The sequence below is a fragment of the Curtobacterium sp. MMLR14_010 genome (assembly GCF_001865015.1).
GTDB lineage: Bacteria > Actinomycetota > Actinomycetes > Actinomycetales > Microbacteriaceae > Curtobacterium.
Window position 1 is genome coordinate 226,446 of the sequence record NZ_MJGV01000079.1, and the last position, 55,097, is coordinate 281,542.

The window sequence follows — 55,097 nt, forward strand, 5'->3', positions numbered from 1 at the left end:
GGAGGCGCGGTGCCAGCTGGCACCGCGCCTCCCGTCATCGCTGTGGTGACGTCCTAGGCCTGGACGTCGCCGCGCCAGCCGTCGGCCGTGGGGGCCGCCTCAACGCGCTCCTTGTAGTTCTGCAGGTCCTTCTTGACGGCGTGACCACCGACGCCGACCGCGGAGCCGAGCTTCTCGAGGAAGCCGGAGGGCTGCCAGTCGATCTGTACGGTGACACGGGTCTCGGCGTCAGCGAGCTTGTGGAACGTGACGACGCCGGCGTGGTCGGTCTCGCCGTCCTTCACGGTCCAGGCGACGCGCTCGTCCGGGTGCTGCTCGGTGATGATCGCGCGGAACTGACGCTCCTGGCCCGCGACCTTGACGGTCCAGTCGGTGGTGGTGTCGTCGACCTGGACGATCTTCTCGACCTCGTCGAGGAACGTGGGGAACTCCTCGAAGCGAGTCCACTGGTCGTAGGCGGCGCGAACGGGGACGTTGACGTCGACGGTCTCGATGATCTGGGGCATTGGAACTCCTTGAGCTTCTTGTCTCGTCGTCTTGCCCTGCCGAACGTAGGCCGATGCCCTGGACGCGGGCCTCGTCGATGTCCCCCGGGCGCGCCCGACGGCTCGGTGGCCTGGCCTCGTTGCTGTCCGCCTGGTCCGCCAGCCCGCCGTAGGGTGGTGCGGATGACTCACCACGGGAAGCACGCGTTCGACGAACGGGACGACCACGGCATCCTGGTGCGGCCTGCCCTCGCGTCGGACGTGCCGCACATCCAGCGGCTCATCTCCCCGTACGTCGACCGGCGCATCCTGCTCGGCAAGGAGAACGTCGCCCTGTACGGCTCGATCCAGCAGTTCCGGATCGCCGAGGGCCCTGACGGCACGCCGATCGGGTGCGGTGCGCTCGCCGTGTTCTGGGACGACATCGCCGAGGTGCGCACGCTCGCCCTCGACGAGGACTGGATCCACAAGCGCGTGGGGCACCGGATGCTCGAGGCGCTCGAGCACGATGCGCGGGAACTCGGTGTCGCGCGGATCTTCTGCCTGACGTTCGAGGTCGAGTTCTTCGCCAAGCACGGCTACCTCGAGATCGGGGAGCAGGTCGTCGACCCGGACGTCTACGCCGAGCTCGTGCGGTCGTCGGACGAGGGCGTCGCGGAGTTCCTCGACCTGGCCCGGGTGAAGCCGAACACGCTCGGCAACACCCGCATGCTGAAGATCCTCTGACGGGTTCGCCCGGTGCTCGGCGGGGTTCCGCCAAGGCGTGCGCGCGGTTGTCTAGCCTGTGCGCATGTCGTCGCTCCGCCACCCCGTCGGCCCCGAGAAGCCCGTCGTCTACTGGCGCCGTCGTCTGCTCGTCATCGCGGCGATCGTGGTCATCGTGGTCGTCGTCGTGCTCATCGTCGTGGGGCGGGGGACCGGGACTCCGGTGGCCGATCAGTCGGCGTCTGGTTCGCCGTCCGCGGGCGCGGGCGCGTCGTCGGACGCCGGTTCTGGGTCCGGAGCCTCCGGTTCTGGTGCGTCCGGGTCTGGTTCTGCGGGGACCCCGTCACCGTCGGCCAGCGCCGCCGCTGACGGAGCCGCGTGTGCCGACGACCAGATCACGCTGGAGCCCGTCCTCGACAAGAGCACCTACGGCCCGACCGAGGACCCGAAGATCGCGATGTCGATCGAGAACACCGGGTCGAACGCCTGCAGCATGGACCTCGGCTCGGCGCAGCAGGTCCTGACGATCAGCTCGGGCCAGGAACAGTACTGGTCGTCGAAGGACTGCCAGACCGGCGGGACGAACCAGGACGTCACGATCAAGGCCGGGCAGACCCTGACCACGCCGGCCATCGCATGGGACCGCACCCGGTCGTCGAAGGACACCTGTGACGCCGCACGCCCGGCCGTGACCGGCGGTGGGGCCAGCTACCACCTGGAGGTCGCGGTGGGGGACGTGAAGGCCAAGGAGTCGGCGCAGTTCATCCTGAACTGACGCCGGTGCGCGGGACGCGGGCTACTTGAATGCAGGAGTCTCGACTCGACACCGCACGGTCTTGCCCGCAGCGCCGTGCTCCTCGGCGATGACCTTGGTGCCGTCGAGCAGGATCCTGCAGCTGGCGCTCTGACCCGCCGGGGGCGTCGCCCGCACAGACGCCGGGTCCTTCGCCAGGACGATGGACTCGTGGGTCCAGGTGGCCGCACCACCGTCGGCAGCACCGGGGCGGGTGGAGGCGGTGGGGATCGTGTGTGTGGTCGCTGCATCGCCGCGCTGCTCGGCACCGAGGTAGCGGACGTCGTGCAGGGTGCCGGCGTCAGGGGCGTCGACGCTGACTTCGTAGGTGACGGCCCAGGCATCGCCAGTCTGCTGGCGGAGCTGCGAGCAGCCCGTCAGGGTGAGGGTGACCGCGGCGAGGGCGGCGACTGCTGCAAGCGTTTTGTGCATGAAAACACAATCGCGGCCGGTCGATCGAACTTCGTCATGACGAAGTATCGATCGAGTCCGACCGCGGTCGTGTTCGAGGTCAGCCGACCGGATGACGGTCAGCGTTCCTCAGGGGTTCAGCCGATGACGGTGATGTTCTCCGCCTGCGGGCCCTTGCGGCCCTCGGTGATCTCGAACTCCACCTTCTGGTTCTCCTCGAGGCCGCGGTAACCGCTGCCCGAGATCGCCGAGAAGTGCGCGAAGACGTCGGCGCTCTGGTCGTCCGGGGCGATGAACCCGAAGCCCTTTTCGTTGTTAAACCACTTGACGGTTCCAGTTGCCATGATGGCGTTTCCTTAACTGTTCTTGCTTTCCATCGCGGTATGACACGCAGACGGAGCCTCGTCGTATGTCGACGAGGGTGATGCGCCACGCGGGCAGGTGCCGGCGGGACGGGTTCGGGGTCAGACCCGGAGGCCAGTGACCCGTGAGTCCGGTTGAGGGGCATTGCACCTCGTCCAGACGTTGGGCGCCGCCGAAGCGGTTCCACCAACCTAGCGCGTCTGGAGCGCCAGGACCAGACGAAGTCGCCGTGATCGAACAAAATCTGGTGAACTTGGTCCTGATGGCAGACAAGGAACAGCGCTTCCGGAGCGAACAGCTCGAGGAAGCCCTCGCACAGCAGGACGTCGCCGCGGTCGCATTCGCGCTGCGGAACGACATCGTGATCGTCCCCCGGCTCGTCACCGGCAAGAAGGACATGCAGGTGCGTGTCTTCGGGCGTGAAGGGTCCGAGAAGCGCATCCTGCTGCTGTTCTCGTCCGCTGACGCGTACACCGCGATGGTCCCGGACGAGAAGGTCCGGCAGGTCATGGTCTACGACGCCGAGCGTCTGGAGGAGTTCCTGGCGGCACACCTCGACTCGCTCGAGGGCGTCTTCTTCGACATCGCCGGCCCGAACACGATGCAGTCGGACCCGGCCGACCTGCTGGCCGCATTGCGCGCATGACGGTCGCGTTCGCCTGATCACACAGGCGGACACCGAGGACGCAGCATCGCTAGCGTCGCTGCATGGAGTCCATCCGGCCGGGGATCGTCGCGTTCGTCGTCGGGGCGGTGCTGGCCGTCGCGGCGCTGGTCCCGTTCGCAGCGTACGAGTACCGACGGCACGGCCGCCTCGGCTTCCGCCGGAGCCTGCTGGCCTTCGTCACGCTCGTGTACGCCCTCGCGCTCGTGACCTACACGCTCCTGCCGCTGCCCGAGAGCGCCGCCGCTGCCTGTCGGGTGTCGAGTGCACCGCAGCTGCAGGCCTTCGCGTTCCTCGGGGACATCGAGCGCGAGGGCGGCATCTCGGGACCGCGCTCCCTGCTCACGAACCCTGCTGCGGTGCAGGTGGCCTTCAACGTCCTGCTCTTCATCCCCCTCGGGGCGCTCGTGCGGCACGCGGTCCTGCGGCGCCGGGTGGTCAGCGGACTCCTCGTCGGAGCGGCCGCTGGCTTCGTCGTCTCGCTGGTCATCGAGCTCACGCAGCTGACCGGTGACTGGTTCCTCTACCCGTGCTCGTACCGCCTGTTCGACGCCGACGACCTGCTGGCGAACACCGCCGGCGCGGCGCTCGGCACCTTCGCCGCACCGCTCCTGACGCTGTTCGTCGGGTCACACCGCGTCTCGGACGCGGACGCCCCGCGACCGGTCACCGCGAGGCGGCGGTTCTTCGGGATCCTCGCTGACGTCCTCGCGATCACCTTCACCACGGGCCTGCTGAGCGTGGGGACCGCACTCGTCCTCGCGGTCCTCGGAGTCGAGGACCGGTCGCCGGTGGCGACGACCCCGCTCGCCGTCGGCGCCTTCGTGGCACCCGCCGTGCAGCTCGTGGTCGTCCTCGTCTCCGGACGGACCCTGGGGGAGCACGTCATCCGGGTCCGTCCGCTGCGCTCGCCGGGCGTCGGACAGCGGGTGGTGCGCTGGGCGCTCGGTTCCGGCGGGTGGGCGGCGCTGTCGGCGAGTTCGCTGCCGTTCTCGGGGTTCCTGGCGTTCCTGCTCGCCGTGGCCGCCGTCATCGGCGTGTGGGCGACGCGGGACCACCGCGGCTTCGCCTCGGCGGTGGCGCGACTCGACATCGCGGACGACCGCCTGCCGCCCGGTGATGCTGCCGACGGCCTGGAGGCTCGGCACGGCTGACGGGGCTCGTCACCAGTGTGGGTGGTCGGTCCGTCGTGCCCCGTGGCTCAGAAGGCGGCGTCGAGCTCGCGTTCGCGCACGGACTTCGTCATCGAGAACGCGACGCGGAGTGCTTCGCGCAGGTGTTCGGCGTCTGCGCCGAGGACGGTCGTGAAGCCGAGGCGCCGGGCTTCACTCGCGCGCTGCTTGGCCCCGGTGGCCTGCCGGATCTCGCCGGCGAGGCTGATCTCGCCGATGGCCGCGAGCGTGTGCGGGTAGGGGCGGTCCCGCGCAGCGCTGGCGAGCGCGAGCACGATGGCCAGGTCGGCGCCCGGCTCGGTGATCTTGATGCCGCCGACGGTGGAGACGTACACGTCGGCGTCGGAGAGCTTGATCCCCGCTCGGCGTTCGAGGACCGCGAGCAGCATCGCCACGCGTGACGAGTCGACCCCGTTCACGACCCGGCGGGGCTGCGGTGCCGAGCTCGGAACGACGAGGGCCTGGATCTCGACGGGGAGCGCACGACGGCCTTCCATCGCGACGGTGATGCACGTGCCCGACACCGGGGCGCCGTTGCGGGACATGAACAGGCCGCTGGGGTCGGGGACCTCGTGGATGCCGTCGCCGGCCATGTCGAAGCAGCCGACCTCATCCGTGGGGCCGAAGCGGTTCTTCAGGGCCCGGACGAAGCGGAGGGCGGTCTGCCGGTCGCCCTCGAAGTGGCAGACGACGTCGACGAGGTGCTCGAGCAGACGTGGGCCGGCGATGCTGCCGTCCTTGGTGACGTGGCCGACGATGAGGACCGGCAGGTTGCGCTGCTTGGCTTCACGGATGAGGGTCGAGGCGACTTCCCGGACCTGCGAGGTGCCACCAGCGATGCCGTCGATGGAGGCCGACGAGATCGTCTGCACGGAGTCGGCGATGAGCAGGTCGGGCTGCACCTGGTCGATCTGCCCGAGGATGACGCCGAGGTCGACCTCGCTCGCCAGGTAGAGGTCGTCGTGCATCGCCCCGGTGCGCTCGGCACGGAGCCGGACCTGGTCAACCGATTCCTCGGCGCTGACGTAGAGGACGCGCTTGCCCATCGCTGCCGCACGTGAGGCGACCTCGAGCAGGAGCGTCGACTTGCCGACGCCGGGCTCACCGCTCAGCAGGACGGCCGCACCGGGGACGATCCCGCCGCCGAGCACGCGGTCGAACTCGCCGACGCCGGTCTGCCAGCGGGGGACCGCTCCGACGCGGGCCTGGGTGATGGGCTGCGCGATGCGGGTGCCGGCGACGGCGACGGCGGTCGTGCCGCGGGCGCTGGCCGTGGTGGCGGAGGTGTCCTCCACCGTGCCCCAGGACTGGCACTCGCCGCAGCGACCGACCCACTTGATCGTGGTCCACCCGCACTCGGAGCAGCGGAACGTGGACTGGGGGCGGGCCATGCGACGAGGTTAGGCCCGGCCGCCGACATCACCCGACGGCCCGGACGGGGCGTCGGGGTCGGTCGGTCCGTTGGAGCTGTCGGTCGGTTCGTCGGGCTCCTGCTGCGTGGGCACGGACCCGGTCATGCGCTGCCGGAGTCGTTCGACGGGACCGGCGTGGTGGGCGAGGTCGAGTTCGTCGGCCCCGTCGGTGTCCTGCTCCGCGCGGGCGTTCGCGACGGCGCCGGCTTCGCGCCCGAGGTCCTCGGCCTCTCGGGCGGAGAGGTAGTGCCGGATCGCGGCGACGGTGTCCACACGGGCGTCGATCGCCGGCTCGAAGGCGCTGGCCCAGACTTCGTACCCACGGTCGTTCGGGTGGAACAGGTCCCCGTAGGTGTTGAAGAACGTGCGACGGATCCCCACGCGCTTGGTGATGCCGTGCAGCGGCGCGACGGTCAACCCGAGCTCGTCGGCGACGCGGTGGATGATCTCGTTCGCGACGGCGACCTTGCGCTCACGGTCGGGGGAGAACATGCACGGCAGCTCGGCCACGACCGCGTGCGAGGGGACTGCGCCGTAGATCGCTCGGATGTTGCGTTCGAACTTGTCGGGGTGGAAGTCGGCGATGTCGTTCGCGCCGATCGACACCGTGCAGACGTCGGGCGTGAAGTGCTGCAGCTTGGGGAGTTGGTCCCGCTTCGCGCCCCACGTCGTGGCCCCGGACACGCTGAGGTTCACGACCCGCACCGTCATGCGCGAACGGTGTCGGATGCGTCGGGCAAGCAGGCCGACGTACCCACGGGAGGGGACCGTCGCGCCGACGCCCTGCGCTGCGGAGTCGCCGATCGCCAGGTAGGTGACCTGGCCCTCGTGGTGGAGCCGTTCGCGCCACCAGTCCGCGTGGATGGGGAGCATCTCGACCACGCGTTGCGAGGCCGCCTTCTGTCCCTTGACCCCGGCACGTGCGCCGACGGCCGCGCCACCGGCGACCACGAGGCCGCCGCCGACGGAGGAGATCAGTGCGATGAGGGTGCGCGTCTTCATGACGAGGACGCTACGCCCGCGGGACTCGTCGGATCAGAGCGGACGCTGGGTGTGTGGAGCGGCCCGGGAATCAGCCGCTTGTGGAGGGCAGGCCGACCTGCGGTGTCGCCGGGGGCCTCCCGGATCGTGTAAACTCTTTCCCGGTACCGTGTCCGAGCGGCCGAAGGATCATGTCTCGAAAACATGTGTGGGGGCAACTCCACCGTGGGTTCAAATCCCACCGGTACCGCCACGGGGCCATCTCGTGGGTCGTCTCGCCACGACTCGCTTGATCGCCTCGAGAGGAAGAGCCCCCGGCTTCGTGCCGGGGGCTCTTCTCGTTTCCGGGCGACCGGGTCGCGGCGGGCCGACCGGGGACGGTCAGCCCAGACCGCCCGCTGTCACTCCCCGGCGTTCCACCGCAGGTCGTCGGCGGTGCCGGAGTGGTGCGCGCCGTCCTTCGTCGTCCAGGACATCGTGATGTCGTCCAGGTCCGGCGCGGACGAGCGGTGCGGTGCGGGCCACCACAGGGACCAGATGCCGTCCTCGACACCGGTCGTCGCCGGGGCGTGCCCGGGCACGGTGATCGTGAGCGAGGTCACGTCGGTACCGGCCTGTCCGTAGCCCTCGAGCGTGGCGTCGGCGCCGTCACCGTGTCCGCCGAAGGTCTGCAGGTTGACGACCCCGGCTGCGACCGCGGGGAGCGGCCCCGACGCGTCGTCGATGAGCTCGGCGGTCGCGATGCCGTCCGGACCGGCCAGGCACCAGGCGCGGCGGCCGTCGGTGTTGGCGCTCGCGACCAGGCTCGTGACGGCACCGCGCTGCTCGACGTTGTGGGCGACGACGTCGGCGGCAGCGACCCGCGTCGCCGTGTCACCCACGCCCTGCGCGCACTGCACCGCGAGGGCGTGGACGTCGGTCGACGAGGGCGGCGCCGCTGCTCGCGGGGTCCAGCTGCCGATCTGGGCCGTCGTGAGCGAGACCGATCGGCTCGACCCGTCGACGATGTGGAGGAGCCCGTGCAGCGGGGCGACGCCGACCACGGAGAAGGCGCCGACGACCGCGGTGGCCGTGACGGCTCCGACGACGATCCACTGCCGGGCGCGGCGGCGGGGGGCCCTGGCGGCGTGCGCCACCGGGCGTGCGGCTGCCGGCGCGTCGGGTGCCGTGGCCGTGACGGCCCGCAGCAGCGCGTCGGCGCGGACGATCTCAGCCTCGGTGAGCGGGCGGGTCGGTTCCGGGTCGTGTCGGCGGAGGACCTCGAGGACGTCAGACATGGTGGGCTCCGTTCGAGGAGGAGGAGGAGGAGGAGGAGAGGTCGAAGGTGGGGGTGGCGGCATCGGCCGCGGCGAGCAGCGACCCGAGGCGACGTCGGGCGCGGGAGGAGCGCATCGAGCAGGCGGCACGGGAGATCCCGAGCACGGCTGCGGACTCGGCCGCGGTCATGTCCTCCCAGACCTGGAGCGCCAGGACCTCGCGGTCCAGCGGGTCGAGCTGTCGCCAGGCGTCGACGAGTCGTCCCCGCTCGCTGATCATCGCGGCCGGGTCGCGTCCGACGTCCGTGGCCGCGTCACCGGCGACCCGGACGTGCAGGGCGACACGGCGCCCTTCCGAGCGCATCGCGTTGAGCATCGTGTTCCTGGCCGTGCGGTACAGCCAGGGCAGCGGTGCGACCGCCATCTCGTCCTGCTTTCGCCAGGCGGTGACGAACGTCTCGGCGACGATGTCGTCGACGTCGACCGAGGAGGCCCTGCGCGCGACGAAGCGCAGGACCGCCGGGTAGTGCTCGCGGTAGAGCGAGGTGAAGTCTGGCGCCACGAGGGGCCCCTCTCGGTCGTGTATCGGTCAGGCGGAGTGGGTCAGCGGATGAACGCGTCTGACTCGACGACGGAGTGCGTGGCGCCGTCGCGTGTCGTGATCGTGACGGTGGCGTCGGAGTCGTCTGCGGCGTCGGTCGGCCACCAGGCGGTCCAGGTGCCGTCCTCGAGGGTCGCGGTCGTGGCGGCACCACCGACGGGCGTGATCGAGACGGCGGTGACGTCGGGGCCGGCGAACCCGACGGCGTACCCGACGAGCGAGCCGGTGCCGCCGTGGCTGCCGGCGGTGTCGACGAGGATGCCGTCGGCCGGCACGGTGTTGCCCGCGGGCACGGAGTCGTCGATGAGGTCCCACATCCCGAGGTGGTCCGCGGTGCTGAGGCAGTAGTACGCGTCGGTGCCGTGTCGGTAGACCAGGGACGCGACCTCGCCGCGGGCGTCGAGGTGGCTGTCGGTGCCGGAGCCGACGTCCGTGCCGAGGGCGTCGGTGCAGTGCTGCTGCGCGGCCGTGGCCAGCGACGAGGTGGTGCCGATGCTGTGGGCCTGGTTCGTCCACGACGCCAGGTCGGCGGCCGCGATCGCCGGCTGCGCGGCTGCGGCGGAGCCAGAGCCAGAGCCAGAGCCGGAGCCGGCGTCGGCGTGCCCGCCGTGGCCGAACGCGGGCAGGACGGTCACCGCGCCGAACGCCGCGGCGCCGAGCAGCGCGGCCGCTCCGAGTGATGCCCAGACGACGGTGCGGGTGCGGGCCTGCTTGTCCGAGGAGGTCATGGTGTGTCCGTTCTGCGGTGGTGGTGTGGTGCGGAGCCCTCGTCGAGGGCTCATCTGGGGAATGTCCGGCCTCGCGGCCGGTGCAACCCGGTGCGCCGGATGTCATCCCCCAGACGGAGAACCGAGCCGACCGAGGAGGCGCAGACCGAGCAGACACAGCAGGCCGAGCAGACCCACCAGACCGAGGAACTCAGTGGTCCCACTGCTGGCCCACCACGGGCGTCCGTGGTTGCCTCAGCCAGGCTCATGGGCCGTCGACGGAAGGACTGCGATGCTCTGGGACCCGATCCAGGACGCGAGGGGACTGCGGGTGAGGCAACGCGGCCGCACGGCCCTCGACATCGCCGACACCGCGATGGACCTCTTCGAGACGCACGGGTACGACGCGACGAGCCTCGAGGAGATCGCGGCGACGGCGAAGGTCAGCGTCTCGACCCTGCACCGGTACCACGCGACGAAGGACAGCCTGCTGCTCGACCACCCGAGGCTGCAGCCCCGCGCGCTCGCGACGGCGTTCCTCGCACGGGACCGCGACCAGCCGCTCGGACACGCCGTCTCCGACGCGGCGCTGGACTTCCTCGGGAGTGCGGACGCCGGCCGGCCGTTCCTCCGACGCCTCCGCGACTGCGTCGACACCGTCCCGAGTGCGTCCGCTCGGCTGTGGACGTACTGGCAGCACGAGACGACCGCGCTCCGGGCGGCGATCGGGACCAGGACCGTCACCCGTCAGGACGAACTCCTGGCCGATCTGCTGACCGGACACGCCCTCACGATCGCGATCGCAGCGCTCGCCGAGGCACGCCAGGACCAGCAGCAGTCAGCGCGCGCGATCGGTGCCGACCTCCTCGGTGTGCTCCGGTCGAGCGTCCGCGAGATGGGCTGACGCGGCTCACGCCACCCGCTCCCGCACCGGCTGCCGCCGCGCGAACGCCCGCACGAGTGCGAAGAAGCCGTACTGCCCGCAGGCCACGTCGACGAGCACGTGGGCGTCGAGCAGGTCCTCGAGCACCGCCCGCGTCGAGGCCTGGTCGCGGCCCAGCTCCCGCGCCGCGGTCTCGACGGTGAAGGGCCCCTCGGGCAGGTGCGAGAGCCGGTGGAACGCGTCACGCTGGTCGTCGAGCAGACTCGCGGACGCCCGACGGAACGGGGCGTCGACGATCCGGCAGTCGGCGTGCATCACGACCGGCTGGTCGAGGTCGTCGTAGAGCTGCTGCTCGATCTGCGCGACGCTCCAGGACGGCCGGGCTGCCAGGCGTGCCGCCGCGACCCGCACGGCGAGCGGCTGGTGCGAGCAGGCACTCGCGAGCCGGGCGGTGGGGCCCGGCTCGGCAGCGAGGCGCGCGTGCCCGACGAGCCGCCCCATCAGGTCGACGGACTCCTCGGGGGAGAGCGGGAGCAGCGTGGTCCATCGTGTGCCCGCGAGGTCGAGGAACCGCCGGACCGCGGTCACGATGGTGAGCGAGCCGGTCCCCGACGGGATCAGCGGACGGACCTGAGCGGCGCTCGCCGCGTCGTCGAGGACGAGCAGCACGCGCCGGTCGGCGACCGCGGACCGCCAGGCAGCGGAGCGTTCGTCGAGCCCGTCCGGGATCGCGGCCCGCGGGACACCGGCGGCCTGGAGCAGGGCCAGCAGGGCGTCGGACGCGGTCGGTGGGTGCCCGCCCGCAGCGCGGAGGTCGACGAAGAACTGGCCGTCGGGGAACGCGCTGCGCACGCGGTGCGCGGCGTGGACGGCGAGCGCGGTCTTGCCCATGCCGCCGAGTCCGGTGACCCCGACCACGCCCTCCGTCGCGCCGAGCGCGACGAGCCGGTCGAGGCGGGCGAGCTCGTCGGACCGGCCGACGAACTCGGCCAGGTCCGGCGGCAGCTGTGCGGGCACCGCGGGCCCGGTGGATGCCGGGACGGCACGGACGGGAGGCTCGGGGGCGGACGCGGGGCGAGCCTCCCGTCCGGTGGGTGGTGCCGTCTCGTCGTCCTGCAGCAGCCGCTGGTGGATGTGGCGGAGCGCCGTCCCCGGCGACACCCCGAGCTGGTCGGCGAGCCGGTGGCGGAAGCGGTCGTAGGTGCTGAGCGCCTCGTTGCGGAGGCCGAGGGCGAGGAGCGCCTCGAGCAGCAACGCGGTGACGCGCTCGTCGAGCGGGCGCTCGTCGGCGACGCGGCGGAGTTCGGGGAGGGCGTCCTCGTGTCGGTCGAGGCGGACCCGGAGCGTCGCGAGTCCGAGGGCGACCTCGTTCCGGAGCTCGCCGAGTCGGGAGCGTTCGGCGTCGGCCCAGGCGCCGGGCAGGCCGCTGAGCGCGGTGCCGGTCCAGCGGTCGGCCGCCGCGGCGAGCTGGTCGGTGGCACCGACGACGTCGCCGACACGGTCGAGGTCACGGGCGCGGTGGCGCTCGGCCTCGACGTCGGCGAGGTCGAGGCCGGCGGATCCGCGGACCATCCGGTAGGCGCCGCCGTCGGTGCTGATGCCCAGGCCGGTCGCGTCGGCGAACGGCGCGAGGACCCGGCGGAGCCGGTACACGTAGGTGCGGAGGACCCCGGCGGCACTGCGGGGCGGGGTGCCGCCCCAGATGCGGTCCACGGCCGTGTCGACGTCGACGGGGTGCCCGTCGGCGAGCAGGAGCATCGCGAGGACGGCGCGCTGCTGGGGGGACCCGACGTCGAGGTCGACGCCGTCGGCGACGGCGGCGACCGAACCGAGGACGGAGAACCGGACGGTGGCGTGGAGCGCTGGTGTGCTCATGGTCCTCATCGTGCGTCCCGGCGGGATCCTGAGCGACGGCTGTGCGGATGACCCCTGTCGCCCTTGAGGATGACGTCCTACGACAGGTCGAGGAGTCGGAGGACGTACCCGTCGGGCACGGTGCCGCTGTCGCCGACGTAGTGGAAGAAGAGGTCGGTCGCTTCGTCGGCGTCGAAGACCTCGGCCGGGTGGACGGCGTGGTCGGTGCCGGCGACGTTCACGGCCTCCGTGAGCGGCTCGCTGAGGTCGTACAAGCGCCCGACGACGTAGTGGCGCAGCTGACCGTCCTCGACGCGCTGCAGCTCCACGCTCATGCGGTCGGCGCTGCCGCCGGCCTGGAGGTAGCGGCTGTTCCAGTCCTCGTTCGCGTACCCGGGAGCGTCGGGCCAGCCGGCCTCGTCCGGGACGAACCAGAGCTGGTAGGCGAAGCGGCCCGCACTCGTGCCGTCGAGGAGGCCGAGCATGCGCCGGATCTGGTCGCGGTGGGAGCGGAATTCGTTCGACAGCTTCGAGGTGCTGGCGCTGTTGACCGTGTGGACGAACACGAGGTGAGCGTCCCGACCGCTAGGACAGGTCGAGGAGTCGCAGGACGTACCCGTCGGGCACCGTGCCGCTGTCGCCGATGTAGTGGAAGAAGAGGTCAGTGGCCTCGTCGGCGTCGAAGACCTCGGCGGGGTGCACGGCGTGGTCGGTGCCCGCGACGTTCACGGCCTCGTCGAGCGGTTCATCGAGGTCGTGCGGCCGTCCGATGACGTAGTGGCGCAGCTCGCCGTCCTCCACGCGCTGCAGCTCCACGCTCATCCGGTCGGCGCTCCCGCCGGCCTGCAGGTACCGGCTGTTCCAGTCCTCGTCGTCGTAGCCCGGCGCGTCCGGCCACCCGGCGCTGTCCGGGACGAACCAGAGCTGGTACGACCAGTCCTCGTCGTTGTCGAGCTGGCCGAGGTTGAAGCGGATCTGGTCGCGGAACGGTCGGATGCTGTCGATGAGCGGCATGCTCGACTCGGCGTTGGTGGTCATGATGAACATCGGTGTCAGGGTACTTTCCGCTCGATGAACTCGGTGATCCTGATCGGCTTCCCGTTGAGCGTCGCCGACGCCGGGTTCTCCGGGCTGACGGCCGCGTCGAACGCCCGCTGTTCCGGGGTGCGGACCGCCGTGCCGCTCTTGATCTCGACGCCGATGTACGTGCCGTCCGGCTTCTCGACGAGCCCGTCGTAGATGCGGCCGTTCGGCACGCCGTCGACGCTGGCCTTGACCTTCGTGGTGTCGACCGTGGTCCCGAGCTGCTTCTCGACCTGCTTGAGGCCCTCGGCTTCCTTCTGCGCGGCGTCGACCCGTGCCGAGTCGTTGTTCTCCGACCGGTACGTCCCGTCGTTGCTGCGCCCCGGGTGCTGCTCGTTCGGCTCCTTGGCGGTCCTGGCGCGCTCGGCGTTGTCCGTCCGGTACGGGGTCGTCCGGTCGTCGGTCATCGCGTGCACGCCGAGCCCGACGGCGCCGGTCCCGGCGAGGGCTGCGCCGGCCGCGATGACGCCGGCGCCGGAGACGTTCAGCGCGACGCCCGCAGGTGCGCCGACGACGGTCAGGTCGAGGGCGACACCGCCGCCCTCCATCGCGGTCCCGAGCGCCATGGTCGCGAGGCCGCCGAGGAGCTCGAGCACCTCGTCGGGGTGGTTCACCATCGCGTTCCCGAGGGAGGCGAAGACGTTGCCGGCGGTGGCTGCGGCGTCCTGCAGGTACGGGAGCCCGGCGGTGGCCTGCACGCCGGCGATCGTCACGCCGAGCTCGGTGACGGTCTTGACCGTGTGCCAGGCGTCCTCGAACCAGTTGTCGTCGCCGCCACCGACCTGGGTGCTGGCCGCCGACGCCGTGGTGCTGACGGCGTGGGCGTCGACCGTCGACGGCGTGATCCCGTCGAGCTCGGCAGCGACGGCGTCGAGGGTCGAGGTCACCTGGTCGTTGTGCGCCTGCACGCGGACGCGGAGCCCGAGCTCCTCGGTGACGAGCGCGGGGACCTGCTGCCAGTTGCTGACGACGGCCCCGACCGCGCCGAGGAGGTCGCCGGTCGAGGCGGCCTTCGCGGCCTCGGCAGCGACCTGCCCGGGGGCCGAGGCGTGGAAGGCGTCGATCTGCCGGACGAGGGCGTCGTGGCCCTGCCCGAGTTCCTCGATCCGGCTCGCGGCGCGGGACATGGTCCGCAGGAACGCGTCCCCGGCGCTCTGCAGGTGCCTGGCCTTGGCCACCGCCGGGTCCATCAGCGGCGTCAGCGCCGGCTGCAGGGCGTCCGAGGTGAACACGGCGGGGAGCCCGGACCAGGACCGCGACGCGGCGGTCGCGGCGGACATGACGCCGTCGGTGGCGGTCGCGAACCGCTGGGCGGCGGAACGGAGCGCGGCCGCGTCGTCGGTGACGTCGGTGACGTCGGCGGCGGTCAGCGCGCCGGCGAGGACGCTCACCGGCCCATGCCGCTGGCGTCGGCAGCGAGGGTGCCGTCGGTCGCGGTGATCGCGTCGTGCGCCGTGGTGAGCGACGCGGCCAGGCTCGTCATGCGGACGCCGACGTCGTCGCTCCGCCCGCGGAAGCGGCCGGCGAGCCGACCGAGCGCACCGCTCAGCTGCGGCGAGGTCGCAGCGCCGACGGCCGCGCTCAGGGCAGCGTCGGCGGCGGCCGCCTGCTGCGCGGCGCTCCCGCCCTGCACGTGCAGGGCGCCGACCAACGACGAGAGCCCGCCCGCATCGACTCGCAGTTCCCCAGCCATGGTCCCCCCAGATCCCCCGACAGCGTGGTGCAGCAGCAACCCTAGGGCGGCGGCGGCCGTCGCGCACCCCCGGTGCCGGCGGTGGCACCGGTCGGTGTGCCGGACGGGAGGCTCGGCTGCGGTCGCAGGACGAGCCTCCCGTCCGGTGGGTGGTCGCGTCAGAACGACGCGAGCGCGCTGGTGGTGAGCTGGTGGACGCTCGTCGAAGCGCAGGACTCGAAGAGCGCGCCGGTGGCGGGCACGAAGAGCGACTGGCGCGACCCCGGCGGGATCACGCGGAAGCCGTCGGTCACGCGCGGGTGGCACGTCGCGGAGTCCCAGTTGCCCGCGTCCTCGACGGTCACGACCGCCTGGACCTCGCCAGCCGGTCGGAGGGTCAGGGTCTGGTGCGGGGTGGACCGGTCGAGTGTCGCGGCGTTGCCGATCTGCGTGCCGGTGCCGCCGCCGACGAAGGAGATGCCGGGCCAGCCCTGCAGCGTGCAGGACGCTGCGCCGGTGTTGTGCAGGATGATCGCGACCCGCGTGGCGCCCGCGCTCCCGCCGCCGCCGTCGGCGACCGACCCGGTGAGCTGGGAGGTGGCGCACCGGGTGCCCGTCGCGGACCCGCCGGACGTGGTGCCCGCGGGTGCGGGAGCCGCGGTGCTGCCTGCGGTGGTGGGCGTCATCGCGGCGGCTGACGACGGGGCCGGGGGTGACGACGGGGCGGCTGGGGTCCGGGTCGGCGCGGTGGTGGCGCCGGCGGACGCCGAGGCCGTGACGGTCGGCTGTGCCGGGGCGGCGGGGGCTGCCGTTCCGGTGCCGCCGCCGGAGCAGGCGGTCAACAGGACCGCCAGGGCGGTGACCCCGACGATCGGCAGGATGGTCCGTACGCGTGCTGTGGTCATGGACCCAGCGTGCGACGCGGACGTGGCTCGGCTGCGGCAGCCATGTGTCAGTCCGGTGACAGGGTTGTCGGATCGCCGTCGGCGGGCTCAGTCGGCTGCGTCGAAGACCAGGCTCGCGCTCGCGCCCCGGTCGGTGTTGCGGAGGACGAGCCGGGCACCCGTGGCATCGGCGTGGTGCAGGGCGATCGCGAGGCCGATCCCGGTGCCGCCGGCGGTGCCGAGTGCCCCGAACCGACGCGGTCCCTCCGCGAGCAGTGCCTCGGGGAACCCCGGCCCGCGGTCGGTGACGCGGACCTCGGTGCCGTCGACGACCACCTCGACGTCGCCGTCGCCGTGGCGCTCGGCGTTGACGACGAGGTTCGTCAGGGCCCGTGCCAGCCGGTCGGGGTCGAGCCCGACGGTGGCGTCCGCGAGCACCCGGACCGGGACGTGGCTCGACGGGGAGTCGGCGAGCACCCGTTCGACGGACCGCGCGAGGGACCGTGGCCGGACGTCGACGGCCGGGGCGTCGTGCTGTGCGCGGGCGAGCCGCAGGAGGTCGTCGACGAGGTCACGGAGCCGGCGGACGAGTCGACGGATGCGGTCGGCGTCCTCGTCGTCCCCGAGGAGCGCCGCGGCACTGCTGAGCGCGGTGAGCGGGGTCTTCAGGTCGTGGGCGACGTCGGCGCTGACGGCCCGTTCCCGCTCCAGCCGGACGGCGAGCGCCGCGGCGGTGTCCGCGATGCCGCGGGACAGCACGCCCACCTCGTCGTCCTCGGCGGTGGGACGGTCCGCCTGCCGACCCGCGATGGCGTCGTTCACGGTGCTGGCCGTGACGCGGAGCCGTCGGGTGAGCCGTCCGGCGACGAACCAGGACACCAGCGCGGCGATCAGTGCGGCACCGGCACCGCTCACCGCGAAGGTGCGGACCAGGTCGGCCCACTGCTGCTGCACCGGTGCGCCGGACACCCGGGTCGCGAGCAGGTCGGTGCCCTCGCCCCGTGCGGCCCACATCGAGGAGCCGTCGTCGTACGTCACGACGGCTCGTGGGTCGAGTGCTGCACGGAGCTCTGCCGGCAGGGCGGCGGGGTCGCGGGTTGCGCGGGACGGCAGGGCGCCACCGAAGGCGTCCGTCGCGGCGATCTCGCGGAGCTGGGCGGCGGCCTGCGCCCGGAGCTGGTCGCGGGCCCCCGTGATGGACGTGTGCGCGAAGACCGCCCCCGCGGCGAGCACGAGGGTGAGGGCGAGCAGGGCCATGGCAGCGGCGGTCCTGACCCGGAGCGAGCGGTGCCACGGCACGTGCGTGGTGATGACGGGGCGCGGGGCCGTCGTCCCCGGCGTCGAGCTCCAGGTCGTCACGGGGTGGCCGCCGCGACACGGTAGCCGAAACCGCGGACGGTCTCGACGACGTCGACCCCGAGCTTCCGGCGGAGGCGCTGCACGTTGGTGTCGACGATCCGCGGGTCCTGCCACGTCGAGCCCCACACGATCGCGACCACCTGCTCGCGGGACAGCACGGCGCCGCGGTTCGCGAGGAGTGCCTGCAGGACGCGGAACTCCGTCGCGCTGAGCGTGATCGGGGTCGCGCCGCGCAGCACCCGCTTGGCGTCGTGCTCGACCACCAGGGCGCCGAGTCGTTCCGTCCGTGCCGGCCGCGCTCCGGTCCGACGGAGGACCGCGGTGAGCCGGGCCGCGAGGACGTCGGGGTCGAACGGCTTCGTGACGTAGTCGTCCGCGCCGGCGTGGAGCCCGCCGGCGATGTCGGTCGGCAGGTCCCTTGCGGTGAGGAACACCACGGGGACGGCCAGCTCGGCGAGTTCCCGTGCGAGGGCGATCCCGTCCATCCGCGGCATGGCGACGTCCACGAGGGCGATGTCGGGGAGGGCCGCGCGGGCGAGGTCCAGCGCGACGACGCCGTCGCGGGCCTCCTGGACGCGGAACCCCCGTCGGAGCAGCAGCAGGCGTGTGGTCTCGCGGACGTCGTCGTCGTCCTCGGCGAGGAGCACCATCGCGCCACCGTCGCCCGGGTCCGTCACGAGAGCACCTGGTCGGTGACGAACCCCTGGTCGCTCCAGCGGAACGTCATCGTCGGACGGCTGGCCCACGCGGGGCGACCGTTCGCGAAGGTGATCCGGAGGCGTTCGTACCGCGTGGTGCCGGCGACGTCGACGCGGTCGTGGAAGGCGACCGCGACCGCGTACCGGTGCAGTTCACCGCTCGCGCAGTCGCAGGGGTTGTCGACGAAGCTCCCGACGCCGCGTGACGTCTGGCCGCCCCACGAGGACCACGTGAGGTCCTGCAGCACCTGGTCGGCCGACGCGCACCAGATCGGGATCGTCAGCGGTGAGGAGACGGCCTCGCGCCCACAGCCGGCGAAGTACGCGCTGGTGGCCGTCGCGGTCGTCGAGACGGGGGTGCCGTCCCGGAGCGGGGCGCCGAGCGCGCTCATGCTCAGCGAGGCAGCCAAGCAGGTCGCGATCGCGGTGGCGACGACAGCGGCGGTCGCGGTCAGCCCAGTACGGCGGGGGAGTCGGGCGGTTCTCGGCATGGGGTCCTCCTGGTCCGGATGTCCATGAGTCTGGAGCGCCGGCGTGGCTCGACGGCGGCAGGCGTGTGACAGTCCGGTGACAGCGTGAGCCGCGCGGGGCCGCGGGCGTCGGTGCCGTCGATGCCATCCTGCCGGTACGGCCGTCACGCCGTCGACACCGTGGCTCCGTAGCGTCCCGACATCGGGAGCGGACACCCAGTCGTGCCCCAGGAGGAGGACCCCATGGAACGGACGAGGACCACGGCGGGGGCCGTCGTCGCGGCGGTGCTGGTCGTGTCCGGCCTGCTCGCGGGCTGCGCGCAGTCGCCGGTCGAGACCGAGCCCGAGACGGGTCCCGACAGCGCGGGGCCGTCGAGCGCGGCGTCGTCGAGCACCGCGTCGTCGACCTCCACGTCGTCGTCGAGCCCTGCGCCGACGTCGGCCGCACCCTCGTCGGCCGCGCCGTCGGCGTCGCCGGCGGTCTTCCCGCCAGGGCAACCGCCCCGGCCCGGTGTGCAGGACCCGCTGCCGTGGACGGACACCGTGCCGGGGCTGACCGCGGCCGTCCGAGCGGCTGCCCACCCCGGCCTGCAGATCTGCGGCGACGACGTCAGCTCCGTGGTGGTCAGCGCGAGCGACCTGCGCGGCATCGGCACGACGCAGTGGCTCGTCGACAGCACCTGCGACGGCGCGACGGCGACCTCACCCGACGAGGTGTCGATCTACGAGACGACGGGGTCTGGGATCGTGAGGACGGACGTCGTCTACGAGTTCACCGCCAACCGGCCCCGGCTCACCGCGGCGCCGTACCTGTTCGGCCCGCACACCGTCGTGCTGACCTTCGACCAGGGCGCCTCCTACCGCCTGGTCGCGATCCAGCCGCACGCCGTCGTGCCGGGACTCGTCGCGCGGTTCTCGTGAACGGGGACCGTCGGACCGGCGAGGTCGACGGGGACGAGGTGCCGCAGGACGACGTCGTGGTCGCAGTGCTCTGCAGCGCCATGGTGCTGACGATGTCGGGGCTCGTCGTGCTGCTGTTCCTCTGGCGCTGAGCGGCACGGAGCGACGCGACGCTGCGTGACGCGGGGTGTGCCGGGCCGCAGCCGCGGGGCGGGGCCGGTCCGAGCCTCCTGTCCGGTGACCACGTGCGTGGTCCCACGGATGTGGCTCCGGACGGCCCCCGCGACGCTCGTGCCATGCAGGAGATGCTCGAGCAGGCGAGGGCGCCCGAACTGGTGCCCATCCGGTCCGCGACCCTCGCCGTGACGTCCGGCAGGAGCCGGGGGTTCCGGCTCGCGTCGACACGGCGCCGGGCGGACGCACTGCTCCGCGACCTCGTCGAGGACCTCGCGGCGCAGGGCGTCACCGCGACCGGGAGCGCATCGATGTCCGTCGTGGCGGTGGACGACACGGGCGTCGGCATCGAGGTCGGCGTCGTGGTGCACGAACCCGTCGTCCCGACCGACACCCTCCGTGTGGTCGAGCGCCCCGGCCACGAGGCGGCGACGCTCCTGGTCCTCGGGGACCCGACCGAGCGTGCGTGGGGACGGTTGCGGCGCTTCGTCGCGGACGTCGACGTCGTCGCCGACCGTCGGGCCTACGTGACCTTCCAGCACCCTCGGCTGGCCGACGAGCGGACCTGGGTCAACCAGCTCGTGCAGCCGGTGGCGCCGGCGGGCTCCTGACCCGGTCAGGCCGACGGGATCGCGGCCCGACAGGCCGTGTCGACGAGCCGTCGACCGGTCGTCCACGGGATGTCGACACGGGGCTGGTGTGCTCGTCCTCATCGGCCCCACCAGGGGCACCAGACCGACGGAGGACCGCCTTGTCCCACACCACATCCGGCGTCACCGCCGAACACGGCGCCCGCGCCGCGTTCCGCCAGGACGTCGCCGAACTCGTCACCACGCTCGACGGTGACGCCTTCACCGTCGAGGACCCCGGCTACGACGCCGCCTGCGCCGGGTACAACCTGGCCGGACAGCGCCACCCGGACGTCGTCGTCACCGCACACAGCGCGAGCGACGTCGTCGAGGCCGTCACCTTCGCCGCGGCCCACGGCCTGCCCGTCGCCGTCGTCGCGACCGGCCACCACGCCATGCGACCGCTCGTCGGCGGACTCCTGGTCACGACCGCCGCGATGGACGACGTGCACGTCGACGCCACCACCCGTCGGGCCGTCGTCGGCGCCGGCGCACGGTGGAGCGACGTGGTGCCGCGCACCGTCGAGCAGCACCTCAGCCCCGTGCACGGCTCCTCCGGCCAGGTGGGCGCCGTGGGCTTCACGCTCGGCGGCGGTCTCAGCCCGGTGCTCGGCCGGAAGTACGGGTGGGGCTCCGACCACGTGGTCGCACTCGACGTCGTCACGGCCTCCGGCGAGCTGCTCCGCGCGAGCGCCGACGAGCACACCGACCTGTTCTGGGCCCTCCGTGGCGGGCGGAGCAACCTCGGCATCGTGACGTCGATGGAGATCGAGCTGTTCCCGGTCGAGCGCTTCGTCGGTGGTGGCCTGTTCTTCGACGGGCAGCACGCGGCAGCGGTCCTGTCGGCCTTCGCCAGCGCGACGGCGACGGCCCCCGACGACCTCACCCTGTCCCTGGCGTTCCTGCGACTGCCTCCGGTGCCCGGGGTGCCGGAGCTCCTCGCCGGCCGCTTCGTCGTGCACCTCCGCGTGGCGTACCTCGGCGACGCGGCGACCGCAGCGACCCTGCTCGCGCCGTTGCGGTCCGCCGCTCCGGTCCTCGTCGACACCGTCGAGGAGACCCGCTCGGAGGACTTCGAACGGATCCACAACGACCCCACGGACCCGGCGCCGTTCTCCGAGGAGACGTCGATGCTCGCGGAGATCGGGTCGTCGGCGCAGCAGGCGTTCCTCGACCTCGTCGGACCGACGAGCGGCACCGGCCTGCACATCGTCGAGCTGCGGCACCTCGGCGGCGCGTTCGACGTCACCCGCTCGGGCGCCGGTGCGATCGTCGCCGAGTCCGCCGCCTACGTCCTCTGGGCCGTGACGATCGGGATGCCCGACGACAACGCGGGCGGCATCGCGCAGGCACGGGCGCTCGTCGAGGCCATGCGGCCGTGGAGCACCGGGACGCGCTACCTCAACTTCGCGCCGGACGACGGGCACCCGGAGCGCTCGTTCACCGCGCCCGACTGGATCCGCCTGCAGCAGGTGAAGGCCGCGGCCGACCCGGCGAACCTCTTCCGGGTGCAGCAGCCGCTCATCGCCGCTTGACCCGTCAGCGGCCTGACCCGTCAGCCGCCTGACCCGCCATCCCCTGGATCATCCGACCCGGTCCCACGCCGTGGGGCCAGCACCACACCACCACGCAACCCGAAGGGCCACCACCATGAGCACCACCGAGACCACCACCCCCCTGCCGTTCGAGACCGAGTGGGAGCTCGGGCGCCTGCCGCTCCTCTGGGCCCGCGCGCTCGACACCGCCGACGCCTCCGTGCTCGACGGGCTCCTCACCGAGGACGTCGTCGTCGACATGACGCCGGCGACGACGAAGATCGGCCTCGAGTTCCCCGTGCTGCAGGGCCGCGAGACGGTCATCCCGGCCATGATCGGCGCCGTCGGCCCGCTCGACACGATGCACGCGGTCAGCAACGTCACCGCCCGCGGCCTCAGCGACGGCTACCTCGTCGAGGCCTACGCCCTGGCACAGCACCACCTCCCCGGTGAAGGCCCCGACGCGACCGCGACCCGGCACGCCCTGATGGGCAACACCTGGACCTTCCACGTCCGCGTGACGCCGGAGGGGCCGCGCGTGGCACGGTTCACGATGGACTGCCGCTGGATGGAGGGCGACCCGACGGTCCTCCTCGCGGCGATCAGCTGACCGGCCGGGCAGGGCGCGCTCAGTCCGCGAGCCCGACCAGCCGGCGGAGGAACTTCCCGACGGCCGTCCGCCGTCGCCGCCACCCGTGGGCTCGGAGCACCTCGTTCACCGGCTTCGAGATCCACAGGGAGTTGAACGTGTACGAGCCGGACGAGCTGCCGGGGGTCCTGGTCGTCGTCGTCGTCAGTCGCGTGTACTCGGCCGTCTCGGGCAGCAGCCGCACGACGTACCGGTAGGTGAACCGCTCGAGGCCCGTCTCTCCTGCCCACCCGGCGACGACGGCACCGTCCTCGACGACGACCCTGAACGGGTGCTTCGTCGAGGAGTCCAGGGCCAGAAGTGCGGCGCGGACCTCGGCTTCGGAGGACGGTCGGTCGGCAGGCAGCGTCGTCATGGGGGCACGCTACCAACGGCCGGTGCCCCGTCCCCGGCGGGCCGGAAAGCGCGTTCCCCTCTTTCTGGGGCTGGCTGCTCCACGGCCCGGTTGGTGGGATCGGTGTATGAACACGCACCAACTTGACGCGCCCGTCGGAGACACGGAGTCGATGCGGTCGCGCATCGTCTCCGGGATGATGCAGTCGCTGCGCACCCGGCCGCTGCACGAGGTCACCGTCGCGAGCGTCGCTCACGAGGCCGAGACCACCGTCGAGACCGTCGAGGCCGTGTTCCCGAGCTGGGACGGACTGCTGCTCGCCACGATCGACCAGTGGAACGAGCACCGCACGGGCCCGCTCATGCCGATCGCCGAACAGCACGGCACGATCCAGTTCCTGCGCGCCATCGTGACGTCGAACATCGCCGACCCGTCGCTGATGCGCTTCCTGACGTCGACGCTGAACATCGCCGCCGCACCTGACCACCCCCTCGCGCCGATGCTGCACATGCGGTGGCGTCGGTTCCACGCCTTCGTGCAGCGTGCCCTCGAGCGCGACGTCCAGCTCGGCCGCGAGCCCCGCACGATGGAGCCCGCCCGTGGTTCGGAGCAGCTCCTCGCCACGTACGAGGGGCTGCAGCTGCAGTCGATGGTCCGGCCGGAGATGGACCTGCTCGAGGCCTACGACCGCGCCGTCACCCGTCTGCGCGAAGGCTGGGCCCGCGAGTACGTCGCCCCCGTCTGGGACCTCGAGCTCGCGAGCTGAGCCCTTCGCTGTCGGTCAGCTCTGGTCGATGTCGAACACGACCACGTGCTGACTGCCGGCACCGATGAACTGGCCGACGGGCTCGTGAGACGGGTGCGGCAGGTAGGCGGCGAGGGACTCCCGGTCGCGGAACTCGACCACGAGCATCCAGTCGAAGTCGCCCTCTTTCCCCTCGGTGCTCACGCTCGCGCCTGACTGCACGGAGAGCACCCCCTCGATCTTCGTCAGGTGCTCCCGCGCGAGCGAGTCGGCCTCGGCGGACCGGTCCCCGTCGGCGTTCCACTGGACCAGGACCACGTGCGTCACTCCGGACATCGAGTTCTCCTCCCCGGCCGTCCGCCATGGACGACGTGTCCGCAGCCTGCCACTGCCGCCGGAGCCGCCACCCAGGGAGAATGAGCAGGCCTCGTTCGTCTCGACCCTGGAGTCCGCATGCAGATCGCCGCCGTCGTCCTCTCCCTCCTGCTCGCCGTCGCCATGCTGGGGTCCGGGGTGATGAAGCTCCTGGGCACGAAGCAGATGATCGAGAACATGCGCGTGGTCCACGTGTCCGTGCCGCAGATGCGCGTCCTCGGCGTGCTCGAGGTCCTCGCCACGATCGGCCTGGTCATCGGCCTGTGGGTCCCTGGGATCGGCATCGCCGCCGCGATCGGTGCGGTCGTGTACTTCGCCGGCGCGGTCGTCGTGCACGTGCGGGCCCACGAGAAGAACCTGCAGCCCGCAGCGGTGCTGCTCGTGCTGGCAGTCGCGACCCTGGTGGTCCTGCTCCTCGCGCTCTGAACAGCGCACCAGACGGACGGGAGGCTCGGTGCCAGCTGGCACCGAGCCTCCCGTCCGCCATCCACCCACCGTCATCCGTGTGAGGATCGAGCAGTGAGCACCAGGCAGAACGACGCGGCGGGATCAGCGGGCTCGAGCGCTCCGTCGGCGGTGGTGATCGCCGCCATGGCCGAGGAGGCGGCGGCCTTCGCCGCCTTCGCGACGGACCCTCCGGTCGAACCCGTCGGTGGTGCACCCCGGTTCGTCACCGTCGACGGGGCGCTCGTCGCCCTGGTGCGGAGCGGGATCGGCTTCACGAACGCGACGATCGCCGCCGCTCGCTGCTTCCACCTGTTCGGGGCAGCGGTGCCCGTGATCAGCATCGGGTCCGCCGGCGGGCTCGCGACCGACGTCGAGCTCGGGGACGTCGTCGTCGGCCGGCACTACGTGAACCTCAACGCGGACGCCACGGTCTTCGGCTACCGCCTCGGGCAGGTGCCCGGGATGCCGGAGCGCTACGCCGCCGACACCCACCTGGTCGACCACGCCCTCGAGGCCGCGGTGCCGTTCCACGTCCGACCACACGTCATCGGCTCGAGCGAGGTGTTCGTGGCAGACCAGCGGGCACGGGCGTTGCGGGAGACGTTCCCGGACGTCGGGGCGGTCGACATGGAGTCCGCGGCGATCGCCCAGTTCGCCCACGTCCACGACGTCCCGTTCGTGTCGGTGCGGGGAATCAGCGACCTCTGTGCGCCGACGGGCGAGCAGTTCCGGACGCACCTCGACGACGCCGCTGAGCGGGCAGCACGTGTGGCGGTCGCGCTCGTGACCGCGCGGCACCGGGCGCTCGCGGCACCCGCGGTCTAGGCGACCGGCGTCGATGCCGTTGGCGTCGGGTCCACGACCTCGGCAGCGGCGACCTGCGGCACGGCGCTCGACCGCCGCAGGCCCAGCCCGACCAGCACGACCGCCCCGACCACTGCGATGGCAGCCGACAGCCAGAAGTCCCCGGCGATGCCCACGGTGCTGACGGCCAGGCCGCCGAGGACCGACCCCGCCGCGATGGCGAGCTGGATCGTCGTGACGAACAGGGCGAGCCCGGTCTCGGAGCCGCCGGGCGAGGCCGTCGACATCCACGTCTGCATCCCCAGCGGGAGTGCACCCCAGACCAGGCCCCACACGACCAGCAGGGCGAAGACGCCCGCGACCGAGTGCGCCAGGAGCGGGAGCGCGACGACGGCAGCGGCGAGGACGAACTTCGACGCCCCGATCGTGCCGAGCACGCTGCGGTTGAGCGTGTAGCCCGCGGCGAAGTTGCCCACGATCCCGGCGACGCCGAACACGAGCAGCGCGAGCGTCACCGTGTCCGGGCCGACCCCGACGAGCTGCTGGAGGAACGGCGCGACGTACGTGTAGGCGGCGAACTGCGCTGCGAAGACGAACGCGGCGGCGATGAGCCCGACACGCGCACGGGGGACCCGGAGCAGTGCGCCGAGCGTGCCGAAGCGCACCCGCTGCACGGCCGGGATGCTCGGCAGCATCGCCAGCTGCAGCACGAGGGCGACGAGGCCGAGCACCCCGCCGATGACGAACCCGAGGCGCCAGCTGCCGAGCGACGACACGAAGGCGCCGAGCGGCAGGCTCACGACGGTGGCGACCGAGACGCCGGCGGTGATGAAGGACGTGGCGCGGATCGTCGCGGAGGGCTTGACGAGCCTCCCGGCGATGCCGGCGCCGATCGCCCAGAAGCCGCCGATCCCGACCCCGAGGAGCATGCGGGCCACCAGGAGCAGCCCGAACGTCGGTGCGATGGCCGCCAGGCCGTCGGCGACCACGAGCAGGACGGTCAGGGCCACGAGGACGACACGACGGTCGAGCTGCGACGTGGCCACGGTGACCACCGGGGCCGCGACGGCCCCGACCAGGCCGGTGGCGACCACCATGAGGCCGGCCGTGCCGATCGGCACGTCCAGGTCGGTGGCGATGGCGGGCAGGAGCCCGATGGGCAGGAACTCGGAGAGCACGAGGACGAAGGACCCGAGTGCGACGGAGACCACGCTGAGCCACCCGCGGCGCTCTGCTGACGATGTCATGGCCGGTGCAAAGCCGAGAGGGTCTCGTCCATTCCCATGTGTCGGCGAGGTCACCTGCTGTTCTCCTGCCGGACGTCGCGCGGCCTCCGGCGGGGCGAGGACGGACGCCCGCAGCGCTCCAGGTGCATTCCTGAGTCGGTGCGCACCACCGCTGCCTACCGTTCCGGACGTACCACCGACGAGAGGAAGCACCATGGCAACTGGAGTTGCAGCAGTCTGGGTCCCGGTCACCGACATGGAGCGCGCTGTCGCGTTCTACCGCGACACCCTCGGGCTCACCGTGACCGACCAGTCCGAGGACTGGAGCGAGATCGACGCCAACGGCCTGCGCATCGGCCTGAACGCGCGCGAGGCGGCCGGCCCCTCGAAGGACGGCGGCGCGGTCGTGTCCTTCCAGCCCGACGGCAGCATCGAGGACGAGGTCGCCTCGCTCCGCGAGAAGGGCGCCGACATCCAGGGCGAGATCAGCGAGCACCCGTGGGGCAAGATCGTCCCCTTCAAGGACAGCGAAGGCAACGACCTGCAGCTGTACGCACCGCCCGCCAGCTGAGCGGGTGACGCACGGGAGGCGCGGTGCCAGCGGGCACCGCGCCTCCCGTCTGCGGTCGGTCGCGTCCGCGAGACAGGGGGCGTCTGCGTGAGACGGGGCCGTTTGCGCGAGACGCCTCGGGCTGCTCGAGACGACGCGGATTTCGGCGGCGTCTCGGGAGGTCGGCGGTGTCTCACCGAGACGCCGGAGTGTGGGCACGCTCACGCACGCGAGACGCCGGCGTGTGGCAGAGGCAAACACGCGAGACACCGGCGTCTCGCGGCAGTGCGTGCCACGGGCCTGCGGGCCGGGACGGGCAGCCGCTACCGTTGTGGGCATGACGAGCGCGGGGGCGACGAGCGAGGACTGGTCCCGCCTGCCCGTCGGGCCTCGCGAACACCGGCAGGACGTGGTGCTCGCCCTCGTACTGGCAGTGGGCATCGCGATCTCGACCGTGCTGTACGGCTCGTCGGGGATGTTCGACGACCCGGCAGCGTGGTGGGTGTGCGCGCTCATGGTCGTCGCGAACGCGGGGCCGATCGCGTTCCGGCGCCGGTACCCGATGACCGTGGCGGTGCTCGTCGCGCTGGCGTTCGCCGCGACGCAGCTCCTCCGGGTGCCCGAGGGCCTGTTCATCAACTTCACGCTGTTCATCGGGCTGTACACGGTGGGCGCGTGGTGCTCCGACCGGGTGCGTGCCGAGGCGGTGCGGTGGACGGTCATCGCGGGCATGTTCGCGTGGGTGTTCCTGGCGATCGTGTTCCGCTGGTCCGTCCCCTCGGCGGTGTCCGGGGACAGCGACACCCTGATCCCGTCGTACGTCGCGAGCTCGCTCCTGACGATCATCATCAACCTCGTGTACTTCGCCGCGGCCTGGTACTCCGGCAACCGGGCCTGGGCGTCCGCGGTCGCCAAGCACGCCCTCGACCTGCGGACCGTCGAGCTCGCGGTCGAGCGGGAGCGCACCGCGGCGCAGGCCGTCACGCTCGAACGGGTCCGGATCGCTCGGGAGCTGCACGACGTCGTCGCGCACCACGTGTCGCTCATGGGTGTGCAGGCGGGTGCTGCTCGGCGGGTGCTCGAGCGCGACCCTGCCCAGGCCGCGGCGTCGCTCGGCGTGGTCGAGGAGAACGCCCGCACCGCGGTGGAGGAACTCCGGCGGATGCTTGGCACGCTGCGCGACGGCGACGGCACGCGAGCGCCCCTCGACGACGCTCCGAGCACCGAGGGCATCAGCCGCCTCGCCGAGCTCGTGGACGCCGCGACGACCGCCGGGCACCCGTCGCGGTACTCCGTCGTGGGCGACGAACGTCCGGTCCCGCCGACCGTCGCCACGGTGGCCTTCCGCATCGCGCAGGAAGCCGTGACGAACGTGCTCAAGCACGCGGGACCGGACGCAAGCGCGGACCTCCGCCTCCGGTACCTGCCGGACGCGGTCGAGGTCGAGGTGACGGACACCGGGAACGGGGGGCGAGCCTCCAGACCGTCCGCCGGTGCCGAGGACGACCGCAGCCGGGGCAGCGGACTCGGCCACGTCGGGATGCGCGAACGGGTGGCCGCCGTCGGCGGGACCGTGGAGATCGGGCCGCGCGCCCGGGGAGGGTACCTGGTGCGCGCATGGCTGCCGACATCGTGAACGTCCGTGTGGTCCTCGCAGACGACCAGGACCTGGTGCGGGCCGGGTTCCGGGTCATCCTCGAGTCCGAACCGGGCATCTCGGTCGTCGGGGAAGCCGCGGACGGGGCCGCTGCCGTCCGCGCGGTGGAGCAACACCGGCCGGACGTCGTGTGCCTCGACGTGCAGATGCCGGGTGTCGACGGGCTCGAGGCCGCTCGCCGGATCGCCGCGCTCGACGACCCGCCGGCTGTCCTCATCCTGACGACGTTCGACAACGACGACACGCTGTTCCAGGCCCTCGACGCCGGGGCGAGCGGGTTCCTGCTGAAGAACGCCACGCCGGAGCAGCTCGTCGACGCCGTGCTGACCGTCGCCGCGGGGGACGCGTTGCTCGCGCCGGACGTCACCCGACGGGTCATCAGCCGGGCGACCACGGGGCCGAGCGCTGGGGGCGCCACCGGGGTGGCTGCGCCGCCTGCGTCGCACGTCGCCGAGCCGTGCGTGGTGCCGGGGCTGACCGAGCGCGAGACCGAGGTGCTCCAGCTGCTCGGCCGTGGCCTGAGCAACGCGGAGATCGCCGGGCTGCTCTTCGTCGGCGACGCGACGGTCAAGACGCACGTGTCGAACGTGTTGCAGAAGCTCCAGCTCCGCGACCGGGTGCAGGCCGTGGTGTGGGCGTACGAGCACGGGGTGGTCCGCTCGCGCGGGTGACGCCCGGTCTCATCCCCGAGGTCCCTGTCGCATCCTCGACGGCCGGTCGCATCCCGGACCCGGTCTCATCCCGGACGATCCGGTCTCATCCCCGAGGGGGAGGGCCAGGACCCGCCCCGGGTGGGAGGCGACGACCCCCAGCGCTCCGTAGCGTCGGAGGTGCGGTGGTGGACCCCACCGCCGAGAGGGGAAGACGCGATGCTCAGTGTCGACGGTGTCACGAAGCACTTCGGTGACCGCCGCGTGCTCGACGACGTGACGTTCACGGTCGGCCGAGGACGGCTCACCGGGTTCGTCGGCGGCAACGGTGCCGGCAAGACGACCACCATGCGGATCATGCTCGGCGTGCTCGCCGCCGACAGCGGGACGGTGTCGATCGACGGTCAGCCCGTCGGACCGAGCGACCGTCGGCGCTTCGGGTACATGCCCGAGGAACGCGGGCTCTACCCGAAGATGCCCGTGGCCGAGCAGGTCACCTACCTGGCGCGGCTGCACGGTGTCGAGCGTCGGGCTGCAGCCGCTCGTACCACGGAGCTGCTCGCCCGTCTGGAGCTCGGAGGGCACGCGGACGACCCGGTCGAGAAGCTGTCGCTCGGCAACCAACAGCGCGTGCAGGTCGCCGCGGCGCTCGCCCATCGGCCCGAGGTGCTCGTGCTCGACGAACCGTTCTCCGGCCTCGACCCGATGGCCGTCGAGACCGTGCTCGGGGTGCTCCGCGAGACCGCAGCCGCTGGCGTCCCGGTGCTGTTCTCCAGCCACCAGCTCGACGTCGTCGAGCGGCTCTGCGACGACGTCGTGGTCATCGCCGACGGTCGCATCCGAGCAGCCGGCCCGCAGGAGGAACTCCGTCGCAGCGCCGGCCCGGCCGCGTGGGAGCTCCTGGTCGACGGCGACGCCGCGTGGATCCGCGAGGAGCCCGGCGTGCACGTGCGGGAGTTCGACGGCGGGTACGCCGTGTTCGAGGCCGACGACGCCGTCGCCCAACGCGTGCTCCAGCGCGCGGTCACCACGGGGACGGTGGGGTCGTTCGGCCGCCGCGTGCCCCGCCTCAGCGAGGTCTTCCGGGAGGTCGTCAAGTGAACAGCTTCAGCCAGGCGGTGCGGCTCGTCTCCGCCCGCGAGATCCAGGCCCGGCTCCGCAGCAAGGCCTTCGTCGTGTCGGCAGCGATCCTGCTCGTGATGGTGGTCGCCTCGATCGTCGTCGGTGGCATCGTCGGCAAGGCCAGCGCCGGCGACACCACCCCGGTCGCGGTCGTCAACGGCGTCTCGCTGCCCTCCACCGGCGGCCTCGACGTGACGCGCGTCGACGACCGCGCCGCCGCCGAGCGGCTCGTGCGCAGTGGTGACGTCGACGCCGCGATCGTCCCCGAGTCCGGTCCGCTCGGCTTCGGCGTGGTCGGACTCGACCAGGCGCCGACGGACGTCGTGCAGGCGCTCGCCGTCTCGCCGCGCGTCGAGCTCCTCGACCCGGATGCCCTGCCGCCCGGGCTCGTGTCGCTCGTCGGGATCGCGTTCGGCGTCGTGTTCTTCGCCGCCGCGGTCACGTTCGGGCAGTCCATCGCCCAGAGCGTGGTGGAGGAGAAGTCGACGAGGGTCGTCGAGATCCTGATGGCGGCGATCCCCGCCCGCGCCCTGCTGGCGGGGAAGGTGCTGGGCAACAGCGTGATGGCCCTCGGGCAGATCGTCGCGGTCGCCATCGCCGCCGCCGTGACCCTCGCTGTGACCGGGCAGGACAACCTGTTCACGCTGCTCGGGCCGAGCATGCTCTGGTTCGTGCTGTTCTTCGCGATCGGGTTCGTGCTCATCGCGGCGCTGTTCGCGGCGTCGGCAGCGCTGGTGTCCCGCCAGGAGGACGTCGGGAGCGTGACGACCCCGGTGATGATGCTCGTGATGATCCCGTACTTCCTGATCATCTTCGCGGCGGACAACCCGACGGTGCTCGGGATCATGTCCTACGTGCCGTTCAGCGCCCCGATCGGCATGCCGATGCGCATCTTCCTCGGGACCGCCGAGTGGTGGGAGCCGATCGTGTCGCTGCTCGTCGTCATCGTCTCGGCCGCGCTCGTCGTGGTGATCGGCGCCCGGGTGTACTCGAACGCGCTGCTCCGGACGGGCGGACGGGTCAAGCTCACGGAGGCACTGCAGCGCTGACGCCGTCGGTGCGCTCTTCCGTTCGATCCCGCCCGACTGCTACGTTTCGGGCACCGAACGGGGGAGCGACATGGGGACACTGCGCGCTGCAGTCACGGTCAGGACGATCGCCGTGACGACGGTGGCCGTGACGACAGTGGTACTGGCGGCGGCGGCACTGACGGGCTGCACCGGGGGTGGCGTCACGTCTGGACCGACGCCGACCCGGTCCGCTGCCGCTGTCGCTGCCGCTGGATCCACGCGGGCGGCGACGCCCGACGCAGCGGACCGGTTCGCGATCCTGCACCGGGCGTTCGCGGCGACGGACGCCCTGCCCGGCTACGCGGTCGACCCCCCGGACGACATGGTGCCGAACAGTCAACGGCGTGCGGTGGAGCACGACGGCACGACGTACTGGATCGCCGCGATGCGGGACGGCGGGGCGTGCCTGATCGCAGCCAACCCCGACGCGGACAGCGTCGAGAACTACTCCGTCTCCAGCGGCGGACCCGTCGAGCGTGCGGCCGTGGTCACGAGCATGCTCGACGAGGACGACCACATGACGGCGCTCGTCTCCGACGGCTTCACGGACCGGGGTACCGACGCCCTGCACGAGCTCGCGACGAACGTCTGGGTGCGCTGAGCCGTCGAGACCTCAGTCCACCTGGTCGGCCTCGACGGCCGCACTCAGGCGCTCGAGGACGTCCGGCACCGCCGACCGCACCCGGCTCCAGCTGGGGATGAACGGCTTGTCGTTGGGCCTCGCGGTGAACGCGCTGCCGGCGTCGAGGACGGCCTGGGTGAAGAGCTCGACCGCTGCCTCTTCAGCGTGCTGGTCGAACGACAGCCCGTTCATCACGGCCTCGTGCCGGTAGACCTCGACGATGTCGAGCGCGTTCCGGTAGTACGTCGCCTTGAGCACCCGGAAGGAGTCCGACGTCAGCGGGACCCCCATCGTGGCGAGCTTCCGGAACAGCGACTGCACGATGTCGTTGCCCATCCGCGCGAGCCCACCGCTGCCGTCGGCCTCGGCGAGCGGCTGGTGCTTGTGGTCGTAGTCGTCGGCGATCTCGACCTGGCACACCTGGCGCGTCGCGTAGTCGCGGTACACCTCGGACAGCATCCCGATCTCGAGCCCCCAGCCGCCGGGGATCTTCAACCCGTTGAGCACGTGGGCACGCATCGCGAACTCGCCGGAGAGCGGGTAGCGGAAGCTCGCGAGGTACTCCAGGTACTCGGACTCTCCGTACACCTGGCGGAGCGACCGGAGCAGCGGCCCGACGAGCAGCCGTCCGACGCGTCCGTTGATGCGGCCGTCGGCGACGCGGGCGTAGTAGCCCTTCGAGAACTCGTAGTCGAACGCCGGGTTCGCGAGCGGGTACAGCAGCCGCGCGAGCATGCCCCGCTCGTACGTGGTGATGTCGCTGTCGTGGAGGGCGATGCACTCGGCTCGCTCCGACGCCAGCGCGTACCCGGTGCAGTACCAGACGTTGCGGCCCTTGCCCGGCTCACCCGGAGCCAGCCCGGCGCGGTCGAGCTCGGCGTCGAGGGCACGGAGGCGCGGCCCGTCGTTCCAGAGGATCCGGTGCCGCTGCGGCAGGCGCGAGAAGAACTCCCGGGCGTGCTCGAACTGTGCGCGGTCGGCCCGGTCGAGCCCGATGACGATCTCGCTGAGCCAGTCCGCTTCGGCCAACTCGTTGACGATGCGCTCGAGTGCCGGCCGCTCGAGCTCCGAGTACAGCGCCGGCAGGATCAGGCTCATCGGACGCTTCCCGGCGAGGCCCCGGAGCTCGTCCTCGATGCTCGCGGTGCTGCGCCGGGTGAGGTCGTGGAACGTCGTGATGACGCCGTTCTGGTGGAAGTCGCTCATCGGTCGCTCCTCAGGAAGTGGTTCAGGCCCTCGGCCCACCCCTGTGGGGCCGGGGTGGTCGTGCGGTGGACCCGCTCGGTGCGGTCGTCGGCGAGCGGTCCCGGTGCCGGTCCGACGCCGCGGACGACGACGGCCAGGTCGACGGCGTCGAGCATCGCGGTGTCGTTCGGCCCGTCGCCGAGGCCGATGGTCCGTGGCGCGGAGCCGGTCCGGCGCTCGTGGTCGGCGACGAGGGTCCGGACGGCGGCGCCCTTGTCAGCTCCGGCTGGCAGCACGTGCCAGAACCGGCCGCCGCGGACCAGGTCGAAGCCGGCGTCGGTCAGGGCCGACCGGAACGCCGCTGCGCGGTCGTCGTCCGCCGCGTGCCACCGCACGACCTCGGAGGCGGCTCGGCGCCGGGCAGCGCTCGCCCCGTCGAGGTCGAGGCCCGTCCAGGCCACGACCTCCGCGTCGGACACGCCGGAGAACGTCGCGAAGTGCAGGTCGAGCGCCCGTCGGACCCGCTCGAGCACGGTGCGGAGCCGATCCAGGTCGCCGTCCGTCGGGCCGACCAGGACACGGTCGTCCGTCCCGACGACGACGGCGCCGTTCTCGGCGACGAACGGCTGCCCGGTCAGGCCCGTGCGCGCCTGCAGCGCCGCGATCTCGACCGCGGTCTTGCTGCTGCAGAACACCACGGGGACGTTCGCTCGACGGAGCCGGTCGAGCATCGGCAGCGCCGCGTCGAACGTGTAGTCGTGGTGGTCCAGCAGGGTGCCGTCGAGGTCGGTGACGACCATGAGGTCGGGTTCAGGCATCGGGCTCCGCTCGCGGCTGGTTGGGCTGCGGGCGGCGATGCCCGCCGACCAGCCTGCCACCTGCCGTGAACGCGCGGGTGAACAGACGGGAGGCTCCCCACCGGTCACGGCCGACCCGCCGCTGGCGCGTCGGTCCGGGACCGGCCGGCGTGGGCCCAGGTGCCAGCTGGCACCGAGCCTCCCGTCCGGTGGTCCGCCAGCCCGTCACCGCGCGCCGCCGTCGCGGCGCTCAGTGCGTGGGGCCGCCGGTGATCGAGCAGTCGTCAACGGTCAGCGAGCCGCCTGTCTCGGAAGCGTTGGCCGAGTACACCTGCATCGCGACGGTCTTCCCGTTCTCCCACAACGTGTGCTGCGTCGACAGGCGGGTCCAGACACCAACGGCGAGTTCCTCGACGTCCCACCCCGTCGGCAGCGCGGCCGGCGGCGCGTCCGCGCTCCACTCAGCCGACCGGAGCGCGGCGGACATGCCACTGGTGCTCGGCTTCACCCAACACGAGGCCCGGTAGCCGCCGATCCGGATGCTGTTGGTGGTGATGGTCCTCGAGGCCCCCACCGCCCCTGGCGCGGTCGAGTCCGGCGTGATCGTGACGGCACTGGACCCACCATGGACGGGTGATGGGGTCCGCGCGATCGTACCGGCGCCGATCGTCCCCCACGCGTCCGTACCGTGCTCGAAGCCTGGGTCCTGGAGGAGTTCCCCGGGTGTGACCCGTGTCGGCACCGCGTCCGTGGGCACGTAGGTCTGGACGCCACAGTTGGTCGCGACGAACAGCCGGTGCTGTGCCACTGCCAGGTTGCCTTCGTGTCCTCCGTCCGTGCAGGGGTCGATCGTCTCGCTGCGCTGCGCGCCGGTCACCTCGTCGAGGGCGACGATCGATGCCGGGTCCGACGAGCCGCTCGCGGAGCTCAGCCAGACGATGCCGTTCGAGACGACCGGGGCGGCGAGGGGAGAGGTGGGGAAGATCGAGTCCATGGGCAGGCGGTGGGTCCAGATCACCCTGCCGGTCTTGAGCCCGACGGCACTGACAGTCGAGGGCGTCGCGGGTGTCCCGGTGCTGCCGATGCTCGTGACGAAGCCGATCTTGCCGTCGAAGGCCATCGAGTACTCAGACCTGGGGATCATCCGCACCAGGCGACCGCTCTTGGCACCGACGACGATGGTCTCGGCCCCTGGCAGGTAGAGCAGCCCGTCGTGCAAGGACGGACGTACCCGGTTGAGGTTGTAGTCGGGGGAACCCGCCTGGACGCCCTTCGGGTAGACGAGGTTCCAGAGTTCACGCCCCGACGTGTCGAACGCCTGCACGCCCGCGCTGTTCGCGAAGAACACTCGGCCGCCGCCGATCAGCGTCCAGCCGTGCTCTGACGGGAAGGGGATGTCGAACTTGCTCCTGCCCGTGGCAGCGGACAGCACCGAGTGTTCGTTGGCGACCAAGCCCGAGCCCGCGCTGACGACCCAGTCGACCGAACCACCACGGAACGTGCTCCAGAGCTTCTTGCCGGTCTGCTCCGACAGCGCGTCGAGCCTGCCGGTCTCCGCGCCGGTCTTGGCGTTCACCGCCGTGTGGACCACGAAGACCTTGCCGCCGGCGACCGTCGCGGACTTCGCCGCGCCGTACTGTTTCCGCCACAGCAGAGTGCCGGTGGCCGTGCTGTAGGCCGAGACGCTGGTGCAGCTGAACTGAGCCTCGAAGACGACGGTCGACGTCCTCGTCACACCGATGGACTTCGTAGCGACGGTGCCGGACGACGGGCAGTGTGCGGGGGCGTTGCGCCAGCTCGGAGCGATCGTCGCCGGGAGTGTCTCACCGAGCTGAGCGTTCTGGTTCGCACCATCGATCCCGGCTCCGATGGCGTTCGTGCCAGACGCCGGCGGAGCAGCATGTCCCGGCGTGATCGAGGCGGCAGCGGCTGGCGTGGGTACGGCCAGCGCTCCGAGCAGCAGCGCCGTCGTGGTGAGTGCGACGAGACGTGGACGCCAGGACATGGAGAGCTCCGATCTGCGGGTGTCGGTCGGGAACGACACCACGAACCTTATCCACGACAGAGCCTCACGTCCGGGCGCCTGTTGACGCGCCCGCACCCAGAACGGGGGGGTCTGCGCCAGCTGGCACCGCGCCTCCCGTCCGGCCCGGTTCGCTCGCCGTCAACGAGGGAGCAGAAGACGTCGAGTGGTTCGCGCGCACCCGACGTCTTCTGCTCCCTCGATGCGGACGGGCCCCGCCCGTCAGGCCGCCGCCTGTTCCAGCACCGCCTCGGCGCGCTCCGCGCTGCCCGCGTCGAGTCCGCGGTCGATGCGGCCCCGGGCCGCCAGCCAGATGACGACGCCGGCCAGGAAGACCAGGACCTCGGTGATCGTCAGCGCCCAGATGATGCCGGCGAGCCCGAACCAGAGGTTGCCGAGCAGGACGATCGGGATGAACAGCACGCCCTGCGCCAGCGACATCGCGATCGCCGGCGTCGCGAGCCCCGCCGCCTGGAACAGCGACGTGAACAGCCCCGTGAACCCGTTCACCACCGTGGCGACGAGCTGCGCGACCAGGATCGTCAGGCCGATGGCCAACACCGAGTGGTCCGAGGAGAAGACGGTGAAGACCTGCTCCCGGAAGACGAAGACGGTGCCGGAGAACAGCAGCACGATCGCCCCGACCGTCAGTGCCGATGCCCGCAGCGCCGAGCGCAGGCGTTCCCGGTCGCCCTTGCCGTACGCGTAGGCCAGCAGCGGCAGGACCCCGATCGTGACACCCATCACCAGGAACTCCGGCACCTGGGCGATCCGGACGGCGACGCCCATCGCAGCCAGCGGGTCGTCGCCGTACTGGGCAGCCAGGTTGTTGAGCACGAGGGTCGTGACGATGAGGAACCCGGCCTGCAGCAGCTCGCTGACGCCGATGCCGAACACCGGCTGCAGGACCGAGCGACGGAGCGTGAACCAGCGGAGCGACAGGCTGACGTTCTCGCTGTGGGTCTCGAGCCAGCGCACCCAGTAGACGATGCTCACGAGGTTCGCCAGCCCCACCGCGAGCGCGGCCCCGGCGACGCCCCAGTGCAGCACCAGGATGAACAGCACGTCGAACACCAGGTTCCCGACGGTCGACAGGATGAGCCCGACCATCGCCTGCCGCGCTGCCCCCTCGGCCCGGATCATCTGCTCGAGACAGAACGACGCGGCGAGCACCGGCACGAAGGCGAGCATCACGCTGACGTAGGCGCTGGTCGCGGGCACCGCCGCCGCATCCGCCCCGAGCAGGCCGACCAGGGGCCGGAGGAACAGCAGCCCGAGGCCGCCGAGCACGATGCCCGTCACGACCGACCCCCAGACGGCGAAGGACGCGACGTGCTTGATCTCGCCGGCCTTCGCGGGGTCGTGCTCGGAGGCGCCGAGCAACCGCGACATGAGCGAGCTGCCGCCGACGCCGAACACGCCGCCGACCGCCATCACCAGCCCGAGCAGCGGCGTGCCGAAGGTGATCGCCGCCAGCAGCGAGGTGTCGTGCTGCGCGCCGATGAAGCCCGCGTTGATGACGTTGTACAGGGCGCTGACGACCATCGCCGCGGCCATCGGCACACACAGGTGCACGAGGGCTCTGGCGATCGGGGCAGCGGAGAGGTACCAGCGGTTCTTCTCCGCTGCGGTGGTGGTGGTGGGGCTGGTGCTGGTGCTGGTTCCGGTGGTGCTCATGGCTGTCCCCTTCCGGGCAGGGCTGAGCGCGCGCCGACGAGGGCCGGCACGGCATGGCTGATGGCGCGACGGCAGGGGTCGTCGCGTGGTGGCGCGGTCAGGTCCGGCAGGGCCGTCGCGTGGTGCGATGGACGGTTCCGGCGGGGCCGTCGCGTGGGCAGGCTGGCGCCTCCGGCGGACGGCCGGGAGGCTCGGCTGCAGTTACCGGGAGGGTTCCGGCAGCTCGGCGGTCACCTTGAGCAGGAGGTCGCGGAGCGTGGCGCGCTCGTCCGGACTGAGCGGGGCGAGCAGGCGGTCGTCGAGGGCGAGCATCGCGTCCTCGAACCCGGCGATCAGGTCGATGCCGGTGGGTGTGGCGTACACGAGCTTCGTCCGGGCGTTGCCGGCGTCGGCTCGTCGTTCGATGAGGCCCCGTTTCTCGAGCCCCTGCAGGAGGCTCGACACGCTGGCCGCACTGGTCCGGGTCATCTCGGCGATGTCGCGCTGGATGGCGCCCGGGTTCTGCTGCAGGTAGCCGAGCACGAAGCTCTGCTCGTGCGAGAGCTCGCGCTCCCGCACCCACTCCTCGGCGCCCTTGCGCTGGGCCCACCCGATCCAGCGCATGAGCTGGAGGGGTGTGTCGAAGTGCGGTGCCTGCATGATCAGAACTCTAAGTGTTCGATCTCTAACTGTCAACCGATCTGGTGTCCAGGTCGTTCTGGTTCGGTCGGAGGATGACCACAGAGCATCAGCGCCGGCAGAGGCCGTGGTGGGTCATCGTGCTGCTGGTCGTGGCCATCGCGCTGTCGCTCTGCGCTGTCGCACTGCCGCTGTGGCTGGTCTCGCTCATGCAGCAGGTGCCCTCGGCCTCGGTCGGCGAAGGGCCGCAGCGGGTCGTCTTCATCGCCCTCGGTACGTTCCTGTCGTTCGCGATGCTGGCCGGCTTCGCCTGGGCGGCGCTGATCGTCGTGCACGTCCAGCGTCGCCGGAGCAGATGACCGATCGCCGGCGTGCGAGTGAGACGCGGGTCGTCGTCGAGACGCCGGCGTGTGGGGGCCGCCGGTGCGCGAGACGCCGGCGTGTGGGGGCCGCCGGTGCGCGAGGCGCCGGTGTGTGGGGGTGAAACGCCGGCGTGTGGGGGCGAGACGCCGGTGTCAGTGTGGGACGCCTCGATGTCGGCGAGACGCCGTGGTTTTCGGCGGCGTCTCGGGTGCTCGGAGGTGTCTCGGTGAGACGCCGGTGTCTCGATGAACCTTGTCGCCGAGACGCCGGTGCCTCGACGTGGTGCGGGCGCGGGTTCAGCGAGACGCCGGTGTCAGTGTGAGACGCCTCGATGTCGGCGAGACGCCGTGGTTTTCGGCGGCGTCTCGGGTACTCGGAGGTGTTTCGGTGAGACGCCGGTGTCTCGATGAACCTTGTCGCTGAGACGCCGGTGTTTCGACGTGGTGCGCGTACGGGTTCTCCGAGACGCCGGTGTCTCGCGCGGAGGGGCGGACCCGGAGGAGTGAGACGCCGGCGTCTCGAGGGCGGGCGGGGAGCGGCTGCGTCAGTGCGCGGTGGTCGGCGCGGGACGCAGGCGGCGGATGCCGGTGACGACGAGCACGACGATGGCACCGAGCGCGAGACCGAACACGGCCGAGGACGCGGTGTCCGCGAACCACTCGACGACGGGCCCGGCGGGCTCCACCGCGTGGGTGATGACGTGCAGCAGGTCGTACGGCCCGTGCCAGAACGTCTCGGCGAGGTTCGCGATCACGAGGTGCCCACCGACCCAGAGCATCGCGACGGTCCCGACGATGCCGATCGTGCGGAACACGGCGGGCATCGAGCGCACGATGCCGTCACCGAACCGCCGCAGCCCCTGGGAGGGGTGCTCCATGAGCCGCAGCCCGACGTCGTCGATCTTCACCAGGAGTGCCACCGCGCCGTAGACGAGCGCGGTCATGCCGAGGGCGATGAGCGCCAGCGCGCCGAGGGTCAGCCAGAAGCCCATGTCGGGGTCGAGGCTGGCGAGGGCGATGAGCATGATCTCGGTGCTGAGGATCAGGTCGGTCCGGATCGCGCCGAACACGAGCTTGCGTTCGTCGCGGGAGTCGTCCCCGGCGGAGACGTGGTGGTGGCCGAACCACTCCGCGACCTTCTCGGCGCCCTCGAAGCAGAGGTAGGTGCCACCGATGACGAGCAGCCACGGCAGCACCCACGGCGCGAACGACGACAGCAGCAGCGCCACCGGGATGATGATGACGAACTTGTTGAACAGGCTGCCGAGGGCGATGCGCCCGACGACGGGGAGCTCCCGAGCGGGCGCGAGTCCCTGCACGTACTGCGGGGTGACGGCGGCGTCGTCGATGACGACCCCGGCGGTCTTCGCGCTCGCCTTGAGCGCGGCGGAGAGGATGTCGTCGACGACGGCGAGCAGTCCAACGGACATGTGCGGTTCCCGGTCTCAGGCGGCGCGCGCGGCGCAGCGGACGTCGTCGACGGCGGGACGGGAGGGAGCTACCTGCATGAGGAGAACCCTATTGGTTCACTCAGGTGGTGGTGCTGAGCGCAGCCCGCGCTGCCCGGACCACGTCGCTGTCGGTCACGAAGTGCGCGGAACCGTCGTCGGCCCCGCCCATCGGCACGCCCGCGTGAGCGCTGTCAGCGGCCGGGCGCTTCGCGGAGAGGTGCACGGCGGCGGCACCGGTGGCGACCAGGGCCGGTACGTCCGCGGGGATGACCCCGGCGCCGGCCATGACCTGCACGGGCCCGGCAGCCGACACCATGCGGGCGATCGTCGCCGCGCCGGTGAGGGCGGTGGGGGCGGCGCCCGAGGTCAGGACCCGGGTGAACCCGAGGTCGGCGAGCAGCGCGACGGCGGCGACGGGGTCCGCCGCGTGGTCGATCGCCCGGTGCAGGGTGACCTCGACGTCGTTCCGTAGTGCGCGGGCGGTGCCGACGAAGCGTCGCAGGACGTCGAGGTCGAGCGACCCGTCCGCGCCGAGCGCACCGACGACGACGCCGGCCACGCCCGAGCGCACGACGGCCTCGAGCTCGCGGTCCATCAGCTCGACCTCGTCGGCGTCGTAGACGAAGCCACCCGGGCGGCACCGGACCAGGGCGTGCACGGGGATGCCCGTCGCGACCGCGGCCTCGACGAGCCCCTGCGACGGGGTCAGCCCACCGAGTTCGAGCCCGACGCAGAGCTCGACCCGGTCGGCGCCGCCGTCGCGGGCGACGACCGCCCCCGCGGGCGAGGTGACGGCGATCTCGAGGGAGACCGGGGAGTCGGGAGTGGCAGAGGTCACGCGATGGCTCCGAGCGGTTCGTTCGAGGGCGGGATGATCCGGGCACCGAGGTCGGGCGCCGACGGGAACACCCGATCGTACGGGAACATCGGGCGCGCGATCCGGTGGTGCCCCAGGCGCTCGAGGTCCTGGTCGACCCCACCTGGCGTCAGCGCGAGCATCCAGTCGGCCGCCATGTCGAACAGCTCCGGCTCGAGGTACCCGATCTTCACGATGACGACGTCCGCCTGGCGCGGGGCGAGGTCGAGGTCCGTGAAGTCGTGCTCGTGGTGGTACGGCTTCCGGTACGTCGTGAGGATGGCGAACACGCTGCCGACCTGCAGCACGACCTCGGTCTCAGCGTCGCGGTCCCCGTGTTTGATCGCGTGCACGCGGCCGGTCATGGTGATCGGTCCGGCGTGGACGTCGTCGACCGCCGCACCCGCGGTCACGGTGACGGTCGCACCGACGCCCGCGGCGACCGCCGTGGCGACGGCGTCTGGGCCGGGGACACTCGCGTAGATGACGGTCGGGCCGTCCGCCGACCGGAACTCCGGCCGTGCGAGCACCTCCGTCAGCCCCCACGTCATGTCACCGGACCCGCCGGCGGTCGGGTTGTCGCCCGAGTCCGAGACGAAGTACGGCCGGGCGGCGCCGGGGGCGACCGCGGCGTCGAGGCACTCGGCGAACGAACCCGTCGGGGCCACGAAGACGAAGTCCTCGCGGACGTCCCAGAACGCGCGTGCCAGTCGCTCGGCCCCGGCGGCCACGGCGTCACGGTCCCATCCGGTGACGACGGTGACGGCACGGTCGCGCGGCTGGTCGGCCCACGCGTACCCGACCCAGATCGCAGCGTCGAGCACGCCGTCCACTGCCTCGACCTCCGGCACCTGGGCGTAGAGCGATGCGGCGGGTTCGATGCGCGTCGAGGTCTGCTCGCCGGGCAGCAGCACCGGGATCGGCACCCAGGCCTTGACCGGACGCTGCGACCCGACCGGGCGGGTGGCGAGCACGTCGACCAGGTTCCGGACGGCGCGCTCCTTCGTCTCCATGGCGTCCTCGTGCGGGGCCATCCGGTAGCAGGTGACCAGGTCGACCTGGTGCGCGAGCTCGGCGGTGACGTTGCCGTGCAGGTCCATCGAGGCTGACACGATGACGTCGGGGCCGATCACCGCGCGGATGCGTCCGAGCAGGTCGGACTCGGCGTCGTCCAGGCCCTCGACGACCATCGCACCGTGGATGTCGAACCAGAGGCCGTCCACGGTCGTCGACGACACCAGCGCGGTCAGTCGCGTCACGATCTCGGACGCGAGCGACTCGTACGCCTCCCGCGTCACCATGCCGCCGGGCAGCGCGTGCCCGATCAGCGCGCCGCGGAAGTCGGTGGCGTCGGACAGCCCGGCGAGGAAGTCGTAGCGGGCCACGACCTCGTCCCCGCGGTCCGGGTGGAAGGCCTCGGCCTGGGTCCTGGTCGGCGTGAACGTCGACGTCTCGATGGCCAGCCCGGCGATGGCGATGACCGGACGCCGGACCGGCGAACCGGCCGGAGACGCGACCGGCGAACCGGCCGGGGAGCCAACGGGAGAACTACTGGGCACGGTGTCAGACACGGACACTCCTGTTCCTGGTGGTCGACTGGGGGATCGGCGTGGACAGCTCCTGCAACGAGGCCGCGAGACCCCGCTGCAGGGCGAACTGCCCGGCGCCGACGAGACCCGCGTCCGCACCGAGCGAGGCGCGCTCGATGACGAGGTGCTGCGTCACGAGCGGGTGGCAGCTCTCGTAGAGCTGGCTCCGCACCGCGGCGACGAACGGGTCGAGCGTGGAGAGGATGCCGCCGAGGTAGACGGCGTCCGGGTTGAAGAAGTTCACGTTGGCGGCCAGGACCTCGCCGAGGTACCGACCGGCCAGGCGCACGGCCCTGGTGGCCTCGGGGTCGGCGTCCGACGCGAGCCGCACGACGTCGGCGGTCGAGGACACCGGGACACCGGCCGCGCTGAGGATCCGCACGAGGGCGGCCCCCGACGCCACGGTCTCCAGGCACCCGGTGTTGCCGCACGAGCACGGGGTGTCCCCGGCCGCGTCGATCCGCACGTGCGTGATGTCGCCGGCGGCCCCGGTCGAACCGCGGTACAGCCGGCCGTCGATGACGATCCCGGCGCCGATCGCCGACCCGGCCTTGATCGTGATGGCCTGCCGCCGCGACGACGGCTGCACGGTCTGCTCGCCCGCCGCCATGCAGTTCGCGTCGTTGTCGACGGCCGCGGGGACCCCGAAGTGCTCCTCCAGCCACGCCGCCACGGGGAAGCCGTTCCACCCGGGCATCCGGCTCGGCAGGTCGACCACCCCGGCCTCGACGTCCACCGGGCCGGGCAGGCTCAGCCCGACGCCGCGCAGGCCCTCCGCGCCACGGGTCCCGATCAGCGAGTCCAGTAGCTCCGCCAGTCGGGCCAGACCGACGGTCGGGCCGTCGGAGAGCGCGAACGGGACGTTCGTGACGGACTCGAGCGAGCCTCCAGGCAGGACGATGCCGACCCGCGCATGGCCGCCACCGACGTCTGCAGCGACGGCGTACTCGTCCACCCCGCCGATCCGGAGCACCTTCCGGGGGCGACCGCCGGTGGAGACGTCGGTGCCCTCCTCGGCGAGGATCCCGTGGTCGAGCAGCTGAGCGACGACGTGCGAGACGGTCGACGGCGCGGCACCGAGGAGCTGCGCGATCTCGGTGCGGCTCGACGCCTGCCCGGACGCGACGAGCTCGAGCACTCGAGAACTGAGGTCCGGCACGACTTTCTCCAATCCGGCACGAAGACCAGCACTGCGGCCGATGACGGCACGGAAACCGCCGTCGTTCCGGGAGCCTAACCGCCCCACGGAGCCGGGAGCCCTTTCGCCCGATCCGCAGAAACGAAGTATTTACACGAGAACGTTTGTTTTTCCAACGGCTTTTGCCATTGACTGTGGCAACCCCGACCACCAGAACCACTCGCACTAGGAGTCCGCATGACCAAGCCCCGTCGCTGGGCCCTCCTCACCGGAGCCGCGCTCGCGGTGAGCGCACTGCTCGCCGGGTGTTCCGGAGGCGGTTCCGCCACCACGAACGCGAAGTCCGACGAGATCAACTACGCGCTGCCGGCGAACTTCACGCCGAACTGGATCCTGCCGATCGGCACCGCAGCGCACCTCAACACGAACAACGGCTCCATCGCGCAGTCCCTGTACGAGCCCCTGGTGGCGTACGACGGCTCCACCGGCAAGATCGCCTGGAACAAGAAGGGCTCGATCGCCACCGCCGCCGACTTCGCCAGCGACGGCAAGAGCGTCACGGTGACCCTGGGCGACCGCACGTGGTCGGACGGCAAGCCGATCACGAGTCGCGACGTCGAGTTCTGGTACAACCTCATCAAGGCCAACAAGGCACAGTGGGGCTCCTACTCCGAGGGCAAGGTCCCGGACAACTGGACGGCATTCAAGGCCGACGACGACACCCACTTCACGATCACGTTCGACAAGGCCTACAACTCCGACTGGATGCTGGCCAACCAGCTCAGCCTGGTCGTCCCGCTGCCGCAGCACGCCTGGGACAAGACCGGTGCCGACGCCGACGTGACCGACGCGGACGAGACCCCCGCCGGCGCCAAGCAGGTCTGGAAGTACATCAACACCGCCGCCGGCAAGATCGCGGACTACGACTCCGACCCGCTGTGGAAGACCATCTCCGGCCCGTACGGCGTCAAGTCGTTCACCACCGCCGGCAAGGTCCAGCTCGTCGCCAACGCGAAGTACGACGGTGGCCAGAAGGCCCAGATCAAGACCGTCAACCTGCTGCCGTTCACGACGGCGGACGCCGAGACGAACGCGGTGCGCTCCGGCGAGGTCGACTACGGCTACATCCAGGCCACGGACATGGACCAGAAGGACGCGTTCACGGGCAAGGGCTACGACGTGAAGCCGTGGACCGGCTGGGCGATCACGTACATGCCGTACAACTTCAACAACCCGACCATGGGCGCCGTCTTCAAGCAGCTCTACGCCCGCCAGGCCGTGCAGATGTCGGTCGACCAGACCAGCCTGTCGAAGGTCGTCTTCAACGGCACCGCCACCCCGACCTACGGGCCCGTCCCGCAGGCGCAGGCCTCCGACTACGTCTCCGAGACGCAGAAGGACAACCCGTACCCGTTCAGCACGAAGAAGGCCGCGGCGCTCCTGACCAGCCACGGCTGGACGAAGAAGAACGGCACGATGGTCTGCACCGACCCGGGCAGCGGCGACAGCCAGTGCGGCGAGGGCGTCGCCGAGGGCACGAAGTTCACCATGCAGGTGCTGTCGCAGTCCGGCTCGTCCGTGACCGACAACATGATGAGCGCGATCCAGTCCTCGCTCGCCAAGACCGGCATCGGCTTCACCATCAAGACCGCGCCGGTGTCGAGCGTCCTGTCGCAGACCCCGACGTGCACCAGCGACGAGGACAGCTGCAAGTGGGACCTGTCCTTCTTCGGCACCGCTGGCAGCTGGTACTTCCCGGCGTACCCGACCGGTGAGGCGCTGTTCTCCACCGGCGGCTCGGCCAACTTCGGCAGCTACTCGAACACGTCCGTCGACGACCTGGTCAGCGCGACCACGACCTCGACCGACTCGGCCGCGGTGCAGGACTACAGCGAGGCGGTCGCCAAGGACCTGCCCGTCATCTGGCTGCCGAGCCCGGACTACCAGATCTCGGTCGTCAAGAACGGTCTGACCGGATTCGAGCAGGACTCGCTGGCCAACTTCCACCCGTCCCAGTGGACGTGGAGCAAGTAGGTCGCTGACGCGACCACGGCCTGGAGGCGCGGTGCGGGTCCGACCCGCACCGCGCCTCCCGGCTGGCACCAGGCAAGAAACCGACCAACGGAAGCCGCATGACCACAGTCCTCTACCTCACCCGGCGGGTGCTCCAAGCACTCGTGGTGATCCTCATCGTCACGATCGTCGTGTTCTGCCTGCTGCACGCCCTGCCGGGCGGTCCCGCCCGCGGCGTCCTCGGCGTCTCCGCGACGCCGGTGCAGATCGCGGCGTTCAACCAGGCGCAGGGCCTCGACCAGCCGCTGCCCGTGCAGTACGTCCGGTTCCTCGGGCGGCTGCTCACCGGCGACCTCGGCACGTCGTACACGCTCAACGAGCCGGTCTCGCAGCTCATCCAGGAGCGGCTCCCGAAGACCCTCGTGCTGACCGGCCTGTCCGCGGTCCTCGGGCTCGTCGTCGCGATCCCGATCGGGATGTGGCAGGCGGCCCGCCGCAACGGTGCGGTGGACTACACGGTCACGGCGCTCGCGTTCGTCTTCTACTCGACGCCGGCGTTCTTCCTCGGCCTCGTCCTCATCGTCGTGTTCAGCCAGCAGCTGCCGTGGCTGCCGTCGCAGGCACCGAGCGGCACCACCCTCGCCGAGGTCTTCCAGGACCCGGCCGGCCTGGTGCTCCCCGTGCTGACCGGCGCGCTCGCGATGATCGCCGTGTTCAGCCGGTACATGCGGGCCTCGACGCTGGAGAACCTGCAGGAGGACTACGTCCGCACCGCCCGTGCCGGCGGGGCCTCCACCGCCACGATCCTGCGGCGGCACGTGTTCCGGAACTCGCTGACGCCCGTCGTCGCGATGCTCGGCTACTACCTGCCCGTGCTGTTCGGCGGCGCGCTCGTCACCGAGCAGCTGTTCAACTACCCCGGCATGGGACTGCTGTTCTGGAACGCCGCGCAGTCCTCGGACTACCCGACGCTGCTCGGCTGCGTCCTCGTCATCTCGATCGCGACGGTCGTCGGCACCCTGGTGGCCGACGTCGCGCAGTCGCTCATCGATCCTCGTGTGAAGGCGGACCGCGCATGACCCAACTCGCCCCGTCAGCCCCTGGTGCCCCGCTCATCGAGCCGGTCGCCGCGACCGGGTTCCGCCTGGCCGCCCGCCGGTTCTCGCACAACACCCTCGCGGTCATCGGCCTCGCCGTGATCGTCGTCATCGTGCTGTTCTGCTTCGTCGGCCCCTTCCTCTACCCGACCGACCAGACGCACACCATCCTCGAGCAGGCCAACGAGCGCCCGAGCGGCTCGCACTGGCTCGGCACCGACGCCGTCGGGCACGACGTCCTCGGCCGCCTGATGTACGGCGGCAAGGTCTCGCTCCTGGTCGGCATCGCCGCCGGGGTCCTGGCGACCGTCGTCGGCACGCTGTGGGGCTCGATCGCCGGGTACGTGGGCGGCTGGGTCGACGCCGTGATGATGCGCGTGGTCGACGCCGGCATCGCGATCCCCGCGCTGTTCATCCTGCTCGTCATCTCCGCGATCACGACGCCGGGGGTCGCCGGGCTCATCCTCATCCTCGGCCTGGTGTCGTGGCTGGTGCCGTCCCGCCTGATCCGCGCCGAGACCCTGACGCTGAAGAACCGCGACTACGTGCTCACCCTGCGCGCGATCGGCGGTTCCCACGCCCGCGCCATCGGCAAGCACCTGCTGCCGAACTCGGTCTCCACGATCGTGGTCGCCGCGACGTTCCAGGTCGCCGACGCGATCCTCCTCGTCGCCTACGTCTCGTACCTCGGCCTGGGCGTCCAGCCGCCGGCGACGGACTGGGGCGGCATGCTCTCGGCGGGCCTCACCGCCGCCTACTCGGGACGCTGGTGGTTGATCGTGCCACCGGGTCTCGCCGTGATCCTCATCGTCTGCGCGTTCAACGCCGTGGGCGACGGACTGCGGGACGCCTTCGACGTGAGGGGCCGCGGATGACCGCCGACCAGATCCTCCGGATGACCGACCTCGGGGTCTCCTTCAGCACCGAGTCCGGCACGGTCGACGCCGTCCGCGGCGTCTCGCTGACCGTCGCCCCCGGCGAGACGCTCGCGCTCGTCGGCGAGTCCGGCTCGGGCAAGTCCACGGTGGCGCTCGCCGCGATGGGCCTGCTCTCCGGCAACGCCACGGCCCACGGCAGCGCGGTCGTCGCCGGACACGAGGTCGTCGGCGCCACCGGACCCGCCATGCGCGGGCTCCGTGGGCAGACCGTCTCGATGGTGTTCCAGGAGCCCGCGACCGCGCTCGACCCCCTCACCCGGGTCGGCGCGCAGATCGCCGAGGTCATCAGGAACCACCGCTCCGTCTCCGCGTCCGAGGCGGCAGCAGCCGCCGTCGACCTGCTCGACCGCGTCGGCATCCCCGACCCGGCCGAGCGCGCGAAGGCGTTCCCGTTCCAGCTCTCCGGCGGGCAGCGCCAGCGTGTCGTCATCGCCATGGCGATCGCGAACAGTCCGGCGCTGCTCATCGCCGACGAGCCCACGACGGCGCTCGACGTCACCGTGCAGGCCGAGATCCTCGAACTGCTCCGGGCGCTCGCGGTGGACAGCGGCACCGGCGTGCTGCTCGTCACCCACAACATGGGCGTCGTCGCGGACTTCGCCGACCGGGTCGCCGTGATGCTCCAGGGCGAGATCGTCGAGACCGGCAGCGTCGAGGACGTCCTGCTCCGTCCCCAACACGAGTACACGAAGCGCCTGCTCGCCGCGGTGCCGCGGTTCGACACCGCCGAGTCCGTGGCCGCGCGCGACCGTGCAGCGGCCCCCGTCGAACCCGTGGTCGCGTCCGACCCGGACGGGAGGCCCGACTCGGCCCCGGTGGTCGACCTGCGGGACGTCTCGGTGATGTTCGGGCGCGGGGCGCGGGCGGTCCACGCGTTGAGCGGGATCGACATCGCCGTCCACGCCGGCGAGACCGTCGGCCTGGTCGGTGAGTCTGGCTCGGGCAAGTCCACCGCGGCGCGCGTCGCCCTCGGGCTGATCAAGCCGAGCGGCGGGGAGGTCCGCCTGTTCGGGCAGGACCTCCGCCGGATCCCCCGGCGCGACCGACGCTCGCTGCGGTCCGGGATCGGCGTCGTGCTGCAGGACCCCGTCGCATCGCTCGACGCCCGGATGTCCGTGGCCGAGTGCATCGCCGAACCGCTCGCCGTGCACCGTCGGGGGACGTCCTCCGCGGACCGTCGTCGGCGCGTGGACGAGGTGCTCGACGCCGTCCGGCTGCCCCGGGCGCTGGCGTCCCGTGCGCCGCGCGAGCTCTCCGGTGGGCAGCGGCAGCGCGTCAGCCTGGCGCGGGCCCTGGTGCTCGAGCCCCGGCTGCTCGTCGCCGACGAACCCACCTCGGCGCTCGACGTCAGCGTGCAGGAGGCCGTGCTCGACGTCCTCACCGAGCTGCAGGCCGAGTTCGGCTTCGCGTGCCTGTTCGTCTCGCACGACCTCGCCGTCGTGCAGCACTTCGCCGAGCGGGTCGTCGTGATGCGCCGCGGTGCCGTCGAGGAGCAGGGCACCACCGGCACGACGCTGCTGCACCCGACGACCGACTACACCAGGCGGCTGCTGGCGGCCGTGCCCGTGCCGGACCCCGTGCTGCAACGGCAGCGTCGGACCGAGCGGCTCGCCACCCTCGCGGCGGTGTCCTCGTGACCCGGGTGCTCGCCGGCATCGACGTCGGCGGGACGAACACCAAGGTGGTCCTGGCGACCTCCGAGCTCGAGGTGATCGACCGACGCGACCTGCCGACGCCCGCCCACGCGGGGGGAGCAGCGATCGTGGACGCGGCACTCGGGGTGGTGACGGACCTGCTCGAGACGCACCGAGCCTCCTTGGCGGGTGTCGGGGTGGGCGCGGCCGGCGTGGTCGACGCGACCACCGGCACCGTCCTCGTGACGGGCAACTCGTTCACCGGCTGGGCCGGCCACGGCGTGACCGCGCACGTGTCCGAGCGGTTCGGTGTCCCCGCCACGCTCGACAACGACGTCAACGCGTTCCTGCTCGGCGAGGTCGCTGCCGGGGCCGTCGTGGGGGAGCGCGACGTGCTCGGGATGACCCTCGGGACCGGGGTCGGCGGTGCCCTCGTGCTCGGCGGCTCGCTCTTCGCCGGGCCACGGGGAGCCGCCGGGGAGATCGGCCACGTGCCGGGCTTCGGCGACGGACTCTGCACCTGCGGACAGCACGGACATCTCGAGACGATCGCGGCGGCTCGGGGCATGGCCGCACGGTACGAGGCCGCGACCGGACGACGCCTGCCGGTGCACACGATCGCCGACGCCGCGCGGACGGGTGACCCCGACGCGGTCGCCGTCTTCGAGACCGCCGGGTGGGGGATCGCCCGCGGCATCCTGCTCACGGCGGGGATCCTCGACGTGACGACGGTCGTCATCGGCGGCGGGGTCGCCCGGGCCTGGGACCTGCTGTCCCCGGCCATCGCGGCGGCCATCGCTGCCGAGCCGCCCGTCAGCGGCGCGGTGATCCGCGTCGAGCCGTCGACGCTCGGGTCGGACGCGGTCGCCCTCGGGGCGGCGGCGCAGGTGCGGGCGCGGGTGCTGTCGGCCGAGTTGGCGTAGGCGGGCGGCTGGCCGCCGGCGGGCGGGCGGGCCGGCCGCTGGCCGCGGGCGGGCGGGCCCCACGCCGGGGCGAGTCTCGCCTCCGCGGACAGAACGCGCGTCCGGTGGCGCGAGTTGTGTCCGCGGAGACGAGTCTCGCGCGCGGGTCAGCCGGCCCGCGGCGGCAGGGGGAGCGAGTCGCTCGTCGAGCGGAGCGACTCCTGGCGCAGTTCGAGCTGCGAGACCGCCAGCGCCGCCAGGTCGCGGAGGTTCGCCAGGTCGTCCTCCGTCGCCGTGCGCGGACGGGTGTCGAGCACGGCGAGGGTGCCGATCGCGGTGCCGTCGTGGCGGACCAGCGGCACGCTGACGTAGAACCGGATGCCGAGTGGCCCGGTGACGAGCGGGCTGTTCCGCATCTCCGGGTGCGTGGAGCCGTCGGGGATCACCACGGGGACGGGGACCGGGGCGAAGCCGTTCCGGAAGCTGATGTGGCGGGCGGCCTCGTCGATGCCCTCGGCCAGGTACGACTGCGACCACTCCCGGTCCTCGTCGAGCACCTCGACCAGGGCGATCGGGGCGTCGAACAGGCGTGCGGCCATGGCCGTGGTCCGCTGCAGGGCCTCTTCGGGCAGCAGGTCGAGCGTCGCCGGGTGCGACCCCGTGGCGGGGCGTTGGCCGGTGGCGGTTCGTGTGCCGGTGCCGGTGCTCGGTCCGGCACTGCGCGTCGTGTCCGTCTCCGTCGCGGGGGCCGCGGTGCCGGGCGCGTCCGTGTCGACCACACGGTCCTCGGCCGTGGTGTCCGCGATGACCACGTCGCGGAGCAGGCCGACCAGGGCCTCCCCGGTCGGCCGCTGTGCCGGGTCCCTGGCCGTCATCGCGGTCAGGGCGCGCTGCCAGTGCGTCGGCAGCGGGTCCGGCACGACGGGGTCGCGCGACAGCCGAGCGACCGCGGACTCGACGAGCGACCCGGGGAACTCCCGCCGGCGGGTGAAGCACTGCAGCAGCACCAGTCCGAGCGAGTAGACGTCGCTCGCCGGGCCGACGTCACCGCCGCGGGCCTGCTCCGGGCTGAGGTAGGCGGCCGTCCCCGTCGTCACGCCGTCGGCGGTGAGCCGTTCGACGCCGTCGGCCAGCGCGATGCCGAAGTCCGTCAGCCGAGCCCGGGCACGGTCGGCCCGGTTGCCGTAGTCGACGAGCAGGATGTTCGACGGCTTGATGTCACGGTGCACGACGCCGCGGTCGTGGATGTAGTGGAGAGCCTCGGCCATGTCGTAGCCGACCTCGGCGATGTGCCGCGAGGCCAGCGGCCCGAGCCCCAGGCGCTCCTCGAGGTCCTGCCCGTGCACGAGCGCCATCACGATGAACCGCTGCGGAGTGCCGTGCTCGTCCTCGACGACGCCGGCGTCGAGCAGGCTGACCAGGTTGTGGTGGTCGAGCGACGCCAGGACGCCCTGCTCGGCCTCCTGTCGCGCGATGTCGACCAGGCCCGGGTGGAAGACCTTCACGGCGACGGGCCGGTCGAGGCTCTCGTCGAGGGCGTCGTACACGACCGACATCCCACCGCGGCCGATGACCGTCCGGAGCCGGTACCGCCCGCCGAGGAGCGCGTGTGGCGCCTCCTGACCCTCCATCGGTGTCATCTGTCCCTCGTCGTGGGTCGGACTGGTGGGGTCCGCTGGTGTGTCGAACTGACGATGCATCATCCCATCAGGGGCCTGGTTCGTCGACCTGCGGCGGGGATCGGACGACAGCAGCGGCGCCCTCCTTGTCCAGCGTGCCGGGGAAGTTGAAGCGGGCGAACTTCCCCGTCGGGTCGTACTCGCTGCTCGGCCGTGTGATCGACGAGCCCGCGATGACCGCGAGCAGCAGGTCACGGCGTTCGCCGAGCACCGCTGGCTCTCGCCCCTCCCGGATCAGGACCGAGACCTTGCGGTTCCCATGGACGGCGAGCTGGAGCGACAGTCCGTCGCGCTCGTTGTTGTTGGGCGGGTCCAGCTGCGCCGTGTCGACGTCGGCGAACCGGTGGGAGCGACCGCGGATCCGGATGCGCTCCCGAGCCAGGTCCACGGCGAACGGGGACGTGACCCGCCGCGTGGTGAGCCAGGCCACGAGGGCGACGAGCGACCAGCCGCCGAACCAGATCGGGAGCGCGACCCAGCCGAGCTCCTGGAACGGAGAGTCACCACCCCGGGAGAAGAACACCGAGAGCGGCCCGAGGACGAGGACGATCACGATGAACCGCTGCACCCGGGCACGGGTCAAGCGGTGCTTCGGTGCGTCTTCGAACGCGATCCAGCCCGCTGCCACGAGGTCGACGCTACTGACCGGGCGCGGGCGATGTCAGCGACGTAGCATCGAGGACGTGGCCACCAATGCAGCACCTGTCGTCCTCCTGACCGCGTTCGAGCCCTTCGGTGGTGCCGAGCGGAACCCGTCGTGGGACGCCGTCCAGGCGGTCGCCGAGGCGTGGGACGGCCCCGGCACCGTCGTCGTGGAGCAGCTGCCCGTCGTCTTCGCCGAGGTCCGCGCGGCACTCGTCGCGGCGATCACCGAGCACCGCCCCGACCTCGTCATCGCGACCGGCGTCGCCGAAGGTCGCGACGCCGTCACGCCCGAGCGCGTCGCGGTCAACGTCGACGACGCCCGCATCCCGGACAACTCTGGTGCCCAGCCGATCGACGAACCCATCGACCAGCGCGGGCCGGACGGCTTCCTGACGACCCTGCCGATCAAGCGCATCGTCCGCGCCGCGACCGAGGCCGGTGTCAGCGCGTCCGTCTCGAACACGGCGGGCACCTTCACCTGCAACCACGCCTTCTACGAGCTCATGTCGATCGCGGCGAACGAGTCCTTCCGCGCCGGGTTCGTGCACGTCCCCGCGACGCCGGAGTCGGCCACCAGCGACGTCCCGACGCTGCCGCTGGCCGACATCGTCACCGCGCTCGAGGTCGCCGTCCGCGAGAGCCTCGACCCCGCGGCCGACGCGGTCCTCGTCGGCGGCGCCGAGCACTAGCCGACCGGCCCTGGTCAGGGGCAGCGGGTCCTGCCAGGATGCACTCGTGCTCGACGATGCAGACCGGGACCTCATGCGTGCCTTCGCACGCTTCCTCGACCACGCGAACGAACTCGCGGCGACGGAGCAGCGAGCCACGCTGACCCCGATCGGCGAGCGGCTCCGCGAGCACCTCGGCGTCGATCCGCAGACGATCCCCGTGGTGACCGAGGAGCTGGCCGACCACCGGTTGGTCGACGCCGACATCGCGCTCGACGAACTGACCGGGCCCGACCCGGACGGGCTCGTCGGCATCGCCGGGGACGACGGCCGCTTCCACAGCTCGATCAGCGAGTTCGTCGCGCACGCCCACACGCGGTGGTCGCTCGGCCCCGTGAGCTACGCCGCCCGTGCCACCGGCCCGGACACGACACGGCGCGTGGTCTCCTTCGGGCTGCGCCTCATCACCTTCGAGGGAGCACCGGTCGTCGTCCTGCAGCGCGGCGCGAAGCCCGAGTACGGCCGGTCGACCGCCATGCTCGAGGTGCTCGCCGTCGACCAGGACCTCGCGACGACCTTCCTCGCCAGGGTCCGCGCGCTGATGATCGAGCGAAGCGTGCTGCGCGGCCAGGTGCTCTCGTTCGTCCAGTCGCAGTACGGCGCCGACGCCGGTGCGACCTTCCTCCGGCGGCCCGAGACGACCGCGGACGACGTGGTGCTGGCTGACGGGGTGCTCGACGAGGTCGTCGCGCACGTGGTCGGGATCGGTGAACAGCGCGAGGCGCTCCTGGCCGCCGGGCAGCACCTGAAGCGCGGGGTCCTGCTCTACGGCCCGCCCGGCACCGGCAAGACCCTGACGATCCGGCACCTGCTGCACCGGACCGAGGGCGTCACCGCGGTGCTCCTCACCGGTTCGAGCATCGCGGCGATCGGTGCAGCTGCCGAGGTCGCCCGTACCTTCCAGCCGTCCATCGTCGTGCTGGAGGACATCGACCTCGTCGCCATGGAGCGCGACATGACGCCCCAGCCGCTGCTGTTCGAGGTGCTCGACGCGCTCGACGGCCTGGACGGAGACGCCGACGTGGCCTTCGTGATGACGACGAACCGGGTGTCCGTGCTCGAACGGGCGCTCGCCGACCGGCCCGGACGAGTGGACCTCGCCGTGGAGGTCCCGCTCCCTGGCCTGCCCGAGCGGACGCGGCTCTTCCGTCGCTACGCGGGCGCGCTGCCGTTCTCCGACGAGGCCCTCGCCCAGGCAGCCGAAGGCGCTGAGGGCACGACGGGCTCCTTCGCGAAGGAGCTCATGCGGCGGAGCGTCCTGGGTGCGGCGATGCGCGGTGGTGAGCCCTCGGACGCGGACCTGCTCGACGCGCTCGAGTCCCTGCTGACCGCACGCTCGGCGCTGACGCGGAAGCTGCTCGGCACGCGCGGCACCGACGACGAGGACGAGAGCGGGATCGAGACCGAGGACATGGTCGACTTCGCGTTCGTCGCCGGCCAGGGCGAGCCCGGTTTCCCCGTGATCGTGCCCGCGGAGGCCCTCGACGCCCTCGACGAGGACGACGACGACAGCCCACTCCGCTGAGACCCGGCCCTTCCGACTCGTTGATCGCCGCCGCATCGGCTCGACGATCCTGCAGCGCCAGGGCGGCGACGGGTGGGGGAGCAACGTCATCGGACGCCTCGCCGCGGATCTGCGGGCAGAGTTCCCGGACATGAAGGGGTTCTCGCGCGCGAACCTGTTCTCCATGCGCCGCTTTGCCCGGGAGTGGTCCGAGCAGGAAGTTGTCCAACAGCCTGTTGGACAACTGCCCTGGGGTCACATCACCGTCCTCCTCGATCGCCTCGACGACCACGACCTCCGCGACTGGTACGCCGCGAAC

The 55,097-nt window shown here is 71.9% G+C and carries 58 protein-coding genes, 1 tRNA gene and 1 pseudogene (1 of these 60 only partly in view); 29 read left to right on the forward strand and 31 right to left on the reverse strand.

Going from position 1 to position 55,097, the window contains the following annotated elements; genetic code table 11:
- Window positions 1-53: 53 nt before the first annotated feature.
- On the reverse strand, window positions 54-506 hold the full coding sequence (locus BIU98_RS16225) for an SRPBCC family protein (protein ID WP_071278841.1): 453 nt from the start codon (window positions 504-506) through the stop codon (window positions 54-56).
- 162 nt (window positions 507-668) lie between these two features.
- Here BIU98_RS16225 and BIU98_RS16230 point away from each other — a divergent pair, with 162 nt between their 5' ends.
- Window positions 669-1,211: an amino-acid N-acetyltransferase gene (locus BIU98_RS16230; protein ID WP_071278843.1), complete on the forward strand. Its 543-nt coding sequence runs from the start codon at window positions 669-671 to the stop codon at window positions 1,209-1,211.
- A 64-nt stretch (window positions 1,212-1,275) separates the two neighbouring features.
- Window positions 1,276-1,965, forward strand: a complete 690-nt coding sequence (locus tag BIU98_RS16235) for a hypothetical protein (protein WP_071279225.1) — start codon at window positions 1,276-1,278, stop codon at window positions 1,963-1,965.
- 21 nt (window positions 1,966-1,986) lie between these two features.
- Here BIU98_RS16235 and BIU98_RS16240 read toward each other — a convergent pair whose 3' ends face one another.
- Both BIU98_RS16240 and BIU98_RS16245 read right to left on the reverse strand, forming a co-directional pair.
- Window positions 1,987-2,415 (reverse strand): hypothetical protein, encoded by a 429-nt coding sequence (locus tag BIU98_RS16240; protein ID WP_071278845.1) that lies wholly within the window; start codon window positions 2,413-2,415, stop codon window positions 1,987-1,989.
- Between the two features lie 116 nt (window positions 2,416-2,531).
- Window positions 2,532-2,738, reverse strand: a complete 207-nt coding sequence (locus BIU98_RS16245; RefSeq protein WP_071278847.1) for a cold-shock protein — start codon at window positions 2,736-2,738, stop codon at window positions 2,532-2,534.
- A 281-nt stretch (window positions 2,739-3,019) separates the two neighbouring features.
- On the opposite strand from BIU98_RS16245, the gene BIU98_RS16250 reads away from it, so the two are divergent.
- Together BIU98_RS16250 and BIU98_RS16255 are read left to right on the forward strand one after the other, a co-directional pair.
- Entirely contained in the window at window positions 3,020-3,403 is a 384-nt protein-coding gene (locus tag BIU98_RS16250) for an SseB family protein (RefSeq protein WP_071278849.1), read from the forward strand.
- A gap of 62 nt (window positions 3,404-3,465) precedes the next feature.
- Window positions 3,466-4,575: a VanZ family protein gene (locus BIU98_RS16255; protein WP_071278851.1), complete on the forward strand. Its 1,110-nt coding sequence runs from the start codon at window positions 3,466-3,468 to the stop codon at window positions 4,573-4,575.
- A gap of 47 nt (window positions 4,576-4,622) precedes the next feature.
- Here the strand turns inward: BIU98_RS16255 and radA are convergent, their stop codons facing one another.
- Entirely contained in the window at window positions 4,623-5,984 is a 1,362-nt protein-coding gene (gene radA, locus BIU98_RS16260; protein ID WP_071278853.1) for a DNA repair protein RadA, read from the reverse strand.
- A gap of 9 nt (window positions 5,985-5,993) precedes the next feature.
- Window positions 5,994-7,007 carry an SGNH/GDSL hydrolase family protein gene (locus tag BIU98_RS16265; RefSeq protein WP_071278855.1) on the reverse strand — a complete coding sequence of 338 codons (1,014 nt, stop codon included), beginning with the start codon at window positions 7,005-7,007 and terminating at the stop codon, window positions 5,994-5,996.
- Window positions 7,008-7,149: 142 nt separating this feature from the next.
- Here BIU98_RS16265 and BIU98_RS16270 point away from each other — a divergent pair.
- A tRNA-Ser gene (locus tag BIU98_RS16270) sits at window positions 7,150-7,239 on the forward strand.
- A gap of 148 nt (window positions 7,240-7,387) precedes the next feature.
- Here BIU98_RS16270 and BIU98_RS16275 read toward each other — a convergent pair.
- The 3 genes from BIU98_RS16275 to BIU98_RS19600 are packed head-to-tail and all read right to left on the reverse strand — an operon-like array spanning window position 7,388 to window position 9,571.
- Window positions 7,388-8,263: a hypothetical protein gene (locus BIU98_RS16275; RefSeq protein WP_071278857.1), complete on the reverse strand. Its 876-nt coding sequence runs from the start codon at window positions 8,261-8,263 to the stop codon at window positions 7,388-7,390.
- Entirely contained in the window at window positions 8,256-8,804 is a 549-nt protein-coding gene (locus tag BIU98_RS16280; RefSeq protein WP_071278859.1) for an RNA polymerase sigma factor, read from the reverse strand. Before BIU98_RS16280 ends, BIU98_RS16275 begins: the two co-directional genes overlap by 8 nt.
- A 41-nt stretch (window positions 8,805-8,845) precedes the next feature.
- Window positions 8,846-9,571 carry a hypothetical protein gene (locus tag BIU98_RS19600; RefSeq protein WP_071278861.1) on the reverse strand — a complete coding sequence of 242 codons (726 nt, stop codon included), beginning with the start codon at window positions 9,569-9,571 and terminating at the stop codon, window positions 8,846-8,848.
- A gap of 310 nt (window positions 9,572-9,881) precedes the next feature.
- On the opposite strand from BIU98_RS19600, the gene BIU98_RS19605 reads away from it, so the two are divergent.
- Window positions 9,882-10,454, forward strand: a complete 573-nt coding sequence (locus BIU98_RS19605) for a TetR/AcrR family transcriptional regulator (protein WP_175481394.1) — start codon at window positions 9,882-9,884, stop codon at window positions 10,452-10,454.
- A gap of 6 nt (window positions 10,455-10,460) precedes the next feature.
- Here BIU98_RS19605 and BIU98_RS16295 read toward each other — a convergent pair whose 3' ends face one another.
- From BIU98_RS16295 to BIU98_RS19610, 9 genes are all read right to left on the reverse strand, one after another.
- Entirely contained in the window at window positions 10,461-12,308 is a 1,848-nt protein-coding gene (locus tag BIU98_RS16295; RefSeq protein ID WP_071278865.1) for a BTAD domain-containing putative transcriptional regulator, read from the reverse strand.
- A gap of 77 nt (window positions 12,309-12,385) precedes the next feature.
- A complete protein-coding gene (locus BIU98_RS16300) occupies window positions 12,386-12,853 on the reverse strand; it encodes a hypothetical protein (protein ID WP_071278867.1) in 468 nt (155 codons plus the stop codon).
- A 19-nt stretch (window positions 12,854-12,872) separates the two neighbouring features.
- The gene (locus BIU98_RS16305) at window positions 12,873-13,334 is read right to left on the reverse strand and encodes a hypothetical protein (RefSeq protein WP_071278869.1); all 462 of its coding nucleotides are present in this window, start codon (window positions 13,332-13,334) and stop codon (window positions 12,873-12,875) included.
- Between the two features lie 5 nt (window positions 13,335-13,339).
- On the reverse strand, window positions 13,340-14,761 hold the full coding sequence (locus BIU98_RS16310; protein ID WP_071278871.1) for a hypothetical protein: 1,422 nt from the start codon (window positions 14,759-14,761) through the stop codon (window positions 13,340-13,342).
- Window positions 14,758-15,063 carry a hypothetical protein gene (locus BIU98_RS16315; protein ID WP_139200787.1) on the reverse strand — a complete coding sequence of 102 codons (306 nt, stop codon included), beginning with the start codon at window positions 15,061-15,063 and terminating at the stop codon, window positions 14,758-14,760. Before BIU98_RS16315 ends, BIU98_RS16310 begins: the two co-directional genes overlap by 4 nt.
- 158 nt (window positions 15,064-15,221) lie before the next feature.
- Window positions 15,222-15,947 carry a DUF4232 domain-containing protein gene (locus BIU98_RS16320; RefSeq protein ID WP_071278875.1) on the reverse strand — a complete coding sequence of 242 codons (726 nt, stop codon included), beginning with the start codon at window positions 15,945-15,947 and terminating at the stop codon, window positions 15,222-15,224.
- A gap of 87 nt (window positions 15,948-16,034) precedes the next feature.
- Window positions 16,035-17,285, reverse strand: coding sequence for a HAMP domain-containing sensor histidine kinase (locus BIU98_RS16325; protein ID WP_071278877.1), 1,251 nt, complete (start codon window positions 17,283-17,285; stop codon window positions 16,035-16,037).
- On the reverse strand, window positions 17,282-17,962 hold the full coding sequence (locus BIU98_RS16330) for a response regulator transcription factor (protein WP_254787975.1): 681 nt from the start codon (window positions 17,960-17,962) through the stop codon (window positions 17,282-17,284). Before BIU98_RS16330 ends, BIU98_RS16325 begins: the two co-directional genes overlap by 4 nt.
- Entirely contained in the window at window positions 17,959-18,474 is a 516-nt protein-coding gene (locus BIU98_RS19610; protein WP_071278879.1) for a hypothetical protein, read from the reverse strand. The genes BIU98_RS16330 and BIU98_RS19610 overlap by 4 nt, the downstream gene beginning before the upstream one ends.
- A gap of 222 nt (window positions 18,475-18,696) precedes the next feature.
- Between BIU98_RS19610 and BIU98_RS19615 the strand changes: the two genes are divergently transcribed.
- The 5 genes from BIU98_RS19615 to BIU98_RS16360 all read left to right on the forward strand — a co-directional run bounded on the left by BIU98_RS19615 (window position 18,697) and on the right by BIU98_RS16360 (window position 22,301).
- On the forward strand, window positions 18,697-19,374 hold the full coding sequence (locus tag BIU98_RS19615; protein ID WP_175481395.1) for a hypothetical protein: 678 nt from the start codon (window positions 18,697-18,699) through the stop codon (window positions 19,372-19,374).
- Window positions 19,371-19,505 (forward strand): hypothetical protein, encoded by a 135-nt coding sequence (locus tag BIU98_RS20010; RefSeq protein ID WP_302847986.1) that lies wholly within the window; start codon window positions 19,371-19,373, stop codon window positions 19,503-19,505. Before BIU98_RS19615 ends, BIU98_RS20010 begins: the two co-directional genes overlap by 4 nt.
- A 144-nt stretch (window positions 19,506-19,649) precedes the next feature.
- A complete protein-coding gene (locus tag BIU98_RS19115; RefSeq protein WP_071278885.1) occupies window positions 19,650-20,138 on the forward strand; it encodes a hypothetical protein in 489 nt (162 codons plus the stop codon).
- 140 nt (window positions 20,139-20,278) lie between these two features.
- Window positions 20,279-21,691, forward strand: coding sequence for an FAD-binding oxidoreductase (locus BIU98_RS16355; RefSeq protein WP_071278887.1), 1,413 nt, complete (start codon window positions 20,279-20,281; stop codon window positions 21,689-21,691).
- Window positions 21,692-21,806: 115 nt separating this feature from the next.
- Window positions 21,807-22,301: a nuclear transport factor 2 family protein gene (locus tag BIU98_RS16360; protein ID WP_071278889.1), complete on the forward strand. Its 495-nt coding sequence runs from the start codon at window positions 21,807-21,809 to the stop codon at window positions 22,299-22,301.
- A 19-nt stretch (window positions 22,302-22,320) separates the two neighbouring features.
- Here the strand turns inward: BIU98_RS16360 and BIU98_RS16365 are convergent, their stop codons facing one another.
- On the reverse strand, window positions 22,321-22,695 hold the full coding sequence (locus tag BIU98_RS16365) for a hypothetical protein (protein ID WP_071278891.1): 375 nt from the start codon (window positions 22,693-22,695) through the stop codon (window positions 22,321-22,323).
- Window positions 22,696-22,801: 106 nt separating this feature from the next.
- Here BIU98_RS16365 and BIU98_RS16370 point away from each other — a divergent pair, with 106 nt between their 5' ends.
- Window positions 22,802-23,440 carry a TetR/AcrR family transcriptional regulator gene (locus tag BIU98_RS16370; protein WP_139200790.1) on the forward strand — a complete coding sequence of 213 codons (639 nt, stop codon included), beginning with the start codon at window positions 22,802-22,804 and terminating at the stop codon, window positions 23,438-23,440.
- Between the two features lie 15 nt (window positions 23,441-23,455).
- Here BIU98_RS16370 and BIU98_RS16375 read toward each other — a convergent pair whose 3' ends face one another.
- Window positions 23,456-23,755 carry a Dabb family protein gene (locus BIU98_RS16375; protein WP_071278896.1) on the reverse strand — a complete coding sequence of 100 codons (300 nt, stop codon included), beginning with the start codon at window positions 23,753-23,755 and terminating at the stop codon, window positions 23,456-23,458.
- A 117-nt stretch (window positions 23,756-23,872) separates the two neighbouring features.
- On the opposite strand from BIU98_RS16375, the gene BIU98_RS16380 reads away from it, so the two are divergent.
- Both BIU98_RS16380 and mtnN read left to right on the forward strand, forming a co-directional pair.
- Window positions 23,873-24,220: a DoxX family protein gene (locus BIU98_RS16380; protein WP_071278898.1), complete on the forward strand. Its 348-nt coding sequence runs from the start codon at window positions 23,873-23,875 to the stop codon at window positions 24,218-24,220.
- Window positions 24,221-24,313: 93 nt separating this feature from the next.
- Window positions 24,314-25,066, forward strand: a complete 753-nt coding sequence (mtnN, locus tag BIU98_RS16385) for a 5'-methylthioadenosine/S-adenosylhomocysteine nucleosidase (protein ID WP_254787978.1) — start codon at window positions 24,314-24,316, stop codon at window positions 25,064-25,066.
- Here the strand turns inward: mtnN and BIU98_RS16390 are convergent.
- The gene (locus tag BIU98_RS16390) at window positions 25,063-26,292 is read right to left on the reverse strand and encodes an MFS transporter (protein WP_071278900.1); all 1,230 of its coding nucleotides are present in this window, start codon (window positions 26,290-26,292) and stop codon (window positions 25,063-25,065) included. The two genes, mtnN and BIU98_RS16390, sit on opposite strands and share 4 nt — an antisense overlap.
- A 193-nt stretch (window positions 26,293-26,485) precedes the next feature.
- On the opposite strand from BIU98_RS16390, the gene BIU98_RS16395 reads away from it, so the two are divergent.
- The 6 genes from BIU98_RS16395 to BIU98_RS16420 all read left to right on the forward strand — a co-directional run bounded on the left by BIU98_RS16395 (window position 26,486) and on the right by BIU98_RS16420 (window position 31,921).
- The gene (locus tag BIU98_RS16395) at window positions 26,486-26,842 is read left to right on the forward strand and encodes a VOC family protein (RefSeq protein WP_071278902.1); all 357 of its coding nucleotides are present in this window, start codon (window positions 26,486-26,488) and stop codon (window positions 26,840-26,842) included.
- A gap of 316 nt (window positions 26,843-27,158) precedes the next feature.
- On the forward strand, window positions 27,159-28,457 hold the full coding sequence (locus tag BIU98_RS16400; RefSeq protein ID WP_071278904.1) for a sensor histidine kinase: 1,299 nt from the start codon (window positions 27,159-27,161) through the stop codon (window positions 28,455-28,457).
- Complete coding sequence (locus BIU98_RS16405; RefSeq protein WP_071278907.1) at window positions 28,439-29,149, forward strand: response regulator transcription factor; 711 nt, start codon at window positions 28,439-28,441, stop codon at window positions 29,147-29,149. Before BIU98_RS16400 ends, BIU98_RS16405 begins: the two co-directional genes overlap by 19 nt.
- Window positions 29,150-29,347: 198 nt before the next feature.
- A complete protein-coding gene (locus BIU98_RS16410; protein ID WP_071278909.1) occupies window positions 29,348-30,229 on the forward strand; it encodes an ABC transporter ATP-binding protein in 882 nt (293 codons plus the stop codon).
- Window positions 30,226-31,299, forward strand: a complete 1,074-nt coding sequence (locus BIU98_RS16415; protein WP_071278911.1) for an ABC transporter permease — start codon at window positions 30,226-30,228, stop codon at window positions 31,297-31,299. Before BIU98_RS16410 ends, BIU98_RS16415 begins: the two co-directional genes overlap by 4 nt.
- 127 nt (window positions 31,300-31,426) lie before the next feature.
- Window positions 31,427-31,921, forward strand: coding sequence for a hypothetical protein (locus BIU98_RS16420; protein WP_217635713.1), 495 nt, complete (start codon window positions 31,427-31,429; stop codon window positions 31,919-31,921).
- A gap of 12 nt (window positions 31,922-31,933) precedes the next feature.
- Here the strand turns inward: BIU98_RS16420 and BIU98_RS16425 are convergent, their stop codons facing one another.
- The 5 genes from BIU98_RS16425 to BIU98_RS16445 all read right to left on the reverse strand — a co-directional run bounded on the left by BIU98_RS16425 (window position 31,934) and on the right by BIU98_RS16445 (window position 38,263).
- A complete protein-coding gene (locus tag BIU98_RS16425; protein WP_071278915.1) occupies window positions 31,934-33,148 on the reverse strand; it encodes a glycosyl transferase in 1,215 nt (404 codons plus the stop codon).
- Window positions 33,145-33,945, reverse strand: coding sequence for a mannosyl-3-phosphoglycerate phosphatase (locus tag BIU98_RS16430; protein WP_071278917.1), 801 nt, complete (start codon window positions 33,943-33,945; stop codon window positions 33,145-33,147). The genes BIU98_RS16425 and BIU98_RS16430 overlap by 4 nt, the downstream gene beginning before the upstream one ends.
- 229 nt (window positions 33,946-34,174) lie before the next feature.
- A complete protein-coding gene (locus BIU98_RS16435) occupies window positions 34,175-35,929 on the reverse strand; it encodes a PQQ-binding-like beta-propeller repeat protein (protein ID WP_139200791.1) in 1,755 nt (584 codons plus the stop codon).
- A 240-nt stretch (window positions 35,930-36,169) separates the two neighbouring features.
- Entirely contained in the window at window positions 36,170-37,624 is a 1,455-nt protein-coding gene (locus BIU98_RS16440; protein WP_071278921.1) for an MATE family efflux transporter, read from the reverse strand.
- A 201-nt stretch (window positions 37,625-37,825) separates the two neighbouring features.
- Window positions 37,826-38,263, reverse strand: a complete 438-nt coding sequence (locus BIU98_RS16445; RefSeq protein ID WP_071278923.1) for a MarR family winged helix-turn-helix transcriptional regulator — start codon at window positions 38,261-38,263, stop codon at window positions 37,826-37,828.
- Between the two features lie 74 nt (window positions 38,264-38,337).
- On the opposite strand from BIU98_RS16445, the gene BIU98_RS16450 reads away from it, so the two are divergent.
- On the forward strand, window positions 38,338-38,601 hold the full coding sequence (locus BIU98_RS16450) for a hypothetical protein (RefSeq protein WP_139200792.1): 264 nt from the start codon (window positions 38,338-38,340) through the stop codon (window positions 38,599-38,601).
- A 548-nt stretch (window positions 38,602-39,149) separates the two neighbouring features.
- Here BIU98_RS16450 and BIU98_RS16455 read toward each other — a convergent pair.
- The 4 genes from BIU98_RS16455 to BIU98_RS16470 form a co-directional block, all read right to left on the reverse strand.
- Entirely contained in the window at window positions 39,150-40,034 is an 885-nt protein-coding gene (locus tag BIU98_RS16455; RefSeq protein ID WP_071278927.1) for a DUF808 domain-containing protein, read from the reverse strand.
- Between the two features lie 100 nt (window positions 40,035-40,134).
- On the reverse strand, window positions 40,135-40,893 hold the full coding sequence (locus BIU98_RS16460) for a copper homeostasis protein CutC (protein ID WP_071278930.1): 759 nt from the start codon (window positions 40,891-40,893) through the stop codon (window positions 40,135-40,137).
- On the reverse strand, window positions 40,890-42,482 hold the full coding sequence (locus BIU98_RS16465) for a M81 family metallopeptidase (protein ID WP_083393349.1): 1,593 nt from the start codon (window positions 42,480-42,482) through the stop codon (window positions 40,890-40,892). Before BIU98_RS16465 ends, BIU98_RS16460 begins: the two co-directional genes overlap by 4 nt.
- On the reverse strand, window positions 42,475-43,659 hold the full coding sequence (locus tag BIU98_RS16470; protein ID WP_071278933.1) for an ROK family protein: 1,185 nt from the start codon (window positions 43,657-43,659) through the stop codon (window positions 42,475-42,477). Before BIU98_RS16470 ends, BIU98_RS16465 begins: the two co-directional genes overlap by 8 nt.
- Window positions 43,660-43,875: 216 nt before the next feature.
- Here BIU98_RS16470 and BIU98_RS16475 point away from each other — a divergent pair, with 216 nt between their 5' ends.
- The 5 genes from BIU98_RS16475 to BIU98_RS16495 all read left to right on the forward strand — a co-directional run bounded on the left by BIU98_RS16475 (window position 43,876) and on the right by BIU98_RS16495 (window position 50,243).
- On the forward strand, window positions 43,876-45,672 hold the full coding sequence (locus BIU98_RS16475; protein WP_071278935.1) for a peptide ABC transporter substrate-binding protein: 1,797 nt from the start codon (window positions 43,876-43,878) through the stop codon (window positions 45,670-45,672).
- A gap of 98 nt (window positions 45,673-45,770) precedes the next feature.
- On the forward strand, window positions 45,771-46,730 hold the full coding sequence (locus BIU98_RS16480; RefSeq protein ID WP_071278938.1) for an ABC transporter permease: 960 nt from the start codon (window positions 45,771-45,773) through the stop codon (window positions 46,728-46,730).
- Window positions 46,727-47,623 (forward strand): ABC transporter permease, encoded by an 897-nt coding sequence (locus BIU98_RS16485; RefSeq protein WP_071278941.1) that lies wholly within the window; start codon window positions 46,727-46,729, stop codon window positions 47,621-47,623. The genes BIU98_RS16480 and BIU98_RS16485 overlap by 4 nt, the downstream gene beginning before the upstream one ends.
- On the forward strand, window positions 47,620-49,323 hold the full coding sequence (locus tag BIU98_RS16490) for an ABC transporter ATP-binding protein (protein ID WP_071278944.1): 1,704 nt from the start codon (window positions 47,620-47,622) through the stop codon (window positions 49,321-49,323). The genes BIU98_RS16485 and BIU98_RS16490 overlap by 4 nt, the downstream gene beginning before the upstream one ends.
- Window positions 49,320-50,243, forward strand: a complete 924-nt coding sequence (locus BIU98_RS16495; RefSeq protein ID WP_175481396.1) for an ROK family protein — start codon at window positions 49,320-49,322, stop codon at window positions 50,241-50,243. Before BIU98_RS16490 ends, BIU98_RS16495 begins: the two co-directional genes overlap by 4 nt.
- Window positions 50,244-50,389: 146 nt before the next feature.
- On the opposite strand, the gene BIU98_RS16500 is transcribed toward BIU98_RS16495, so the two are convergent.
- Complete coding sequence (locus BIU98_RS16500; RefSeq protein ID WP_139200793.1) at window positions 50,390-51,862, reverse strand: GAF domain-containing serine/threonine-protein kinase; 1,473 nt, start codon at window positions 51,860-51,862, stop codon at window positions 50,390-50,392.
- 67 nt (window positions 51,863-51,929) lie between these two features.
- Window positions 51,930-52,529, reverse strand: coding sequence for a hypothetical protein (locus tag BIU98_RS16505; RefSeq protein ID WP_071278950.1), 600 nt, complete (start codon window positions 52,527-52,529; stop codon window positions 51,930-51,932).
- A 55-nt stretch (window positions 52,530-52,584) separates the two neighbouring features.
- Between BIU98_RS16505 and pcp the strand changes: the two genes are divergently transcribed.
- The 3 genes and pseudogenes from pcp to BIU98_RS16520 all read left to right on the forward strand — a co-directional run.
- Window positions 52,585-53,235, forward strand: coding sequence for a pyroglutamyl-peptidase I (pcp, locus tag BIU98_RS16510; protein WP_071278952.1), 651 nt, complete (start codon window positions 52,585-52,587; stop codon window positions 53,233-53,235).
- Window positions 53,236-53,281: 46 nt separating this feature from the next.
- Complete coding sequence (locus tag BIU98_RS16515) at window positions 53,282-54,799, forward strand: ATP-binding protein (protein ID WP_083393332.1); 1,518 nt, start codon at window positions 53,282-53,284, stop codon at window positions 54,797-54,799.
- Window positions 54,800-54,833: 34 nt separating this feature from the next.
- Window positions 54,834-55,097 (forward strand): annotated as a pseudogene (locus tag BIU98_RS16520) (DUF1016 N-terminal domain-containing protein); its annotated part runs 6 nt beyond the window's last position; the annotation flags it as partial.

Bases quoted from the DNA above. Each gene is read 5' to 3' on its own strand.
- BIU98_RS16225 (WP_071278841.1), bottom strand. From the start codon at position 506: ATGCCCCAGATCATCGAGACCGTCGACGTCAACGTCCCCGTTCGCGCC.
- BIU98_RS16230 (WP_071278843.1), top strand. From the start codon at position 669: ATGACTCACCACGGGAAGCACGCGTTCGACGAACGGGACGACCACGGC.
- BIU98_RS16235 (WP_071279225.1), top strand. From the start codon at position 1,276: ATGTCGTCGCTCCGCCACCCCGTCGGCCCCGAGAAGCCCGTCGTCTAC.
- BIU98_RS16240 (WP_071278845.1), bottom strand. From the start codon at position 2,415: ATGCACAAAACGCTTGCAGCAGTCGCCGCCCTCGCCGCGGTCACCCTC.
- BIU98_RS16245 (WP_071278847.1), bottom strand. From the start codon at position 2,738: ATGGCAACTGGAACCGTCAAGTGGTTTAACAACGAAAAGGGCTTCGGG.
- BIU98_RS16250 (WP_071278849.1), top strand. From the start codon at position 3,020: ATGGCAGACAAGGAACAGCGCTTCCGGAGCGAACAGCTCGAGGAAGCC.
- BIU98_RS16255 (WP_071278851.1), top strand. From the start codon at position 3,466: ATGGAGTCCATCCGGCCGGGGATCGTCGCGTTCGTCGTCGGGGCGGTG.
- radA (WP_071278853.1), bottom strand. From the start codon at position 5,984: ATGGCCCGCCCCCAGTCCACGTTCCGCTGCTCCGAGTGCGGGTGGACC.
- BIU98_RS16265 (WP_071278855.1), bottom strand. From the start codon at position 7,007: ATGAAGACGCGCACCCTCATCGCACTGATCTCCTCCGTCGGCGGCGGC.
- BIU98_RS16275 (WP_071278857.1), bottom strand. From the start codon at position 8,263: ATGTCTGACGTCCTCGAGGTCCTCCGCCGACACGACCCGGAACCGACC.
- BIU98_RS19600 (WP_071278861.1), bottom strand. From the start codon at position 9,571: ATGACCTCCTCGGACAAGCAGGCCCGCACCCGCACCGTCGTCTGGGCA.
- BIU98_RS16295 (WP_071278865.1), bottom strand. From the start codon at position 12,308: ATGAGCACACCAGCGCTCCACGCCACCGTCCGGTTCTCCGTCCTCGGT.
- BIU98_RS16305 (WP_071278869.1), bottom strand. From the start codon at position 13,334: ATGTTCATCATGACCACCAACGCCGAGTCGAGCATGCCGCTCATCGAC.
- BIU98_RS16315 (WP_139200787.1), bottom strand. From the start codon at position 15,063: ATGGCTGGGGAACTGCGAGTCGATGCGGGCGGGCTCTCGTCGTTGGTC.
- BIU98_RS16320 (WP_071278875.1), bottom strand. From the start codon at position 15,947: ATGACCACAGCACGCGTACGGACCATCCTGCCGATCGTCGGGGTCACC.
- BIU98_RS19610 (WP_071278879.1), bottom strand. From the start codon at position 18,474: ATGCCGAGAACCGCCCGACTCCCCCGCCGTACTGGGCTGACCGCGACC.
- BIU98_RS19615 (WP_175481395.1), top strand. From the start codon at position 18,697: ATGGAACGGACGAGGACCACGGCGGGGGCCGTCGTCGCGGCGGTGCTG.
- BIU98_RS19115 (WP_071278885.1), top strand. From the start codon at position 19,650: ATGCAGGAGATGCTCGAGCAGGCGAGGGCGCCCGAACTGGTGCCCATC.
- BIU98_RS16360 (WP_071278889.1), top strand. From the start codon at position 21,807: ATGAGCACCACCGAGACCACCACCCCCCTGCCGTTCGAGACCGAGTGG.
- BIU98_RS16365 (WP_071278891.1), bottom strand. From the start codon at position 22,695: ATGACGACGCTGCCTGCCGACCGACCGTCCTCCGAAGCCGAGGTCCGC.
- BIU98_RS16370 (WP_139200790.1), top strand. From the start codon at position 22,802: ATGAACACGCACCAACTTGACGCGCCCGTCGGAGACACGGAGTCGATG.
- BIU98_RS16375 (WP_071278896.1), bottom strand. From the start codon at position 23,755: ATGTCCGGAGTGACGCACGTGGTCCTGGTCCAGTGGAACGCCGACGGG.
- BIU98_RS16380 (WP_071278898.1), top strand. From the start codon at position 23,873: ATGCAGATCGCCGCCGTCGTCCTCTCCCTCCTGCTCGCCGTCGCCATG.
- BIU98_RS16390 (WP_071278900.1), bottom strand. From the start codon at position 26,292: ATGACATCGTCAGCAGAGCGCCGCGGGTGGCTCAGCGTGGTCTCCGTC.
- BIU98_RS16395 (WP_071278902.1), top strand. From the start codon at position 26,486: ATGGCAACTGGAGTTGCAGCAGTCTGGGTCCCGGTCACCGACATGGAG.
- BIU98_RS16400 (WP_071278904.1), top strand. From the start codon at position 27,159: ATGACGAGCGCGGGGGCGACGAGCGAGGACTGGTCCCGCCTGCCCGTC.
- BIU98_RS16405 (WP_071278907.1), top strand. From the start codon at position 28,439: ATGGCTGCCGACATCGTGAACGTCCGTGTGGTCCTCGCAGACGACCAG.
- BIU98_RS16410 (WP_071278909.1), top strand. From the start codon at position 29,348: ATGCTCAGTGTCGACGGTGTCACGAAGCACTTCGGTGACCGCCGCGTG.
- BIU98_RS16425 (WP_071278915.1), bottom strand. From the start codon at position 33,148: ATGAGCGACTTCCACCAGAACGGCGTCATCACGACGTTCCACGACCTC.
- BIU98_RS16430 (WP_071278917.1), bottom strand. From the start codon at position 33,945: ATGCCTGAACCCGACCTCATGGTCGTCACCGACCTCGACGGCACCCTG.
- BIU98_RS16435 (WP_139200791.1), bottom strand. From the start codon at position 35,929: ATGTCCTGGCGTCCACGTCTCGTCGCACTCACCACGACGGCGCTGCTG.
- BIU98_RS16440 (WP_071278921.1), bottom strand. From the start codon at position 37,624: ATGAGCACCACCGGAACCAGCACCAGCACCAGCCCCACCACCACCACC.
- BIU98_RS16445 (WP_071278923.1), bottom strand. From the start codon at position 38,263: ATGCAGGCACCGCACTTCGACACACCCCTCCAGCTCATGCGCTGGATC.
- BIU98_RS16450 (WP_139200792.1), top strand. From the start codon at position 38,338: ATGACCACAGAGCATCAGCGCCGGCAGAGGCCGTGGTGGGTCATCGTG.
- BIU98_RS16455 (WP_071278927.1), bottom strand. From the start codon at position 40,034: ATGTCCGTTGGACTGCTCGCCGTCGTCGACGACATCCTCTCCGCCGCG.
- BIU98_RS16475 (WP_071278935.1), top strand. From the start codon at position 43,876: ATGACCAAGCCCCGTCGCTGGGCCCTCCTCACCGGAGCCGCGCTCGCG.
- BIU98_RS16480 (WP_071278938.1), top strand. From the start codon at position 45,771: ATGACCACAGTCCTCTACCTCACCCGGCGGGTGCTCCAAGCACTCGTG.
- BIU98_RS16485 (WP_071278941.1), top strand. From the start codon at position 46,727: ATGACCCAACTCGCCCCGTCAGCCCCTGGTGCCCCGCTCATCGAGCCG.
- BIU98_RS16490 (WP_071278944.1), top strand. From the start codon at position 47,620: ATGACCGCCGACCAGATCCTCCGGATGACCGACCTCGGGGTCTCCTTC.
- BIU98_RS16500 (WP_139200793.1), bottom strand. From the start codon at position 51,862: ATGACACCGATGGAGGGTCAGGAGGCGCCACACGCGCTCCTCGGCGGG.